Source organism: Streptomyces sp. NPDC096310, assembly GCF_044763125.1.
In the GTDB taxonomy this organism is placed as follows: domain Bacteria; phylum Actinomycetota; class Actinomycetes; order Streptomycetales; family Streptomycetaceae; genus Streptomyces.
In genome coordinates this window covers 51,354-101,405 of the sequence record NZ_JBIWFO010000008.1, presented here as the reverse complement: position 1 = coordinate 101,405, position 50,052 = coordinate 51,354, and the positions used below count along the sequence as shown (strand labels likewise).

At 69.6% G+C, this 50,052-nt stretch carries 88 protein-coding genes, 1 tRNA gene and 1 pseudogene (2 of these 90 running past the window's edge); 78 read left to right on the top strand and 12 right to left on the bottom strand.

Going from position 1 to position 50,052, the window contains the following annotated elements; translation table 11 throughout:
* Together ACIQ7D_RS18200 and ACIQ7D_RS18195 are read left to right on the top strand one after the other, a co-directional pair.
* On the top strand, positions 1–2,419 hold the 3' portion of the coding sequence (locus ACIQ7D_RS18200; RefSeq protein ID WP_403938854.1) for a phosphoribosyltransferase. Its footprint begins 89 nt before the window's first position; the window shows 2,419 of its 2,508 coding nt (coding positions 90–2,508); the start codon falls outside the window, past its left edge; the stop codon is at positions 2,417–2,419.
* Entirely contained in the window at positions 2,416–3,255 is an 840-nt protein-coding gene (locus ACIQ7D_RS18195) for an HAD family hydrolase (protein WP_403938630.1), read from the top strand. Before ACIQ7D_RS18200 ends, ACIQ7D_RS18195 begins: the two co-directional genes overlap by 4 nt.
* A 45-nt stretch (positions 3,256–3,300) precedes the next feature.
* On the opposite strand, the gene ACIQ7D_RS18190 is transcribed toward ACIQ7D_RS18195, so the two are convergent.
* From ACIQ7D_RS18190 to ACIQ7D_RS18180, 3 genes are all read right to left on the bottom strand, one after another.
* Complete coding sequence (locus tag ACIQ7D_RS18190) at positions 3,301–3,525, bottom strand: zinc ribbon domain-containing protein (protein WP_403938629.1); 225 nt, start codon at positions 3,523–3,525, stop codon at positions 3,301–3,303.
* 10 nt (positions 3,526–3,535) lie between these two features.
* Positions 3,536–4,180 carry a DUF4383 domain-containing protein gene (locus ACIQ7D_RS18185; RefSeq protein WP_403938628.1) on the bottom strand — a complete coding sequence of 215 codons (645 nt, stop codon included), beginning with the start codon at positions 4,178–4,180 and terminating at the stop codon, positions 3,536–3,538.
* Positions 4,181–4,332: 152 nt separating this feature from the next.
* Positions 4,333–5,772: a hypothetical protein gene (locus tag ACIQ7D_RS18180; RefSeq protein ID WP_403938626.1), complete on the bottom strand. Its 1,440-nt coding sequence runs from the start codon at positions 5,770–5,772 to the stop codon at positions 4,333–4,335.
* A 221-nt stretch (positions 5,773–5,993) separates the two neighbouring features.
* Between ACIQ7D_RS18180 and ACIQ7D_RS18175 the strand changes: the two genes are divergently transcribed.
* Positions 5,994–6,068: transfer RNA gene (locus ACIQ7D_RS18175), tRNA-Val, on the top strand.
* A 78-nt stretch (positions 6,069–6,146) separates the two neighbouring features.
* On the opposite strand, the gene ACIQ7D_RS18170 is transcribed toward ACIQ7D_RS18175, so the two are convergent.
* The 3 genes from ACIQ7D_RS18170 to ACIQ7D_RS18160 all read right to left on the bottom strand — a co-directional run bounded on the left by ACIQ7D_RS18170 (position 6,147) and on the right by ACIQ7D_RS18160 (position 8,628).
* Positions 6,147–7,499: a hypothetical protein gene (locus tag ACIQ7D_RS18170; RefSeq protein ID WP_403938624.1), complete on the bottom strand. Its 1,353-nt coding sequence runs from the start codon at positions 7,497–7,499 to the stop codon at positions 6,147–6,149.
* Positions 7,500–7,609: 110 nt separating this feature from the next.
* Positions 7,610–7,960: a hypothetical protein gene (locus ACIQ7D_RS18165; protein ID WP_403938623.1), complete on the bottom strand. Its 351-nt coding sequence runs from the start codon at positions 7,958–7,960 to the stop codon at positions 7,610–7,612.
* A 152-nt stretch (positions 7,961–8,112) separates the two neighbouring features.
* On the bottom strand, positions 8,113–8,628 hold the full coding sequence (locus tag ACIQ7D_RS18160; protein WP_403938621.1) for a helix-turn-helix domain-containing protein: 516 nt from the start codon (positions 8,626–8,628) through the stop codon (positions 8,113–8,115).
* Positions 8,629–8,842: 214 nt separating this feature from the next.
* On the opposite strand from ACIQ7D_RS18160, the gene ACIQ7D_RS18155 reads away from it, so the two are divergent.
* The 23 genes from ACIQ7D_RS18155 to ACIQ7D_RS18045 all read left to right on the top strand — a co-directional run bounded on the left by ACIQ7D_RS18155 (position 8,843) and on the right by ACIQ7D_RS18045 (position 19,765).
* Positions 8,843–9,064, top strand: coding sequence for a helix-turn-helix domain-containing protein (locus ACIQ7D_RS18155; RefSeq protein WP_403938852.1), 222 nt, complete (start codon positions 8,843–8,845; stop codon positions 9,062–9,064).
* Positions 9,061–9,324, top strand: coding sequence for a hypothetical protein (locus ACIQ7D_RS18150; protein WP_403938619.1), 264 nt, complete (start codon positions 9,061–9,063; stop codon positions 9,322–9,324). Before ACIQ7D_RS18155 ends, ACIQ7D_RS18150 begins: the two co-directional genes overlap by 4 nt.
* A 93-nt stretch (positions 9,325–9,417) precedes the next feature.
* Positions 9,418–9,969 carry a hypothetical protein gene (locus ACIQ7D_RS18145; protein ID WP_403938617.1) on the top strand — a complete coding sequence of 184 codons (552 nt, stop codon included), beginning with the start codon at positions 9,418–9,420 and terminating at the stop codon, positions 9,967–9,969.
* Positions 9,966–10,463 (top strand): hypothetical protein, encoded by a 498-nt coding sequence (locus ACIQ7D_RS18140; RefSeq protein ID WP_403938615.1) that lies wholly within the window; start codon positions 9,966–9,968, stop codon positions 10,461–10,463. The genes ACIQ7D_RS18145 and ACIQ7D_RS18140 overlap by 4 nt, the downstream gene beginning before the upstream one ends.
* Positions 10,460–10,843: a hypothetical protein gene (locus ACIQ7D_RS18135; protein ID WP_403938613.1), complete on the top strand. Its 384-nt coding sequence runs from the start codon at positions 10,460–10,462 to the stop codon at positions 10,841–10,843. The genes ACIQ7D_RS18140 and ACIQ7D_RS18135 overlap by 4 nt, the downstream gene beginning before the upstream one ends.
* Positions 10,840–11,064, top strand: coding sequence for a hypothetical protein (locus ACIQ7D_RS18130; protein WP_403938611.1), 225 nt, complete (start codon positions 10,840–10,842; stop codon positions 11,062–11,064). The genes ACIQ7D_RS18135 and ACIQ7D_RS18130 overlap by 4 nt, the downstream gene beginning before the upstream one ends.
* Complete coding sequence (locus ACIQ7D_RS18125; protein ID WP_403938609.1) at positions 11,061–11,519, top strand: hypothetical protein; 459 nt, start codon at positions 11,061–11,063, stop codon at positions 11,517–11,519. The genes ACIQ7D_RS18130 and ACIQ7D_RS18125 overlap by 4 nt, the downstream gene beginning before the upstream one ends.
* Entirely contained in the window at positions 11,519–11,827 is a 309-nt protein-coding gene (locus tag ACIQ7D_RS18120) for a phiSA1p31-related protein (RefSeq protein ID WP_403938607.1), read from the top strand. The genes ACIQ7D_RS18125 and ACIQ7D_RS18120 overlap by 1 nt, the downstream gene beginning before the upstream one ends.
* On the top strand, positions 11,824–12,084 hold the full coding sequence (locus tag ACIQ7D_RS18115; protein WP_403938605.1) for a hypothetical protein: 261 nt from the start codon (positions 11,824–11,826) through the stop codon (positions 12,082–12,084). Before ACIQ7D_RS18120 ends, ACIQ7D_RS18115 begins: the two co-directional genes overlap by 4 nt.
* The gene (locus ACIQ7D_RS18110; RefSeq protein ID WP_403938603.1) at positions 12,077–12,361 is read left to right on the top strand and encodes a hypothetical protein; all 285 of its coding nucleotides are present in this window, start codon (positions 12,077–12,079) and stop codon (positions 12,359–12,361) included. The genes ACIQ7D_RS18115 and ACIQ7D_RS18110 overlap by 8 nt, the downstream gene beginning before the upstream one ends.
* Before the next feature lie 85 nt (positions 12,362–12,446).
* Positions 12,447–12,896 (top strand): hypothetical protein, encoded by a 450-nt coding sequence (locus ACIQ7D_RS18105; protein ID WP_403938601.1) that lies wholly within the window; start codon positions 12,447–12,449, stop codon positions 12,894–12,896.
* Positions 12,897–13,008: 112 nt separating this feature from the next.
* Positions 13,009–13,371, top strand: a complete 363-nt coding sequence (locus ACIQ7D_RS18100; protein WP_403938599.1) for a hypothetical protein — start codon at positions 13,009–13,011, stop codon at positions 13,369–13,371.
* Positions 13,372–13,625: 254 nt separating this feature from the next.
* The gene (locus tag ACIQ7D_RS18095; RefSeq protein WP_403938597.1) at positions 13,626–13,853 is read left to right on the top strand and encodes a hypothetical protein; all 228 of its coding nucleotides are present in this window, start codon (positions 13,626–13,628) and stop codon (positions 13,851–13,853) included.
* Positions 13,853–14,260 carry a hypothetical protein gene (locus ACIQ7D_RS18090; protein WP_403938595.1) on the top strand — a complete coding sequence of 136 codons (408 nt, stop codon included), beginning with the start codon at positions 13,853–13,855 and terminating at the stop codon, positions 14,258–14,260. The genes ACIQ7D_RS18095 and ACIQ7D_RS18090 overlap by 1 nt, the downstream gene beginning before the upstream one ends.
* A complete protein-coding gene (locus ACIQ7D_RS18085) occupies positions 14,257–14,754 on the top strand; it encodes a hypothetical protein (RefSeq protein ID WP_403938592.1) in 498 nt (165 codons plus the stop codon). Before ACIQ7D_RS18090 ends, ACIQ7D_RS18085 begins: the two co-directional genes overlap by 4 nt.
* Positions 14,751–15,623: a PD-(D/E)XK nuclease-like domain-containing protein gene (locus ACIQ7D_RS18080; protein WP_403938590.1), complete on the top strand. Its 873-nt coding sequence runs from the start codon at positions 14,751–14,753 to the stop codon at positions 15,621–15,623. Before ACIQ7D_RS18085 ends, ACIQ7D_RS18080 begins: the two co-directional genes overlap by 4 nt.
* A complete protein-coding gene (locus ACIQ7D_RS18075; protein WP_403938589.1) occupies positions 15,620–16,459 on the top strand; it encodes a hypothetical protein in 840 nt (279 codons plus the stop codon). Before ACIQ7D_RS18080 ends, ACIQ7D_RS18075 begins: the two co-directional genes overlap by 4 nt.
* Positions 16,460–16,528: 69 nt before the next feature.
* On the top strand, positions 16,529–16,945 hold the full coding sequence (locus ACIQ7D_RS18070) for an ASCH domain-containing protein (protein WP_403938587.1): 417 nt from the start codon (positions 16,529–16,531) through the stop codon (positions 16,943–16,945).
* Positions 16,946–17,016: 71 nt separating this feature from the next.
* Positions 17,017–17,403, top strand: coding sequence for a hypothetical protein (locus ACIQ7D_RS18065; protein ID WP_403938584.1), 387 nt, complete (start codon positions 17,017–17,019; stop codon positions 17,401–17,403).
* Entirely contained in the window at positions 17,400–17,750 is a 351-nt protein-coding gene (locus tag ACIQ7D_RS18060) for a hypothetical protein (protein WP_403938583.1), read from the top strand. Before ACIQ7D_RS18065 ends, ACIQ7D_RS18060 begins: the two co-directional genes overlap by 4 nt.
* A gap of 79 nt (positions 17,751–17,829) precedes the next feature.
* A complete protein-coding gene (locus tag ACIQ7D_RS18055; RefSeq protein ID WP_403938581.1) occupies positions 17,830–18,105 on the top strand; it encodes a hypothetical protein in 276 nt (91 codons plus the stop codon).
* On the top strand, positions 18,102–18,968 hold the full coding sequence (locus tag ACIQ7D_RS18050; protein WP_403938579.1) for a hypothetical protein: 867 nt from the start codon (positions 18,102–18,104) through the stop codon (positions 18,966–18,968). Before ACIQ7D_RS18055 ends, ACIQ7D_RS18050 begins: the two co-directional genes overlap by 4 nt.
* Positions 18,965–19,765: a hypothetical protein gene (locus ACIQ7D_RS18045; protein WP_403938577.1), complete on the top strand. Its 801-nt coding sequence runs from the start codon at positions 18,965–18,967 to the stop codon at positions 19,763–19,765. Before ACIQ7D_RS18050 ends, ACIQ7D_RS18045 begins: the two co-directional genes overlap by 4 nt.
* Before the next feature lie 227 nt (positions 19,766–19,992).
* On the opposite strand, the gene ACIQ7D_RS18040 is transcribed toward ACIQ7D_RS18045, so the two are convergent.
* Entirely contained in the window at positions 19,993–20,253 is a 261-nt protein-coding gene (locus tag ACIQ7D_RS18040; RefSeq protein WP_403938576.1) for a hypothetical protein, read from the bottom strand.
* 173 nt (positions 20,254–20,426) lie between these two features.
* On the opposite strand from ACIQ7D_RS18040, the gene ACIQ7D_RS18035 reads away from it, so the two are divergent.
* The 24 genes and pseudogenes from ACIQ7D_RS18035 to ACIQ7D_RS17920 all read left to right on the top strand — a co-directional run bounded on the left by ACIQ7D_RS18035 (position 20,427) and on the right by ACIQ7D_RS17920 (position 32,409).
* Entirely contained in the window at positions 20,427–22,142 is a 1,716-nt protein-coding gene (locus ACIQ7D_RS18035; RefSeq protein ID WP_403938574.1) for a DNA cytosine methyltransferase, read from the top strand.
* 97 nt (positions 22,143–22,239) lie between these two features.
* Positions 22,240–23,187, top strand: a complete 948-nt coding sequence (locus ACIQ7D_RS18030; protein ID WP_403938572.1) for a hypothetical protein — start codon at positions 22,240–22,242, stop codon at positions 23,185–23,187.
* 2 nt (positions 23,188–23,189) lie between these two features.
* Positions 23,190–23,909 (top strand): ATP-binding protein, encoded by a 720-nt coding sequence (locus ACIQ7D_RS18025; protein ID WP_403938570.1) that lies wholly within the window; start codon positions 23,190–23,192, stop codon positions 23,907–23,909.
* The gene (locus ACIQ7D_RS18020) at positions 23,906–24,199 is read left to right on the top strand and encodes a hypothetical protein (RefSeq protein WP_403938569.1); all 294 of its coding nucleotides are present in this window, start codon (positions 23,906–23,908) and stop codon (positions 24,197–24,199) included. Before ACIQ7D_RS18025 ends, ACIQ7D_RS18020 begins: the two co-directional genes overlap by 4 nt.
* A 316-nt stretch (positions 24,200–24,515) precedes the next feature.
* The gene (locus ACIQ7D_RS18015) at positions 24,516–24,824 is read left to right on the top strand and encodes a hypothetical protein (RefSeq protein WP_403938567.1); all 309 of its coding nucleotides are present in this window, start codon (positions 24,516–24,518) and stop codon (positions 24,822–24,824) included.
* Positions 24,821–25,120, top strand: coding sequence for a helix-turn-helix domain-containing protein (locus ACIQ7D_RS18010; RefSeq protein WP_403938565.1), 300 nt, complete (start codon positions 24,821–24,823; stop codon positions 25,118–25,120). The genes ACIQ7D_RS18015 and ACIQ7D_RS18010 overlap by 4 nt, the downstream gene beginning before the upstream one ends.
* Complete coding sequence (locus ACIQ7D_RS18005; RefSeq protein ID WP_403938563.1) at positions 25,120–25,284, top strand: hypothetical protein; 165 nt, start codon at positions 25,120–25,122, stop codon at positions 25,282–25,284. The genes ACIQ7D_RS18010 and ACIQ7D_RS18005 overlap by 1 nt, the downstream gene beginning before the upstream one ends.
* Before the next feature lie 190 nt (positions 25,285–25,474).
* Positions 25,475–25,684, top strand: coding sequence for a DUF6011 domain-containing protein (locus ACIQ7D_RS18000; protein ID WP_403938561.1), 210 nt, complete (start codon positions 25,475–25,477; stop codon positions 25,682–25,684).
* A complete protein-coding gene (locus ACIQ7D_RS17995) occupies positions 25,684–26,136 on the top strand; it encodes an XF1762 family protein (RefSeq protein WP_403938560.1) in 453 nt (150 codons plus the stop codon). The genes ACIQ7D_RS18000 and ACIQ7D_RS17995 overlap by 1 nt, the downstream gene beginning before the upstream one ends.
* A 131-nt stretch (positions 26,137–26,267) precedes the next feature.
* Entirely contained in the window at positions 26,268–26,555 is a 288-nt protein-coding gene (locus ACIQ7D_RS17990) for a hypothetical protein (protein WP_403938558.1), read from the top strand.
* A 23-nt stretch (positions 26,556–26,578) separates the two neighbouring features.
* Positions 26,579–27,031 carry a hypothetical protein gene (locus ACIQ7D_RS17985; RefSeq protein WP_403938555.1) on the top strand — a complete coding sequence of 151 codons (453 nt, stop codon included), beginning with the start codon at positions 26,579–26,581 and terminating at the stop codon, positions 27,029–27,031.
* Positions 27,028–27,426 carry a hypothetical protein gene (locus ACIQ7D_RS17980; protein ID WP_403938553.1) on the top strand — a complete coding sequence of 133 codons (399 nt, stop codon included), beginning with the start codon at positions 27,028–27,030 and terminating at the stop codon, positions 27,424–27,426. Before ACIQ7D_RS17985 ends, ACIQ7D_RS17980 begins: the two co-directional genes overlap by 4 nt.
* Before the next feature lie 70 nt (positions 27,427–27,496).
* Positions 27,497–27,952, top strand: coding sequence for a DUF4326 domain-containing protein (locus ACIQ7D_RS17975; RefSeq protein WP_403938551.1), 456 nt, complete (start codon positions 27,497–27,499; stop codon positions 27,950–27,952).
* A gap of 52 nt (positions 27,953–28,004) precedes the next feature.
* Complete coding sequence (locus ACIQ7D_RS17970) at positions 28,005–28,580, top strand: hypothetical protein (RefSeq protein ID WP_403938549.1); 576 nt, start codon at positions 28,005–28,007, stop codon at positions 28,578–28,580.
* A 2-nt stretch (positions 28,581–28,582) separates the two neighbouring features.
* Complete coding sequence (locus tag ACIQ7D_RS17965) at positions 28,583–29,056, top strand: hypothetical protein (protein ID WP_403938547.1); 474 nt, start codon at positions 28,583–28,585, stop codon at positions 29,054–29,056.
* Positions 29,053–29,577, top strand: coding sequence for a hypothetical protein (locus ACIQ7D_RS17960; protein ID WP_403938546.1), 525 nt, complete (start codon positions 29,053–29,055; stop codon positions 29,575–29,577). Before ACIQ7D_RS17965 ends, ACIQ7D_RS17960 begins: the two co-directional genes overlap by 4 nt.
* Positions 29,574–29,795, top strand: coding sequence for a hypothetical protein (locus ACIQ7D_RS17955; RefSeq protein ID WP_403938544.1), 222 nt, complete (start codon positions 29,574–29,576; stop codon positions 29,793–29,795). The genes ACIQ7D_RS17960 and ACIQ7D_RS17955 overlap by 4 nt, the downstream gene beginning before the upstream one ends.
* 32 nt (positions 29,796–29,827) lie before the next feature.
* Positions 29,828–29,953, top strand: a complete 126-nt coding sequence (locus ACIQ7D_RS17950) for a hypothetical protein (protein ID WP_403938542.1) — start codon at positions 29,828–29,830, stop codon at positions 29,951–29,953.
* A gap of 138 nt (positions 29,954–30,091) precedes the next feature.
* Positions 30,092–30,480, top strand: a pseudogene (locus tag ACIQ7D_RS17945) (hypothetical protein).
* Positions 30,477–30,812 carry a hypothetical protein gene (locus ACIQ7D_RS17940; RefSeq protein WP_403938540.1) on the top strand — a complete coding sequence of 112 codons (336 nt, stop codon included), beginning with the start codon at positions 30,477–30,479 and terminating at the stop codon, positions 30,810–30,812. Before ACIQ7D_RS17945 ends, ACIQ7D_RS17940 begins: the two are co-directional and overlap by 4 nt.
* Positions 30,809–31,411 carry a hypothetical protein gene (locus ACIQ7D_RS17935; RefSeq protein ID WP_403938539.1) on the top strand — a complete coding sequence of 201 codons (603 nt, stop codon included), beginning with the start codon at positions 30,809–30,811 and terminating at the stop codon, positions 31,409–31,411. The genes ACIQ7D_RS17940 and ACIQ7D_RS17935 overlap by 4 nt, the downstream gene beginning before the upstream one ends.
* Before the next feature lie 60 nt (positions 31,412–31,471).
* Positions 31,472–31,663 carry a hypothetical protein gene (locus ACIQ7D_RS17930; RefSeq protein ID WP_403938537.1) on the top strand — a complete coding sequence of 64 codons (192 nt, stop codon included), beginning with the start codon at positions 31,472–31,474 and terminating at the stop codon, positions 31,661–31,663.
* Between the two features lie 106 nt (positions 31,664–31,769).
* A complete protein-coding gene (locus tag ACIQ7D_RS17925; protein ID WP_403938535.1) occupies positions 31,770–31,922 on the top strand; it encodes a hypothetical protein in 153 nt (50 codons plus the stop codon).
* Positions 31,915–32,409, top strand: coding sequence for a hypothetical protein (locus tag ACIQ7D_RS17920; RefSeq protein ID WP_403938533.1), 495 nt, complete (start codon positions 31,915–31,917; stop codon positions 32,407–32,409). The genes ACIQ7D_RS17925 and ACIQ7D_RS17920 overlap by 8 nt, the downstream gene beginning before the upstream one ends.
* Before the next feature lie 75 nt (positions 32,410–32,484).
* On the opposite strand, the gene ACIQ7D_RS17915 is transcribed toward ACIQ7D_RS17920, so the two are convergent.
* Positions 32,485–32,880, bottom strand: a complete 396-nt coding sequence (locus ACIQ7D_RS17915; RefSeq protein WP_403938532.1) for an XRE family transcriptional regulator — start codon at positions 32,878–32,880, stop codon at positions 32,485–32,487.
* A 122-nt stretch (positions 32,881–33,002) separates the two neighbouring features.
* Here ACIQ7D_RS17915 and ACIQ7D_RS17910 point away from each other — a divergent pair, with 122 nt between their 5' ends.
* Complete coding sequence (locus ACIQ7D_RS17910) at positions 33,003–33,596, top strand: hypothetical protein (RefSeq protein WP_403938530.1); 594 nt, start codon at positions 33,003–33,005, stop codon at positions 33,594–33,596.
* Between the two features lie 640 nt (positions 33,597–34,236).
* Here ACIQ7D_RS17910 and ACIQ7D_RS17905 read toward each other — a convergent pair.
* Positions 34,237–34,752: a DUF6907 domain-containing protein gene (locus ACIQ7D_RS17905; protein ID WP_403938528.1), complete on the bottom strand. Its 516-nt coding sequence runs from the start codon at positions 34,750–34,752 to the stop codon at positions 34,237–34,239.
* Positions 34,753–35,460: 708 nt separating this feature from the next.
* The gene (locus ACIQ7D_RS17900; protein ID WP_403938526.1) at positions 35,461–36,015 is read right to left on the bottom strand and encodes a GntR family transcriptional regulator; all 555 of its coding nucleotides are present in this window, start codon (positions 36,013–36,015) and stop codon (positions 35,461–35,463) included.
* 115 nt (positions 36,016–36,130) lie between these two features.
* On the opposite strand from ACIQ7D_RS17900, the gene ACIQ7D_RS17895 reads away from it, so the two are divergent.
* The 19 genes from ACIQ7D_RS17895 to ACIQ7D_RS17805 all read left to right on the top strand — a co-directional run bounded on the left by ACIQ7D_RS17895 (position 36,131) and on the right by ACIQ7D_RS17805 (position 46,697).
* A complete protein-coding gene (locus ACIQ7D_RS17895; protein ID WP_403938524.1) occupies positions 36,131–36,550 on the top strand; it encodes a TIGR03668 family PPOX class F420-dependent oxidoreductase in 420 nt (139 codons plus the stop codon).
* A gap of 58 nt (positions 36,551–36,608) precedes the next feature.
* Complete coding sequence (locus ACIQ7D_RS17890; RefSeq protein ID WP_403938522.1) at positions 36,609–37,382, top strand: GntR family transcriptional regulator; 774 nt, start codon at positions 36,609–36,611, stop codon at positions 37,380–37,382.
* Positions 37,383–37,583: 201 nt separating this feature from the next.
* On the top strand, positions 37,584–37,835 hold the full coding sequence (locus ACIQ7D_RS17885; RefSeq protein ID WP_403938520.1) for a helix-turn-helix domain-containing protein: 252 nt from the start codon (positions 37,584–37,586) through the stop codon (positions 37,833–37,835).
* Between the two features lie 294 nt (positions 37,836–38,129).
* Complete coding sequence (locus tag ACIQ7D_RS17880; RefSeq protein ID WP_403938519.1) at positions 38,130–38,291, top strand: hypothetical protein; 162 nt, start codon at positions 38,130–38,132, stop codon at positions 38,289–38,291.
* A gap of 226 nt (positions 38,292–38,517) precedes the next feature.
* Positions 38,518–38,745, top strand: coding sequence for a hypothetical protein (locus ACIQ7D_RS17875; protein ID WP_403938518.1), 228 nt, complete (start codon positions 38,518–38,520; stop codon positions 38,743–38,745).
* A gap of 233 nt (positions 38,746–38,978) precedes the next feature.
* Positions 38,979–39,341 carry a hypothetical protein gene (locus ACIQ7D_RS17870; protein WP_403938516.1) on the top strand — a complete coding sequence of 121 codons (363 nt, stop codon included), beginning with the start codon at positions 38,979–38,981 and terminating at the stop codon, positions 39,339–39,341.
* A 29-nt stretch (positions 39,342–39,370) separates the two neighbouring features.
* Positions 39,371–39,784: an ATPase gene (locus ACIQ7D_RS17865; RefSeq protein ID WP_403938515.1), complete on the top strand. Its 414-nt coding sequence runs from the start codon at positions 39,371–39,373 to the stop codon at positions 39,782–39,784.
* Between the two features lie 29 nt (positions 39,785–39,813).
* A complete protein-coding gene (locus ACIQ7D_RS17860; protein ID WP_403938513.1) occupies positions 39,814–40,017 on the top strand; it encodes a hypothetical protein in 204 nt (67 codons plus the stop codon).
* Between the two features lie 137 nt (positions 40,018–40,154).
* Positions 40,155–40,382 (top strand): hypothetical protein, encoded by a 228-nt coding sequence (locus ACIQ7D_RS17855; protein WP_403938512.1) that lies wholly within the window; start codon positions 40,155–40,157, stop codon positions 40,380–40,382.
* A 23-nt stretch (positions 40,383–40,405) separates the two neighbouring features.
* Entirely contained in the window at positions 40,406–41,713 is a 1,308-nt protein-coding gene (locus tag ACIQ7D_RS17850) for a hypothetical protein (RefSeq protein WP_403938510.1), read from the top strand.
* Positions 41,710–43,794 (top strand): FtsK/SpoIIIE domain-containing protein, encoded by a 2,085-nt coding sequence (locus ACIQ7D_RS17845; protein ID WP_403938509.1) that lies wholly within the window; start codon positions 41,710–41,712, stop codon positions 43,792–43,794. Before ACIQ7D_RS17850 ends, ACIQ7D_RS17845 begins: the two co-directional genes overlap by 4 nt.
* A gap of 192 nt (positions 43,795–43,986) precedes the next feature.
* Complete coding sequence (locus ACIQ7D_RS17840) at positions 43,987–44,394, top strand: hypothetical protein (protein ID WP_403938507.1); 408 nt, start codon at positions 43,987–43,989, stop codon at positions 44,392–44,394.
* 73 nt (positions 44,395–44,467) lie between these two features.
* Entirely contained in the window at positions 44,468–44,692 is a 225-nt protein-coding gene (locus ACIQ7D_RS17835) for a hypothetical protein (RefSeq protein ID WP_403938505.1), read from the top strand.
* A gap of 137 nt (positions 44,693–44,829) precedes the next feature.
* The gene (locus tag ACIQ7D_RS17830) at positions 44,830–45,333 is read left to right on the top strand and encodes a hypothetical protein (RefSeq protein WP_403938503.1); all 504 of its coding nucleotides are present in this window, start codon (positions 44,830–44,832) and stop codon (positions 45,331–45,333) included.
* A 20-nt stretch (positions 45,334–45,353) separates the two neighbouring features.
* Positions 45,354–45,566, top strand: a complete 213-nt coding sequence (locus tag ACIQ7D_RS17825; protein ID WP_403938501.1) for a hypothetical protein — start codon at positions 45,354–45,356, stop codon at positions 45,564–45,566.
* Positions 45,567–45,575: 9 nt separating this feature from the next.
* Complete coding sequence (locus tag ACIQ7D_RS17820) at positions 45,576–45,755, top strand: hypothetical protein (protein ID WP_403938499.1); 180 nt, start codon at positions 45,576–45,578, stop codon at positions 45,753–45,755.
* Between the two features lie 12 nt (positions 45,756–45,767).
* Positions 45,768–45,977: a hypothetical protein gene (locus ACIQ7D_RS17815; protein WP_403938497.1), complete on the top strand. Its 210-nt coding sequence runs from the start codon at positions 45,768–45,770 to the stop codon at positions 45,975–45,977.
* Between the two features lie 2 nt (positions 45,978–45,979).
* Entirely contained in the window at positions 45,980–46,282 is a 303-nt protein-coding gene (locus ACIQ7D_RS17810; protein WP_403938495.1) for a hypothetical protein, read from the top strand.
* Positions 46,283–46,364: 82 nt separating this feature from the next.
* Positions 46,365–46,697, top strand: a complete 333-nt coding sequence (locus ACIQ7D_RS17805) for a ParB N-terminal domain-containing protein (RefSeq protein WP_403938493.1) — start codon at positions 46,365–46,367, stop codon at positions 46,695–46,697.
* Positions 46,698–46,710: 13 nt separating this feature from the next.
* On the opposite strand, the gene ACIQ7D_RS17800 is transcribed toward ACIQ7D_RS17805, so the two are convergent.
* Entirely contained in the window at positions 46,711–46,908 is a 198-nt protein-coding gene (locus tag ACIQ7D_RS17800; protein WP_403938491.1) for a hypothetical protein, read from the bottom strand.
* A gap of 79 nt (positions 46,909–46,987) precedes the next feature.
* Entirely contained in the window at positions 46,988–47,215 is a 228-nt protein-coding gene (locus ACIQ7D_RS17795; protein WP_403938489.1) for a hypothetical protein, read from the bottom strand.
* Between the two features lie 116 nt (positions 47,216–47,331).
* Between ACIQ7D_RS17795 and ACIQ7D_RS17790 the strand changes: the two genes are divergently transcribed.
* From ACIQ7D_RS17790 to ACIQ7D_RS17755, 8 genes are all read left to right on the top strand, one after another.
* On the top strand, positions 47,332–47,763 hold the full coding sequence (locus ACIQ7D_RS17790) for a hypothetical protein (protein WP_403938487.1): 432 nt from the start codon (positions 47,332–47,334) through the stop codon (positions 47,761–47,763).
* A 68-nt stretch (positions 47,764–47,831) separates the two neighbouring features.
* The gene (locus tag ACIQ7D_RS17785; protein WP_403938485.1) at positions 47,832–48,239 is read left to right on the top strand and encodes a hypothetical protein; all 408 of its coding nucleotides are present in this window, start codon (positions 47,832–47,834) and stop codon (positions 48,237–48,239) included.
* A gap of 54 nt (positions 48,240–48,293) precedes the next feature.
* On the top strand, positions 48,294–48,770 hold the full coding sequence (locus ACIQ7D_RS17780; protein ID WP_403938484.1) for a hypothetical protein: 477 nt from the start codon (positions 48,294–48,296) through the stop codon (positions 48,768–48,770).
* 58 nt (positions 48,771–48,828) lie between these two features.
* Complete coding sequence (locus tag ACIQ7D_RS17775; protein ID WP_403938482.1) at positions 48,829–49,026, top strand: hypothetical protein; 198 nt, start codon at positions 48,829–48,831, stop codon at positions 49,024–49,026.
* Positions 49,027–49,078: 52 nt separating this feature from the next.
* Positions 49,079–49,300, top strand: a complete 222-nt coding sequence (locus ACIQ7D_RS17770; RefSeq protein ID WP_403938480.1) for a hypothetical protein — start codon at positions 49,079–49,081, stop codon at positions 49,298–49,300.
* 18 nt (positions 49,301–49,318) lie between these two features.
* A complete protein-coding gene (locus ACIQ7D_RS17765; protein ID WP_403938479.1) occupies positions 49,319–49,534 on the top strand; it encodes a hypothetical protein in 216 nt (71 codons plus the stop codon).
* Entirely contained in the window at positions 49,531–49,866 is a 336-nt protein-coding gene (locus tag ACIQ7D_RS17760) for a hypothetical protein (RefSeq protein ID WP_403938477.1), read from the top strand. Before ACIQ7D_RS17765 ends, ACIQ7D_RS17760 begins: the two co-directional genes overlap by 4 nt.
* 49 nt (positions 49,867–49,915) lie before the next feature.
* Positions 49,916–50,052: the 5' portion of a hypothetical protein gene (locus tag ACIQ7D_RS17755; protein ID WP_403938475.1), read on the top strand. Its footprint extends 328 nt past the window's final position; only the first 137 of its 465 coding nucleotides appear in the window; it begins with the start codon at positions 49,916–49,918; its stop codon lies beyond the right edge, outside the window.

Sequence of the window (50,052 nt, the reverse complement as noted above, 5' to 3'; positions counted from 1 at the left end):
GCGCCGCAACCCCAAGCGCGCCCACCTCCTCGTCTCGAACGTGCTGGGCAAGCACGTGCCGCAGAGCCCCGCCGTCGTCCACGGAACGGGCGTCGAGCTGGGCGAACGGGTACGGGAGCTGCTGGGCCCCGAGGTCGCGCGGGCGGTGGTGCTCGGTTACGCGGAGACCGCGACCGGGCTCGGCCACGCGGTCGCCGACGGCGTACGCCACGCCCCCTACCTGCACTCCACACGCCGTGCCGTCGCGGGCGTGGCGCGCGCGGGCGGCTTCGAGGAGTCCCACTCGCACGCCACCTCCCATCTGCTGCTGCCGGAGGACCCCGGGCTGCTGGCCTCGGACGGGCCGCTGGTCCTGGTCGACGACGAGTTCTCCACCGGCAACACCGTCCGCAACACCATCCGGGCCCTGCACGACCGCTACCCCCGGCGCTGGTACGTGATCGTCGCCCTGGTCGACATGCGGTCGCCCGCCGACCAGGGGCGGCTCGCCGAGTTCGCCCGGGAGCTCGGGGCACGCGTCGACCTGGTCACGATGGCCTCCGGTACGGTCCGGCTCCCGGACGGCGTCCTGGCGAAGGGCCAGGAGCTGGTGGCACGGCACGAGGCGCCGGTGCCGGTGGCTTCGCCGGTGCCCGGGCCGCGCTCGGAGTCCGGGGCGCCCGCCCCGGTGTCCCGGGTCGCCCTGGAGTGGCCCGCCGGGGTCCCGGACGGCGGCCGGCACGGCTTCACCCCGGCCCACCGGGCGGAGCTGGAGACGGCGCTGCCCGCGATGGCCCGCGCCCTCGCCGCCGCACTGGGCGATGCCCGGCGCGTGCTCGTCCTCGGCTTCGAGGAGCTGATGTACGCGCCGCTGCGGCTGGCCGGGGAGCTGGAGCGTCGTTACGGGGACGAGGGCGCGGCGGCCCAGGTGCGGTACTCCACCACGACCCGCTCACCCGTGCTGGCCGTGGACGACCCCGGTTACGCGATACGCAGCCGTCTGGTCTTCCCCGCCCACGACACCGAGGCCCTTCCCGGCGGCGCGGAGAACGGCGGCGACCGGTACGCGTACAACGTCGCGGGCGGCGGCTTCGACGCCGTCGTCGCCGTGGTCGACTCCGTCGCCGACACCCCCGCGCTGCACGCCCCCGACGGCCTGCTCGCCCGCCTCGCCGAGCACACGCCCCGTGTGCTCCTGGCGGTCGTCCCCTCGTACATCCCCCCGTACGGCTCACAGACGTACGGCTCACAGACGCAGAGCCCGGCGACGCACCTCCCAGAACGGCAGGACCCCCGCATGCTGCCCGAACCCCTCCGGGGCCCCGCCTTCTCCTCGTACGCACCCGAGGACGTGGGCTGGCTCCTCCAGGACCTCTCCGACGTCGAGCTGGAAGCCCCGACCGAGGAGCGCGAGGAGGCCATCCAGAGCGGGGGCGCGCACTACGCCGAGTCCCTGCCCGTCGAGTACCAGCCGAGCGCGCGCTACCAGGAGCTGTTCGCCGCCGCCCTGGAGACCTCGGCGGCCCGGGTCGCCCGCGCCGTCGGCACGGTCACGGAGACGGTCCTCGCCGAACGCTCGCCGCGCCCCGTACTGGTCTCGCTGGCCCGCGCCGGCACGCCCGTCGGTGTCCTGATGCGCCGCTGGGCCCAGCACCGCCACGGCCTCGACCTGCCGCACTACGCCGTCTCCATCGTGCGCGGCCGGGGCATCGACTCCAACGCCCTGCGCTGGCTCGCCGCCCACCACGACCCGGCCGACGTGGTCTTCGTCGACGGCTGGACCGGCAAGGGCGCCATCACCCGCGAACTGGCCGAGGCGCTGGCCGGGTTCGACGGCTTCGACCCGGAGATCGCGGTCCTCGCCGACCCGGGCGGCTGCGTCCGGACGTACGGCACCCGCGAGGACTTCCTCGTCCCCTCCGCCTGCCTCAACTCCACGGTCTCCGGGCTGATCTCCCGTACGGTCCTGCGCGCCGACCTGGTCGGCCCGGACGACTTCCACGGCGCGAAGCACTACCGGGAGCTGGCCGGGGCGGATGTCTCGCAGCACTTCCTCGACACCGTCGCGGCCCGCTTCGACGAGGTCGCGGACGCGGTGGCCGCCGAGGCCAAGGAACTCCTCGCGGCGGACCGCGCCCCCACCTGGGAGGGATGGGCCGCCGTCGAGCGGATCAGCGAGGAGTACGGCATCCACGACGTGAACCTGGTCAAGCCCGGCGTCGGCGAGACCACCCGCGTCCTGCTGCGCCGCGTCCCCTGGAAGATCCTCGCGCAGCGCGGCGCGGGCGCCGACCTCGACCATGTGCGGCTGCTGGCCGAACAGCGCGGGGTGCCCGTGGAGGAGGTCGACGGCCTTCCGTACACCTGCGTCGGGCTGATCCACCCCCAGTACACCCGGGGCGCGACCGGCGCCGACGGCAAGGCGGTGGCGACCGCGTGAGTACGGCCCCCACCGCGGCCCCGACCCTGGCCCCGACCCTGGTCGCCAGCGACCTGGACCGCACCCTCATCTACTCGGCCGCCGCCCTCCAGCTACCGATGCCGGACGCCGAGGCGCCCCGGCTGCTCTGCGTCGAGGTGTACGAGAGCCGGCCGCTGTCCTATCTGACGGAGACGGCCGCCGCTCTCCTGGACCGGCTCGCCCGTACGACCGTCTTTGTACCGACGACCACCCGTACCCGCGAGCAGTACGGCCGGATCCGTCTGCCGGGCCCCGCGCCGGAGTTCGCGATCTGCGCCAACGGCGGCCATCTGCTGGTCGACGGCGTCTCCGACCCGGACTGGCGGGACGAGGTCGCGGCACGGCTGGCCGCCGAGTGCGCGCCGCTCGACGAGGTCCGCGCGCATCTGAGCGCGACCGCCGACCCGGAGTGGCTGCTCAAGGAGCGGGTCGCCGAGGACCTCTTCGCGTATCTGGTGGTCGACCGTGCCCTGCTGCCGGAGGGCTGGGTGAAGGAGCTGGCCGACTGGGCGGGGGAGCGCGGCTGGACGGTCTCGCTCCAGGGCCGCAAGATCTACGCCGTACCGCGCCCGCTCACCAAGAGCGCGGCCGTACGGGAGGTGGCCCGCAGGACCGGCGCCGGGCTCACCCTGGCCGCCGGGGACTCACTGCTCGACGCGGACCTGCTGCTGGCCGCCGACCGGGCATGGCGCCCCGGCCACGGCGAACTGGCCGAGGGGAACTGGCGCGCGCCGCGGGTCGACGTACTCGCGCACACGGGCGTCGCGGCGGGCGAGGAGATCCTGCGCCGTCTGCTGGCCGTCGCGGGGTCCTGACGCTCGGGTCCCGGCGCTCGGGTCCCGCCGCCGTCCCTGGCGGGCTCAGCCGCAGCAGCCGCCCCCGCAGCATCCGCCGCCCCCTCCGCCACCGGCGGCGGGGGCCGGGGCGCCGCCCTTGGCCGTACCGCCGACCGCGACGGTGGAGAGCAGCTTCACGGTGTCGTCGTGCCCCTCGGGGCAGGCCGCGGGGGCCGCGGACTCCGCCATCGGACGGCTGAGTTCGAAGGTGTCACCACAGGAGCGGCAGCGGTACTCGTAGCGAGGCATACGCCTCAGATTATCCGACGTCCAACTGCCCGCGGGCGCTCTCGCCGCTCTCTCCGCTCGCGGCCATGGCCTTCAGCCGCTCCTCGCGGGCGGCCTCCTCCGGGTGGCGGGCCCGCCAGTACGGGTTGTCGTGCGGCAGGCCGCCGCTGACTCTGCCGTACATCCCGAAGAACATCAGCAGCAGCCCGACGACGAAGCTGAAGAGCACGTTCTGGAGGTGGAAGGCGAGGAAGTTCCAACTGGTTTCCAGCAGCGCCAGATTGATGAAACCGCTGAGGATGAAGAGGACACCGAGGACCATGTTGAGTGTCGACGCGGTGTTCCCGCCGATCACCATGCCGGCCAGCAGCAACACCCCGACGCAGATGGACAGGACGCTCAGCGTGCCGTTGGCGTTGAGTCCCAGCACGCGCTGACCGCCCGTACCGAAGAACCCGATCCGGTCCATCAGCCCGAGGATCCCGAAGGCGATCAGAGCCATCCCCATCAGCCCGGCGCCGACGCGGTAGACCTGGTTGAGCCGGTGGTCCAGCGGAAGCTGCGCGTCGAGCCTGACGCGTGTGCGGCCGCCTCCTCGCCGGCCGGTGGAGCGACGGCCGGCTTCTCGGTTGCGCGGTACGGCGCCGGGGGAGTGGCGGATCGCGGGGCTGGCCATGGGCGGCCTCCTTCGGGGGCGGCACGCTGGTGGTATGTACGTATCCATACATATCCGTACGTTTCACCATGCTCCGCCCGTGGAGGCGGCCCGACAACTCGACGGTCCCGGCGGAACCCGCTGTGGCCGCCGGTCCGCCGCTGTGGCCGCCGTCAGCCGCCCTGCCCCGCGCCGCGCTCCTCGCGGATCTCCGAGACCACCCGCGCCACCCGGTGCCGTACCGCCTCGGTCTCGGTCAGGAAGTGCCAGTAGTCCGGGTGGCGGCCCTCCAGCGAGGACACCGCCCGGTCCAGCCGCGCCACCGAGTCGTCCAGCGGGCGGGCATGCCGGGGCTCCGGGGTGGTCCGGCCGGACATGGCCAGGCGCTGCGCGTCCCGGATCGCGAACCGCGTACGGTCGATCTCCCGCTGCGGGTCCTTCGACACCGCGTTCAGCCGCTGGAGCCGGTCCCCGGCGGCGGAGACCGCCTCGTCCGTACCGTTGAGCAGTGCCCGCGCCGTGCTGAGCAGCGACGTCGCGTCCGCCCACCGCTGCTCCTCGCGCGCCTTGGCCGCCTCCGCGAGCTTCTCCTCCGCCTGCCGTACGCTGCTCGCCGCCTGGTCGGGGACCTGCTGGAGGTCCTGCCAGCACGCCGCGGCGAACCGCCGCCGCAACTCGCTGAGCACCGGGTCCACCGTCCCGGCGCGGGTGGTGAGGGCCTGCGCGCGGGTACGCAGCGACACCAGTCGCCGGTCGATCTCCCGGGCCCGCTCGGGCAGCCGCTCGGCCTCGGACCGTACGGACTCGGCGTCCCGCTTGACCCGGTCCGCGCGCTGTAGGGTCTCCGCGACGCCGTGCCGGCCCGCGCCCTGGTTGAGCATGGTCAGCTCGGGGGCGAGCGCGGCGAGGCGGGCCGCGAGGTCGTCGGCCCGCAGCCCGGCGTCCCGTACCGCGTCCAGCGCGTTGCTCGCGGCCAGCAGCGCCTGCCGGGCCCGCTCCACGGCGGGCGCGAGGCGCGCGAGCTGTGTCTCGGCCTTGTCGAGCAGCGGCCCGAGCCCCTGCTCGAACCGGTCGAGGTCGCCCTTGACCCGGTCCAGCTCCTGCTTGGCCCTGGTGAGGTCGCCGCGCGCCTGGGAGGCGGCGGACGGCTCCAGATCGTCCTTGTCCAGGTCGTGGGCGTCCACGGCGGTGATGTAGCCGTGGCTCACCTCGTCGATCCGCTGCCCGAGCGCCGCGAAGTCGGCCACGGCCTTGCGGGCGCCGGGCGAGCTGTCCACCGCGGTGATCGTCTCGATGGAGATCCGCAGATCGCGCTGGGCCGTGTCCAGCTCGTAGAAGGAGGCCGCGGCCGCGTCCTTCGCCGCCTGCGCGTCGGCCCGCAGACTCTCACCACGACCCCCGAACCAGCGCCGCGTCCCGCCGCCCGCGAAGGCCCCGGGCACGGCGCCCACCAGCAGCGGCAACGGCAGCAGGACCAGCGTCAGCGCGTCCCTGAGCCCCACGAACGCACCGCGGCGGCCCGGGCGCCCCGTACCACCCTCCGCCGATCGACCGGCGCCACTGAGGGCACGTCCGTCGGCTCCCGCGTACGGCCGCGCGTGTGTCGCCGTCACATCACTCTCCCGTGCCGAGTCGCCCTGCCCTCGTACATTCTCCCACCTGGTAATGACGAACACACGGGCCGGATAGTTCGCACCGCGCACCACGACCTTCCGCCCGCGACCCGGGACCTGGCCCGTGACCGGGGACCTGGGCCCCGGGGCCCGGGGCCCGGGTGCGCGACCTGGGTTTGCGACCTGGTCCCCTGGGCCATGTACGCTGTTCCCTCATCCACGGGTGCGTAGCTCAGGGGTAGAGCGCTGCTCTTACAAAGCAGATGTCGGCGGTTCGAAACCGTCCGCGCCCACCAGTACTTGACCAGCAACGGAGCCCCGAACCAAGATCGGTTCGGGGCTCTTCTGGGCAGATTTAGGAGATCTTTAGGAGATCAACTCTGGGGAGATCCAACTCTCGACCCGTTGGCGACCTGCTGACCGCGCAGCCACCTCGCCTCCAGAGCATCCAACCGATGCTTCCGCATCTCTGGCGTCACATGCTCGTAGGTCCCCTCAATATCCTTCGGCACCCACCCCATCGTCAAGAACCTCAAAGCCCGGTCCACCCGGTCATCCTTCATCCACGTGTCGTGGGTATGCCGAGCCCCCCGCATCGTGAACCCCTCGGCAATCGGATCCCACCCCTTCCGGCCGACGAACCCCCGCTTCTTCGGAATCGCGTCCCTGCCGTCCGCCGCGGGCCGCAGCACCCGGCCGAAGTTCCCCCGCCGCCACCACGACCCGTCAGGCGTCGTGAACGGGTACTCCGACGGCCATCCATCAATGTGCTCCTCAATGAGACGCACCAGGAACGGCGGCACATCCACCTCCCGGGCCGAGTACTTGTTCTTCGGCTTCCCCAGGTAGAGGCGCACCTCCGCCGCCGGCTCCTTCCTCCGGTTCGCCTTCCACCCCTTCGCCCGGCATTCCTCAAGCCGCGCATCCTCTGCGGCGTGCCACGCGATCAGGCCGTCTGCGTCCAGCTCGAACTCGTCCTCATGAAGAGACCCCACCTTGGGGTCAATGCGGATGACATGCCGCACGAAGGGCTTTCCGTCGATCGAGTCGACCCGCTTCAGCAGACAGTTGTCCTTGTGGAGCCCGGTCAGCTCGCCCCATCTCAGGCCGAGGTAGCAGTCGGCCACCACCATCAGCCCGTGAACCCCGCCGAGCCGCTCGTGCAGGCGGTAGGCGCCGTCCGGCTGCACCCATACCTCTTCCTTGTCGGCGGCAGCCTCCTTGCCGCCTTGGACGGCGATCTTCCGCCCGTACAGCTTGTTCGCGACGATGTATCCGGCATCCTCCGCCCCGGTGAGGATCGAGCTGAGGAGACTACGGGCGTGCCCTACCGTCACCGCGTCGTGCTTCTGGACGGCGCGCGTCGCCCACGCCTTGACCGCGAACACGTTATTCACATCACCCAGCGGCGTGAACTCCCACTCAGGCAGCAGCAGATGCTTCAGCAGATGTCGCCGCTTCGTCGCCGTGCCGGGCCGCGGGCTGTTCGCCTTCTTCCAGATCTCAACCCACTGGCCGAACGGCGTGTTCATCTTCGCCGGGTCCACCCAAGATCCCGACCGCATTGCGGCTTCTTGTTCGTCGCCCCATGACTCGGCGAGCTTCTTCGTGTCGAACCCGGGCTTGCTACCCCAGCTTCCGTCGGGCTTGAGGTATCGGCAGCGCCAGGTGAACTGCTTGGTCTGCTTGCCGTTGCGGACTTTGTACACCTTTTCGGCATACGCCATTGGGCACCTCGCTGTGAGACTGCGGTAGAGGCGGCGAATGGTGTCGGTTGCCGCCCCTCCGGTGAGCTTTCCTTACGCGCCGGATGGGCCGATGCGATTCGGCAGCACGGCTACACGCCTGCGCCCCGCACCCAGGTGAGGGTGCGGCCAGCGAGCATGCGCCGGAGGGCATCGGCGCCCTCTTGGCTGATGACGTCCTTGTCGAAGATGTAGAGGATGTAGTCCTCGTCGTCTTCTATCGCGACGCGCACGCCCGTGGGGAGGTCGTGCCGTCGTGCGACGGTGACGTGGATCGGGCAGGCGCTATGCCCGGGCCGGTTGCCGCGCTCTACCCATCGCTTCGCCTGCCGTGTGATCATCTCGGACAGCTCTGCTTCGAAGCCCGCTTTGAGGTCTTTACCGCTGAACCGGATGACGATCATCGTGATCTCGTCGCCGTCGTAGCAGTCCTCGATGGTCACTACTCCGGACGGCAGGCTGTGCTCGCGCTGTACATGGACGTGCATGGTTCCCCCACTGACCAGTTTCGAGGCCCCCCTCGCTGGTGTTCGGTAATGGAACCACAACATTCGGTCACATGTGGAGAGCCCGCGTTTACCTGACGCCCCGTTTGTTACTTGCCGGGCGAGTTTGCCCCGCCCTCTCCCTCGCCCATCCGGCGAAGCCCGCGCTCGACCTTCCGCCACTTGTCCATGTATGCGGAAACCTCTTCAGGTGTAGCCCCTTCCTTGCCCTTGACCATGATCAGGAGCTGGAAGTGCTCGTCGTCCGGAGACAGGTCGAAGACGCCGTCGTCGAGGATCTGCCCATCGCGAAGTTCGGCGGCGATGCGTAGAGGAATCCGCTCGCCACCCGGCATCCTTTCGGATTCGGGCTGCGTCAGGGTCGGCTTGCCGCCTTGGAGGATGGCCTCAATGGAGTCGTCGGTCCAGCCGAGGAAGCTCGCGTAGCTGCGCATGGTGCTCGATACGCGCGCGGGCGACACACCTTTGGTGTGGCCGCGCTCGATGGTTTGGATGGGGCCGCGGGAGACACCGATCCGTTCGCCGAGTTCCACCTGGCTGAGGCCGGCACGGGTGCGTGCTGCGGCGAATTCGCGGCCTAGCCGCTTCCAGTCTTCTGGCTCCATGTCCCCACATGATGCCTCACTTCCATGCAACCGCGTAGCCAGGTATCGGCCGTTTGACCTGCGCCACGGCTCACAAACGAAGCACTCGGGTTGCATGGGGCGCACGTAGCGTACCGGCTGGTAAGCCCCATAGTGCGCCCCGTGCGCTCTAAATCAGAGCGTGAACGTAGCCTCAACGTGGCTCCAGGGCTTGCGGGGTGCTGTGTCTGAGGCTATGTTTCAGAGCGTGAGACCGCACGCCAGCGCCATCCGATTCAGACGGGAGGCTCTGAAAATGAGCCTTGCAAAGCTCTCGGCCCTCACTGGAGTCAACAAGGGCCATCTCTCCCGCGTCGAGCGGGGGCTCGCGGGACTGGGCGATACCAACATCCGCCGGGTCGCGACGGCGCTGGGTGTCCCCCCAGCAGCCATAACCCATCACGAGGAGACCCCGTGACCACCCCCACGGACCTGAAGACCAAGACCCCCCGGAACGTTCCTGCGCCAGCTACGCCCGAGGGGGAGCTGTTCCACTACAAGCCGGTTGAGGCCGCCGAGTGGCTGCCGTTCTCCGCGCGGAAGCTCCGGGAGATGGCTTATCTCCGTCAGGTGCCGCATGTGAATAACGGCAACAGTGTCTGGTTCTCGGGCCTGAACATCCGGGCGATCAGCGAGCAGTTCACCATCGCGCCGCTGAAGCCGGCCCGCGCCGCTTAGGCGGCAGTCGGCCCCGACCGCCGGGCTCTGACACACCGGCAGCAGGGGCCTCGAAGCACCACCCACACCTGACACAGACGAAAGGCGGGCCCCGTGCCTGACATCATCCCATCCGCCCAGCCGGATGACACCAACCCCACGGCCACACCCTCGGCCGCGCTGCTGTTGTCGCCGGAGCGTGAGCAGGAGATCCGCGAGACACATCCGGGCACCTGGTACGCCGGACCGTGGACGCAGGACTACGTCGACTCCAACCCGGATGGCACCGAGCCGGCGTACTACCGACTCGTGCACCACGAGTCCGGTACCACTCTGGCGACGCTGCCGGATTTCGCGGGCGACATCGCGCTGTTCATCGCGGATGCCCACGAAGCGGTGCCGGAGCTGCTGGCCGAGTTGGACCGTACCCGTGCCGCGCTGCGTGCGGCGCTCGGCGCTGAGAAGGACGTCGTCGAGTTCGGGGTTCGCACCGAGGGCAGGGACCCGTACATCACGAACTACGGGCGGCCCCGCGAGCTGGCCGAGGAAGCGCGTGACCGCCACCTGGCAAGCGACCGGACCCGCGAGTCCTGGATGGGCCCCCGCCTCAACCCGACCCTCATGCAGCGCACCGTCCGCTACGGCACGTGGACGGAGGCGTCGTGACTTCCTTTCCGCTCATCCCGGAGCTGCACGTGGACGACTGCACGGACGCGTCGCACGTCGCCTGCCGGACCCTGACCCCTTCCACTCTCTACGCCGTCGACACCTGGCTCGACAACGCCAACGTGTTCACCAAGCAGTACTGGGAGCAGGTCGACGGCGAGCTGGTCATCACCGGGCTGCGGGTCGGTCACCGACCGGATCACCTGCTCGCGAAGTTTTGGGGCGTCATCGTCCGGCATTACGACGGTACCCACAGCGTGCGCGCCGGAGTGGCGGAGCCGGATGAGCTGACCGCCGCGCAGTGGAATGCCCAGTACCCACCGGGTACTTCGGTCACCGCCTACCCGGGCATGCGTGGCGAAGACCCGCTGACGACCCGGACTTGCAGCAAGGCGTGGACGCTGGGCGGCCACACCCCGGTGGTCATGGTCGACGGTCACGGCGCCTGCATCGCTCTGACTCACGTGGACCCGGCCGAGGGCGGTGTGTCATGAGCATCGACTTCCTGCCCGAGGAGTTCAGTCGGGCAACTAAGACCACAGTCGTGGTGCCCGTCTCCGGCAAGGACGCGCTCGCAGACCCGCCAAGCGGGCGGGTGGTGATCCCGGCACGCGTCGAGATCAGCCTGACGTTGTTCGAGGGCACCTCTCGCGGCGACCGTGCTTACGCCTACGTGTCCGTGACCGGCCCCCGGCGCCTCAAGTCCGGCGCTATCGGCAAGCCGATCACCTCATTCGGGTGGGAGAAGGCCCGCAACGACGGTCGGTGCGGCTACGCGGCTCGCCCCGGGCGGCTGACGAACCTGCTGGACGACTACCTGCCGATGGGCTGGGATCCGGCGCTGCTGGACCTCACCGAGGGCGGTGCGTCGTGACGCAGATCGATATCCCGCACGGCAGCCCTCAGCACGCGCGTGCGGTCGCGGACGAACACATCGCGCTGAAGGCGGCCATGGCGCTGACCGGCGCCACAGCCGAGGACCGGCACCTGATCGACCCGGCCGACCGCGCGTTCGCCCGGCTGGCCTGCGAGCACCCCGACACCTGCTCCTGCAACGCCGACTACCCCGACTGGACCCCCGGAGGTGCCGCGTGACCGCCGCACTCATCACCCTGTTCCGTCAGGCCGCCACCGAGATGAGTACCCGGGGCCACCACCAGGGCCACTTCACCTGCCCGACCGGCGAGGTGTGCACGGTCGGAGCCCTGTCCGTCGCCGTCACCGGCAACCCTGTGCCCGCCGAGAAGGTCGACGCCAGCACGTGGGCGGCGATCGAGTACCTGTCGCCGCGCATCGACTCGAACATCGTCGACGAGGACCCGATCGAGCGGATCGCCGACTGGAACGACCGTACCTCCACCACGCCGAGCGATGTCCTGGCCGTCCTCGAAGCCGCCGCCAACGCGCTCGAAGCGGAACTCGCCGAGGCGGACCTGGCCGCCCACCGCACGTTCGGCCGGGACGAAACCCGCTGGACCAAGGGGCAGGGCGTCTCCTACATGGAGGCCATTGCCACCGTCTACCAGCAGCACGGACAGGCGGCAGCGTGATGCCCACCTACACGATCGACGGCATCACCTTCGACCTCGCCCGCACCTACCTGGACGTGTCCGGCGTCGAGTGGGTCTGGTCGGGCCGTTGGAACGGTGCTGGTGAGCCGCTGATGAAGACGACGTCCGGGTTTTTGCCGCTGCCGGACGTGTACTGGTGGCACGGCCCGCTGATCGCCGTCCCGGAGCCGGTGACGGGCGAGCAGATCCGGGCGGTGCTGAGCGCCGACTTCCTCGCCTCGCAGGCGGCCGGCTATGTCGAGCCGCTCGAAGTGTGGGCGGCCCGCGCGCTCGGAGGTGCGGCATGACGCCCATCGAGATCGCTGAGGCCCGTGCTCGCCGGTCGGAGAACCCGCCGCGGTTCATGCTCGCCTACTCGGCCGGCTGGAACGCGGCGGCGGATGGCGGGGACGTGGAGGAGCACGCCCGCATGGTCGGCATCGACCCGAACGACGCCGGGTTCATCGAGGGGGTCGCCGCGTGGCGGGCCCGTGCCGCCACCAGCCGTGACTACATGCCGGGCAGCCCGGCCCACATCAACCACACCAGGGGGGCCCGTGCCTGACCTGACGGCGCAGATCGACGGACAGATGGTGTCGCTCATCGAATGCCACTGGGTGCTCTTCGACCCGGACGGCTGCGCGCAAGCCTCCAAGTACGGGGACGCCGCCGTCGATGAGACGGCCGCGCACCGGGACTTCACGCCCCGCCAGCGGGACCGCGACCGGCAGACCCGGCAGGGCTACACCGTGCAGCTCCTCAGCAAGACGCAGTGGCGGAAGCAGGCCGGGCCGTGCTTCTACGGCACCTGCCAGCACCGGACTGCCACGTGGCCTATCTGATCACTGCCGCCGCCATCGGGATCATCTTCTGCCTGATGGCGGTGGCCCCCTCCCTCTGGCCCAACCGCAACCGCAAGGAACCGCCGTGAGCCTCATATCCACCCTCACCAAACATGGTCGCCACCGGGCCGTAGACAAGGTGACCGCGTTGGAGGACGACAACCGGCGCCTCCTCCGGCAGCTCTTCGGAGCCATCGGCACGATCGCCTCACTGGAAAGCAAGCTCGCCAACGCACTCGCCAGGCAGGCCGAGGCGGAGATGACGGTCGTGGCGCTTGACGCCGACGTGCACGACTTGAAGGCCGAACGCGACCACCTCGCGCAGGAAGTCGACTGGCTCCGGCGCCGGTTCGCCGCTGAACTCGCCGCCGACGCCAACGCGAACGCCATCACCGTCCCGGACGCGATCCGCGACACCACCGCAGTCGAGGACCAAGCCACCGCGCCCTACGACGTCAAGACGCTCAGGGAAGCCCTCGACATCACCGTCGCATCCGGCAACCCCAGCCCGGCACACATTCCGCCGGCCGCATGACCGCCGCCGGGGCCCGGTGACCACACCCCCAGGCCCCGGCGGACCAACACGAACGCCCCGCCGAGGCGAAGTCGGCAGGGCATCCACAACCAGCATCCCAGAAAGGTTCGTCGTGGAACTCGACGCCCAGCAGGTAACCACCCACGAGGTCATCGCCAGCCAGCACGCCAGCCCGGTCCTCGTGAACGCCATCGAGCCGCAGCCCGGCCTGTTCGTCTACCGGATGCCCGCCGAACTCCAGCGCCCCGGTGACCGGTACGTGTGGCGCCTTGGCCACCACTCCGGCTACCCCATCGCGAAGTTCGAGCACCCCGGCGACACGGACGACGCAGCCTGGGCGATCCGGGAGATCGTCGACTGGACCCGGCCCGTCGGAGAGATCCGAGCGAAGGCCAACGGCGACACCGTCCGCGACGCGCTGGAGGGCTCTCCCGGCATCGTGCTCAGCACGCCGAGCGCTGAGGCGGTCGTCTGATGGCGCGCTTCTTCGCCGGGCTGGTCCTCGGCGCCGTGGCGTCCGCATTACCTGGCTGATCACCAACAGCTTCGGCTGGACCGCCGTCATCGGCATCGCTGTCGCAGTCCTCGTGTGGTTTGGCGAGTTCATCGCCGACGAACTCCTCTAGCCACCCACCCCGGCGGCGCGTCGAGCCCCCCGCTCCGCGCCGCCACCGGGCCCCGCCCACACCCCTCTACGGGCGGGGCCCGGCACCCACCGAAAGGCATCACATGCCCATCCATATCGGCCGCTGGCACATCGAGTACCACAAGCGGGCCATCTACATCACCCGCGAACCCAACCCCAACTGCCCGAACTGCAACGGCAGCCGAGGCGGCTGGATCGCCTACGGAACCGACGCCGACTGGGACGAATGCGCCTGCCTCGCCCAACTCCGGAACTGGCGCATCCCGCTCTGGCCCAGCACCAACCGCGCATACACCGAGGAGCCCCTCTAGTGCCCAACACTCTCCGACCCGCAGTCCGCGACCTGATCTCCGCCCTCGCCTTCCGCGCCATGGAAGCCCAGCAGGGACGCCCCTGCTGGGTGATGCGGACCAAGACCGACGCCGGACTCGTCGTCCCCGTCCTTACCAGCTCCTATGACTTCCTGCGCGCCTACCGCCGCTCCACCGTCGACGAGGCCGTCACCCTCGGGTACGTCGCCCTCGGCGACCAGCTCCAGGACATGCCCGCCTACAGCTACGGCGGCCCCCGCTGGTCCTACCGCACCTGCGGCCTCAAGGGTCGCACCATCGCCCTCATCCCACGCTGCGCCCGCTGCACGGAAGCCGACGGGCCGTTCACCGACAGCGAGCTGTGCGAGGGCTGCGCCCGGCCCACGCCCCTCGGCGGTGTCATGTGACCACCACCGAAGCCCGCTGGGCCATGGACGTCACAGCACGCCGCGACCACCTGCTTGCCCTCATCAAACAGGGCCCCCAGCAGCCCATCACGACCCGCGACGTCTGCCGCCTCTACCAGACCCTCCTGCACGGCCCGGTGGGCCGCAACGCCGCACGACGCGACCTCCGCGACCTCGCCCACCGAGGACACCTCATCCCCACCACCGTCGACGGCCGCCGCGCCTACCGGCTCAACCCCCGGGCTTCCCGCCGGCATCCCGTCAGCCCCCAGGAGTCGATGCGCGCCCTCCAACAGGCCATCACCACCGAGGCCGGCGAGTGGACCCCCGGTCGAGCCCGGGTCGTCCTCCGCCGCGCAACAGGAACCCACATCTACCGATCCGTAGCCCGCGACCGCCTCGAACGCCTGCATAGCGACGGGCTCATCGAACTGCACAGCGAGCGCCCCGGCCACTGCTACTACACCCTGACCGCGGAAGGCGCGACAGCATGACCACCTTCGCTGAGCCCTCGGTCATGGAGGCCCCCGCGCTGGGCATCCACGCCGACCTGTCGAACGCCGACTACCACGCCGACAAGACGTCCCTCTCCTCGTCCGGCGCCCGCAAGCTCCTCGCCCCATCCACCCCCGCCCACTTCCGCTACGAGCAGGACAACCCGCCGGCCTCCACGAAGACGTTCGACTACGGCAACGCCGCCCACAAGCTCGTCCTCGGCAACGGCCCCGAACTCGTCGTCATCGATCACGCCCGCTGGGACACCAAGGCAGCCAAGGCCGAGGTTCTCGAAGCCCGCGAACGCGGCGCCATCCCGCTCAAGCAGCACGAGATGGACATGGTCAACGGCATGGCCAACGCCATCCGACGACACCCCCTGGCTGCCGCCCTCCTCGACCCCGCCTATGGGGCCCCCGAGCAGTCCGGGTTCTGGATCGACGGACCCACCGGCATCCGGCGTCGCGTCCGCTTCGACTGGCTGCCGTCCATCCAATCCGGGCGGCTGATCATCCCCGACTACAAGACCGCAGCCGACGCCAGCAACCGGGCGATGGAGAAGGACATCGAGAAGTACGGCTACAACATGCAGGCCGACTGGTACGAGGAAGCGGCCCGCGCACTCGCTCTCGGCGGAGACGATGCCGAACTTCTGCTGGTCGTCCAGGAGAAGAAGCCCCCCTACCTGATCAACGTCATCGGCATCGAGTTCGGGTCCCGCATCATCGGCGGCGCCAAAAACCGGGCCGCCATCGAAACCTTCGCCCACTGCATGAACACCGGCCACTGGCACGGCTACGGCGACGAACCCAACTACCTCGCCCTCCCCAGCTACGCCGAAAACCGCGACAAGGAGATCTACCTGTGAACTTCCCCGCCCAGCAGCAGCCCGCGCCCGGCGCCGACCGCATCGGCCAGGGCACCGCCGTCGAACAGTCCCGCGCCGTCGCCGAAGTGCAGGCCGCGATCTACGTCGCCCGCCAGTTCCCCCGCGACATCGGCCGCGCCCGCAACAGCATCCAGTCCGCCTGCCAGTCAATGGCCCTCGCCGGGAAGGCGTTCTACCGCTTCCCGCGGGCCGGCGGCGCCGTCGAAGGCTCCACCATCCACCTCGCGAAGACCCTCGCCCAGTCCTGGGGAAACATCCAGTACGGCGTGACCGAGCTTCGCCGCGACGACGACTACCGCCAGTCCGAGATGCAGGCGTGGGCCTGGGACGTCGAGAACAACACCCGTCACGTCCTCACCTTCATCGTCCCGCACGCCAAGTTCGCCAACCGCAAGGTCGTTCAGCTTGACGACCTCAGGGACATCTACGAGAACAACGCCAACAACGGTGCCCGCCGCCTCCGTGAGGCGATCTTCGCGACGATCCCCGACTGGTTCATCGAAGAGGCCGAAGGCCTCTGCCGCCAGACCCTCAACAAGGGCGACGGCAAGCCCCTCCCGGAGCGCATCGAGGGCGCCGTCCAGGTCTTCGCGGGCCTCGGGGTGAGCGCAGACCGGCTGGAGCAGAAGCTCGGCCGGAAGCGCGACCAGTGGACCGGCCCGGACATCGCCCAACTGCTGATCACGCACAAGTCGATCCAGCGCCGCGAGGTCACGGTCGAGGACGAGTTCCCGCAGGCCCGCATCACCGCCGACGAGATCAAGAGCAAGGCGGCGAACAAGGAGCCCCGCCCCGCCCAGCCGCCCGCCGCGTAGCCCACCCACCTGCGGGGCCGTCGTGGCCCGAACCTACGACGGCCCCGTCACCCCCAGGAGACCACAGCAATGCGAGCACTCACCATCCGCCAGCCCTGGGCCGACGCCATCGCCCACGGAACGAAGCGCACCGAAAACCGCACCCGCAAGGCCCCGGCCAAACGCATCGGGACCCGCATCCTCATCCACGCCGGAGCCGCCTACGACTCGATGGGCCGCTTCATCATCACCGACCGGAACGCCCTCAACTCCTGGCCCGACACCCGCGGCGCCATCATCGCCGTCGCCACGCTCACCAGCAGCCACTTCGCGGCCGGCTGCTGCTGCAAGGGGTGGGGCGAGCCGAACGTCCACCACTGGATGCTCACCGACGTCACCGCACTCCCGGAGCCGGTGCCCGCGAAGGGCGCCCTCGGCTTTTGGAAGCCGGCCGACGACGTCATCACCGCGGCCATCACCCAGACCCAAGCCGCCCGTCAGCAGTAGTCCCACTCGGGCCGCCCGCACCTACCACGGGCGGCCCACCCCACCAGACACCACACCGAAGGGAGTGCGTCGTGACGACGCTGCTGATCTGGTACTGCCGCCGCTGCCGCAAATCCTGCAAGGTCCAGCCGCCCAGCGAGCCAGCCTCCTGCCGCTGCAAGACCCCGGTGCCCGGCCTCCACCCCACCGAGGTCACGGTCACCCCGGAGCCGAAGCGGCGCCCCATGCACGCCCTCAGCAACGAGGAAGCCCGCCTTCGCGCGCTCGCCCGCAAGGGCACCCGGGTCCGGATCACGTTCGAGGCCACGGTCACCGACGCCATGCAGTGGACCGCCGGAGACCGCCGCGGCCTGGAGTTCGACCTCACGACTTCCGATGGACGCCGCTACTCCGTCGATCCCCAACTGCCCGGCCTACACGTCGAGGCCGTTGATACGGATGAGGAGTCCGCCTCATGACCACGATCGAGCAGCCCGCCCTCGACGGCACTGTCCCTGCGGCCCCAGTGACCGCAGCCCGCCGCCGGGTCGACGACTACGAGACATGGGTCGCGGAAGTCTGGCCGACCTTCGAGGAAGTCGCCGCGTCGGGCCGACCGTTCACCTCGTGGGAGATAGCCGACGAGTACCAGCTCCCCGAGCCGCCCAACAGCAAGTCGCACTGGGGCAACCTCGTGTCCCGGCTCCGCGACGCCAACCTGATTGCCCAGTACGGATGGGCCAACAGTCTCCGGCCCGGCGACAACGACTCCGGCGTCAAGGTCTGGCGCGGCACCCGCTCCGCGCGTACCCGGAGGGCCGCATGAACCTCTGGTGGATCACCCCCGCACTCCTCGCCGCCGGTGCGGTCATGGGCTTGTGGGACGCCTGGCGCGGGAGGCGGGCGTGAAGCCGTTCGCCGCCCTCGACCTGATGGTCCGCGGCCACGCCGCCGTAGAGACGGTCATCGACTTGGCGCTGTTCTTCGGCCCCGGTCTGATCCTCGTCGCCAATGTCTGGCTGTTCCGCCGCATCGCCGCGGCTGGCTGGGACTGGTGGCATGGCCGGCGCAACCGACGGGCCGAAGCCATCGCCGCACTTGCCGACGCGCACGCACGCGACCAGCTCGACCGGCACCTCGACCAGCACTGGCAGCAACTCACCCGGAAGGAGACACCGTGACCACCGCCGTCCGCACCCTGCCCTACCAGACACCTCCCCACGGCACCCCCGCCCGCTACCAAGGCCCCCGCCGGCACAACCAGTGGGCGCCCTGCCGGTGCGAGGATTGCCGCACCGCAATGCGGCGAGCCGAAAAACTCCGGGCCCTTCACCGCCAGCGCGGTCGCAACGGATTCCAGAACCGCACCGCCGTCACCAACCACCTCCGCACCCTCCTCGACCACGGATGGAGCGGCCAGCAAGTCGCAACTGCGGCACACATCAGCCGCAAGACCGTATGGAACATCCTCAACTCCGACCTGCCCACCGTCCGACACGACACCGCTCAAGCCATCCTCAGCCTCACCCCCACCGAACGCCCCGACGGCATGGTCCCCGCGATCGGAGCCAAGCGCCGCGTCCACGCCCTCGCCGCCATGGGCTGGCCAATCGCCTGGACCGCCACCCAGATCGACATGTCCTACACCGGGCTCCGCGACGTCTCCGCCGGCCGCACCAAGTCCATACAGCGCACCTACTACACCGCGATCTGCAACCTCTACCGGACACACGCCATGCGCCCCGGCCCGTCCGAGGCCGCACGCCGTATCGCATCGACAAAGGGCTGGGCGACTGCGGTGGCGTGGGACGAAGAGGCCATCGACAACCCCGCCGCAACGCCTGAGGGAGCCGTTCCCACCAGCCAACTCACCCGCGACGAGCTGGCCGCATACCGCCGGACCGAAGTCGAACACCTCGCCAGCTTCGACCTGCCCGAGGACGACATTGCCCGCCGGCTCGGCCTGGGCGTGTCCACCGTCCACGCCATCGTGCGGGAACTCCGCACCGGGCAGCGACGCGACCGGACGGGGCTGGCCGCATGAGCGCCCGCGAACACGGCTCCTACGTGAAGTACAAGCTCGACGGCTGCCGCTGCCTCCCATGCCGTCAGGGCGAAGCGCGCTACCGGGCCGACCGCTCCAGGGCGATTGCCTACGGCACCTGGCAGCCCTACGTCGATGCCGAACCCGTCCGCGCCCACGTGCGTATCCTCGGCGAATTCGGCATCGGCTGGATGCGCCTCGCCCGTATCGCCGGTGTACCGCGCGGCACCGTGTCGAAGCTGCTGTATGGCGACCCGGCCCGCAGCATGGGCCCGTCGAAGCGGCTCCTCCCGAAGAACGCTGCCGCGCTCCTCGCCGTAGAGCCCAGCCTCGACAACCTCGGGGCCTCGGCGCTCATCGACGGCACCGGAACCCGGCGGCGCCTGCGAGCCCTGGTCGCGGCCGGCTGGCCCCAACTCCGGCTCGCCGACCGCCTCGGGATCGACCCGGGGAACTTCGGATACACGATCCGCGGCGACCGGCACGTCAAGGTCGGCACCGCGCGGGCTGCCATCGCCCTCTACGACGAACTGTGGAAGATCGACCCGCGCGAACACGGCGTCCGTAGCCACGTGTACGAGCGGACCCGGAAACAAGCCTTCGAAGCCCGCTGGGCACCGGTCGGCGCCTGGGATGACGACACCATCGACGACCCCACCGCATTCCCCGACTGGACTGGGCAGTGCGGCACCCCGAATGGGTACCGCGTCCACTACCGGCTCCACATCCCCGTCTGCGACGCCTGCCGCCAAGCCAGCATGCAACAGCGGGCCCTGACACGAGCAGCCGCCGCATGACCGCCGACACGGCCCCGGACCGCGACCCGGTCACCGGCCGGCTCAAGCCCCCGACACTCCGCCGGCCCGTACCGAACCAGTGCTCCGCCGGAGTCACCCCATGCGGCGCTCCGGCCCGATTTTTCGCCTGCGGGTGGAGATGCGCGGCTCACGCGCCCGGCGCACAAGCCGCCTGACCACACGACAAAGCCCCGCGGTGACGCGGGGCAGGAAGGGAAAGGGACGTGTCAGGAGTCATCCCGGTCCGGCTGGGCCTTCTTCCTGCTCGTGACAGTCGGCTCGCGAAGCGGAGCGAGGTTGTACTTGCGCGCGATGCGCCTGATCGTCTCGTAGCTGTAGTCGGTCGCTTTGGCAACGGCTGCGGGCTTCATGCCGCCGCTCAGCGCCTCGACCACGGCGTCTTCGAACTGCTTCGTGGCGACCTGCTCGGTCGTGCGCTTCGCGTCGGCAGCCTGCTTCAGGCGGGTCACGACTTCCTCCTCGGTCATGTCGGCATGGTCCCACAGGGGTGTGGCCACATCCAGTTGGACAAGCATAGCCAACAGTCATGTGGCCTCGTGTATGTTGGCTATACGAACTCCAATAGTTCGGAAATTAGTGGCCGCAAAAAGGGCCTGGTTTGCCATGCCCGCACTAGGGCCGTCTCCACGAAGGGACCTCGGTGAGCTACCGAAACGACAACCACGCACTGACCGTCATGGACTGGTTCTGCGGCGCAGGGGGCTCCTCTCAGGGCGCCCACGCCGTCCCGAACCTCCAGGTCACACGCGCAGCAAACCACTGGGCGAAGGCCATCGACTCCCACGAAGCGAACTTCCCCGACGCCAGCCACTACCGCGGCGACATCCGCAAGGCGCCCGTGTGGAACTGGCCCGTCACCGACATCTTCTGGGCCAGCCCCGAGTGCACGAACTGGTCCGTCGCCAAGGGCAAGCGCCGGGACTTCGACACCGCCATGCAGGGCTCCCTCCTCGACCTCCTCGTCGACCAGACCGAGGAAGAGCCGGCCGACCTGGAGGAGGAGTCCCGGGCGCTGATGGAAGAGGTGCCCCTGTACCTGCGAGGTGTCCAGGAGCGCGGCGGACTCGTCAAGGCCGGAGTCGTCGAGAACGTCACCGACGTCCGCGCCTGGGACCAGTGGGACCGCTGGATCGGTGAACTCCACAAGCTCGGATACCGCACCCGGATCATCGCCCTGAACTCCATGCACGCCAACCCGCGGTCCGTACACGCCGCCCCGCAGTCCCGCGACCGGCTGTACGTCGGCTACTGGCACAAGTCTCTGGGAAGGACACCGGACTGGAACAAGTGGCTCCGCCCGCGCGCCTGGTGCCCTGGTTGCGGCGAGTACGTGCAGGCGATGCAGGTGTTCAAGACACCCGGCCGCGACATGGGCCGGTACCGGCAGCAGTACGTGTACCGCTGCCCGTCCACCACCTGCCACAACCAGGTCGTCGAGCCCGAGGCCCTCCCGGCCGCCGCGGCGATCGACTGGACCATCCCCGGACAGCGCATCGGCGACCGGACCAAACCGCTCGCCGACAAGACCATCGCCCGCATCCAGGCCGGCCTGAAGAAGTTCACCCGGCCGGTGCCGATGATGGTCCCGGCCGGAGGTACCTGGCGGGACGCGCCGGTCAGTGTCGGCGAGCCCATGGCCGCCCGGACGACGCGCGAGAACGACGGGCTGATGGTCCCGCCGCTCCTCGTGCCGGTCGAGGGCCGTGACGGGAAGGAGGCGCGCTCCGCGCACGACCCGCTGCGCACCATGACCACCCGCAACGAGACCGGGCTCGCGTGGCTGCCGTTCATCGCCGAGCTCCGCGGCGGCGGATCCATCGCCCGGTCCGTGACCGACGCCCTCGCCACCGTCACCGCGTCCGGAAACCACCACGGGCTCGTCACCCCCGAGCTGCCCGCCATGGTCATGCGGAACAACAGCAGCCGCAAGGGGCCCGGAGGCGAACACTGCACACCGGTAACCGAGCCCTTGCGCACCCTGACCACGGCCGGCCACCAGTCGCTCGTGACCTGGCAGGACATCCTCGTCCCCTACTACAGCAACGGGACCGCCCGGTCCGTCGCTGAGCCGATCGGCACGCTCTCCACCCGCGACCGGTACGCGCTCGTGCGCGGCGAAGTCGACATCGACGACGTCCGGTTCCGGATGCTGGAGCCCCACGAGATCGGCCGCGCCATGTCCTTCGCCGACGACTACATCGTCCTCGGCTCCAAAAGGGACAAAGTGAGGCAATACGGGAATGCCGTTACGCCGAACGCCGCCGAAGTCATCCTCTGCGCCCTCGTCGAAACCATCACCGGCGAAGCGCTCGACCGGCACGCCGATCCGCAGCCGCAACTCCAGGCCGCCGCGTGACCCCGCCCTGCGCCAGCCGCCGCGCACCGCCCTGACCCCGCCGCGGGCCCCACACCGCCGCCGGCCGACCTATCCGTACCGCCTGAAAGAAGATCCGATGCCCTGGGTTCGCCTGGACGACCGCTTCCCGTCGCACCGCAAGGTCGCGCTGCTGTCCGACCGCGCCTTCCGGCTGTACGTGTCGGCGCTCTGCTGGTGCTCCGAGAACCTCACCGAAGGGGCGATCTCGAAGCGCGAGCTGCCGGTCGTCGCTCGACTCCGGGGGATGAACAAGGCGGTCACTGAGCTGGAGGCGGCGGGCCTGTGGGATCGGACCCCGGACGGGTGGATGGTTCACGACTACCTGGAGTACAACCCGGACCGTGCCCGCGTGAAGGCGGACCGGGAGTCGAACGCGGCCCGACAGAAGGCGTGGCGGGATCGGAAACGGGCTGAGCGGGAGGCGAAGAGGGCCGCCGAAGAAGCCGACCGTAACGCGCAGAATAACGGCGTTACTGACGGCGAGGACGAAGCCGGAAACGACACTTCGGCGACACCTCGGCGACACGACGGCGACACGACGGAACAGAAAAGCGACGCCGCAAAACGCGAAGAGTCGCAGGTCAACGCGATTCGTAACGGGGTGAGTAACGGCCCCCCGTCCCCTGCCCCTTCCCCTTCTTCTCCTTCGGAGAAGAAGCAAGCAAGCAAGAAGCGCGAGCCAGCCGCACCTGACCTTGCTTCAGGCATCCCCGAACAGGCGCGCCCCCTCGTCGACGGGCTCACCGCTGCGGGAGTCATCGTTCGCTGGCCCTTCCAGGGCAACGAGTGGTTCCCGGTCCTCGCGCTGATCGCCAGGACCGGCGCCCAGGCGATGGTCAACCACTCGGTCAAGGTCGCCACCCGCACCAACGTCGAGTCCGCGAAGTACTTCCTCAACGGCTGGGCCGAACTCCCACCCATCCCTGCCGCCGACGCACCGCGCCCCCAACTCCGCGCCGTCAAGAACGGTCACCAGCCCTACCAGCCCACCACCGACCCCAGCGCCTACGCGAACGGATTTTGACCATGCCCGAACCCCAACGCCTCGCCGGCGAAGCAGTCATGCGCCGCTTCCAGCAGATGCTCGAAGCCCGCGGCCTCGGCCACATCGAAACCGCCCCCACCGATGACACCCCCGAACCCGACGAGCCCGGCCACCCCGACTACCACCGCCAGCGTCGTGCCGAATGGGCACTCAAACGCTGGACCGCCGCCACCCCCTACCGCTACCAGAACGCCACCGCCACCCACCCCGCCGTCACCGCGTGGGCAGACCAGGCCGCGGCCGACCCGCGCGCAGCCGGATTCCTGTTCCTCACCGGCTCGTTCGGCACCGGCAAAACCCACCAGGCATACGGAGCACTCCGCCGCATCGCCGAAGCCGGACCCGACCGGTATGAAGTGATCGCCACCACCGCACCCGACATGTACGCCCTGCTCCGCCCCGGCGGCAGCGAGCAAGGAACCGAGTTCGAAGTGAAGCGGCTCATGCGTATCCCGCTGCTCCTCATCGACGACCTCGGCACCGAGAAGATCAGCGAGTTCACCGAAGAAGCCACCTACCGAATCTTGAACGCGCGGTACAACGAATCCCGCCCGCTGATCATCACCAGCAACCTTCCCGCCAGCGACGCCAGCGGCTCCGACCTCGTCGACCGCGTCGGCGGCCGAATCGCCTCACGGCTCTCGCAGATGACGGCCATCGTCGACATGATCGGCCCCGACCGGCGGCGAGGTGCCGCGTGAAGGCCGACGACCCGCGCATGGCCAACGTCGACTGCGCCATCGCCCGCATCGGCTATCAGCACGGCCAGACCGGTATCGAGATTGCCGAGCAGTGGATCGTCTCCCACGTCGAAGCGATCCTCGCCGTCCGCGAAGGCCGCGCCATCAACCCGATGGCGTTCCCCGGCTATGGCGACGGCACGGCGGAAGAGACCGCCCGCCGGATCGTCGCCCGACTCCTCGACGCCGGTTGGCGCCCGCCGGACAGCGAATGCCTCGACCTCCCCGCGAGTCCGGAGGAAGCGTCGTGAGTGACTTCCCGATCGATCCGGATGACGTGCGGGCGATGCGTCGTGAGAACGGCGGCGCCGATTTCCGGCTGCTGCTCCGTCAGCAGATCGCTGCCGGCCGCGACCGCAGAGCCCAGCCCACGCCGCCGGCTGCCCGGCCGTTACCGCCCGGCTGGCGCCCAGGCGCTTGGCCCCCGGGCCTCAGCCCGCCCACCCCGAGACCCGAAGCCCCGCCCGGCGCCTGGGAAGCGGCCGTCGCCCGCTACCGGCGCGACCACGACGCCGGCGCCCCGCCCTGCGAATGCCCTGGATGTACCGCCACCAGTGAGGAGACCCGATGACCCGCCACATTCCGGCCCCGATGCCCGCCAGCCTCCGACCGTCCCGTATCCCCGCCCATGCTGCCCGCGGTGTGGTGTGCCCGTGGTGCCGTGCCCAGCCCGGCAGCCCGTGTGTGATCCCGTCGTCGCGGCGTCGTACCGAGCAGGTGCATCAGCAGCGGATGGCCGCCTGGGCGCAGACCGTCGCCTGCTGTACCACCTGCCAGGTCGAGCCGACGGTGCCGTGCCACCTGGACGGGTGGCCGCTGAAGGACGGTGCGGTGCATCCCGCCCGGCACACGGAGGCCGAGGTGACCGCGGCGTGAATCGCAACTGCGAGGTCTCCGACTGCCCGAGCCTGGCCCGCCCGCATCGCCGTACCTGCGCGACTCACCGGGCCCGCATCCACCGGGACTCCATCCCCGTCGAGCCTGTGCCGTCCGCGGACCTGGAAGAGGTCGAGTTCGTGGTCCGCGAACGGATGTCGGCTGCCGGCTTGCCCCGCCCGGAGCAGCGGCTGGTTGTCCTCGAACTGGCGGGATGCCGTGTTCCCGCCGCGGAGGTGGCGCGGCTTGTGGGTGTGAGCGAGCGGACCGTCTACCGGTGGAGGGAGGCGGCGTGATGGCCGACTGCCCGACGTCGGAGAAGCACCGGTACGCGACTCCCGAGGCTGCGGCGCTGGCTGCGGAGCGGACGCAGGTCGCGTTCGGCCGGTTGCTGAATGCGTATCAGTGCCGTTGCGGCTGGGTGCATTTGTCGAAGCTGCGGCAGCAGGGTGCGGCGTGATGGCCCGGCATACGGGGACCGGTCGAATCCGGTGTCGCGCCCAGGGGGAGACCTGGCTTGACGGGAGGGGCCCGAGAAGCCCCCTGGCTGCCCGTCTAAGCGATGAACTCCCTCCGCATGTCCAACGGTGCCACTCGACCTCCGGTTCACCAGCGAGGCGCGGAACGAGGCGATTTGATCACCGGCCTCGGTGGCCCGTCCCGTGACCCCTACCGTCCCTTGCCGCATGTGTGGCCGGCCCCTCCGCTCCCAGTGGGCGGCACGCCGGATCGGCCCCGTCTGCCAACGCAAGCTCGCCGGCACGCCCCGGCGCATCCCCACCCCGCGCCCCGAGCATCACGTTCCCGGGCAGGACGAACTGCCCCTCGTGCACCTGCAACCGACCCTCTGGAGCCTCTGATGAACGCCCTTCACCTGACTCCGGTCCGGAGTCGCGACGCTCGCGCCTACTGCGCGATGTGGCACCGCCACCATCCGCCGCCCGTGGGGCAAGTCTTCGCTGTCGGAGTAGCCGACGAGGAGGGTGTACTGCGGGGCGTTGCCGTGGTTGGCCGTCCGGTGGCTCGCATGCTCGACAACGGTCAGACCCTGGAGGTCACCCGCACGGCGACGGACGGCGCAGCGAACGCGAACTCGATGCTGTACGGCGCTGCGTGGCGGGCGGCGAAGGCACTCGGCTACACGCGGCTGATCACGTACACGCAGGCCGGTGAGAGTGGCGCGAGCCTCCGTGCGGCCGGGTGGCGTGTTGTGGCTGAGAGGCCGGCGACGGCCGGATGGTCTCGTCCTTCCCGGCCACGCACGCCGCGAGGTACGGAACACATTCCCCGCACCCTCTGGGAAGCCGCCTGACCTGCCGAAACAGCCCCACCTCATCCCCCAATTCCTTCCCGATCATGGCGTGTTGGTGGGAGGATGAAGTACCGCAAACCCCCAGAAACCTTCCGCCCGTGTGGGCGGGGAAACCTGAAGGAGAAGACCTGGTGAGTACCGAAAACGATCCGCTCGAAGCCGCATTTGCTGCACCGCCCGCGCAGATCGGCCCCACCAGCCCTCTTGATGAACTGCGTGCCGCCGCCGACGTGCTGCGGAAGCGCGACTCCTACGAGGCCGGTGCGCTGGCTCTTTGGCTGCATGACACCGCGCTTGTCCACGGCCCGGACGACGACGGCCGGACGTGCTTCCGCGACGGCGAGGACTGGCCCTGTCTCGACGTGAACGCAGCACAGAAGGTGGCCTTCGCCGTCGGCTACGCCACCCCCACCCCGTGATCACCCCACCGAAGGAGAAGACCGTGACCGACCAGCTTCCCCACGACCCCTACATCACCGCCGTCGGCGACGCGCTTGCCGCGGTCGGCATGGATGCCGCCCACCACTGGACATCCGACGCCGACACCCGAGGCCTCCACCACTACCTCAACGCCACGCTCACCCTCACCTCCGAGGACTCCGGTATCGACCCCGCACTGTGGCCGAACGGCCTGCTCCTGATCTGGGAGTGGCACCCCGGCCGCGAGGACGGCGAGGCCGACCGCGGCCCGGTATGGCTGTGGGCGAAGCAACTCCGCGATGGCGGCAACAGCACCCCGGAGGTCCTGCCGGTCGACGGCTACGCCAACCCGCTCCAGGTGGCGGCGGCCGGCCACGAACTGGCCATCACCGGCCGCGCGGTGAAGCGGCGCCCCGGCCAGTGGACCTCGGCCCGCGGCCTCACCGCGGCGATCACCGTGTGGGAGGAGGCGTGACCCTCCCACAGGCCGCCTACGCCACCGCCGTCCACACCGCCCTGGCGACAGCCGGGCTGGCCCCCGACGAGACCGCAGTGTCCGTCACGGAATCCGTGACCACTCTGACGAACACCACCTGCCACGACTTGTCCATCGTCCTCACGTGGGACTCGGGCCTGCGGTTGGCCTGGCGGCATGTTTGGGGCTGGTCGTTGGATCGGCCCGACCGAGGTGACGGCCCGGAGGATTTGGGTCTGCCGCTGATGGCCGCTCCTGCCGAGCTGGTTGCTCCCGTGCGGGCTGCTCTCGATGGCCGGTCCGGCTCTGACGTTCCTGAATGGCCGGCCCTGTGGGCGGATCGTCTCGCTTTCGACCGGCAGCTCGCGGACTGGGAAGACCGCTCCGCCCCGTGATTACCAAGTGCGCCCGCCGGGGGCTATCCGGCGGGCGCCCATTCACCGTACCCACCACCAGGAGGAACCCGTGACCACACTGCTCGCCGTCCAGCCCCGCCGTATTCAGCGTCGCCGCACCAAGGGATGGCGGCTCGATGCTGCCAGCACCAACCCACTCGGCGCCGTGATCGTCAGCCGTCCGTCCCGCTTCGGGAACCCGTTCACTCTTCAGCAGGCCATCGACGCCGACATGGGTGACCCGTACAGCGCCTGCGCCGTCAACTACGGCGAGTGGCTGCGCGTCGGCCCGGCGGGCGGCTGGTACGAGCAGACATACCGCATCGGCAAGCAGGTCTTCGACCGGCGCCGCGTCCTCAACAACCTCCACCTGCTGCGCGGCAAAGACCTCGCCTGCACCTGCCCGCTCCCGGAACCCGGTCAGCCGGACCACTGCCATGCAGCGGTTCTACTGGCCCTGGCGAACCCCCCTACCCGCCGGATCGCATACGCCGAACTTGATTGGCCCGGGTTCATTGCGAACTGATGCCGGATCGACGCCCGTGCCCCCCATCGCCCACCGCACCCAGGAGATCACCGTGACCAGCCGCCTGACCGTCCAACAGCTCGCCGAGTACGAGGCGCTCATCCAGCGCACCACGCCCGTCGGGGCTGCCACCGCCGCGCCCGGCATAGCCGCCGCGATGCTCGCCGAGATCCGCCGACTCCAGCACCAGCGGAAGTTCCTGTTCGACCAGATCACAAAGAAGGACGCCGCATCCGGTGCTGGCGGCCGTGCCCTCGCCGAGTTCTTGGGCGCCGAGCCCGACATCGCGGCGGCCGACAATCCCACACCTCTGCGCTGGAGTCTGAACGATGTCCTGTGGGGCGACGACGACAGCGTGATCGTCCTGCTTTCCGGGCCGGACCGTGAGCCGTACTGGCTGGAGCTGGACCCGGAGCACGCCGCCGTGCTCCGCGAGGACTTGGCGGGGCCTGCCGAGCCCGAGCCGGAGCCCCGGCGCTGCGGTAGGACCCGGGGCGTCAGCGGCGTCTACTACCGGCCCTGCGCCCGAGACGCCGGACACCCCGAGGCGTACTGCCGGTCCGCCGACGGTGAGCACCTGTTCCTCGCCGGACCTGCTGTCCCGGCCGCGCCCGAGACGGAGGCGTGACCATGGCCGCCGAACTTCCTGAACCGTTGGCCGCTTACCTCGCCGACCGCGAGCAGCAGCGCACCGATCGCGTCACTGCCTTCCTCGACAGTCTCACCGACTACGAACGCGGCCTCGTCCACGACGCGGCCGTCATGGGCTACGTTCAGGGCCTCATGCGCGACCGTAGCGAAGGCGCGCCGAAGGACTCGCAGACGATGGCCCTGGTCATCAAGGCGTGCTTCGTGTTTGCGGACCTGTACCCGACGGTGAACGCCGAGTTCGAGGACCGGCGTCAGACCGTCGAGTACTTCGTCCAGGGCCAGCAGCCCGACGGCACCTGGGAGCAGTGCAGCAGCACTTCCACCGATCCGGGCTTCGTCGTCGAGCGGCTGACTGCGCGGCGACGGATGCACCCGGATGTCGAGTTCAGGATCGCCCGGCGCACCACCCGCGTGATCGTCGACACCGTGCAGGCGACGGAGGCGCAGCGATGACCGCCGTGACCCTCTCCCGTCTCCCCGGCTACCGGGGCGCCGAACTCACCCTCGACAACCCGGACGTCCTTGACCTGCTGATGGCCCTGCCTGTCGGGATGCCGGTCCCGTACCAGAACCTGACCGTGTGGCAGCAGGGCCTGGTCCGTCGCGCTCCGGCCGGGGCGCTCGACGTGACCGTGCCTCGTTCCCTCGCAGGGGACTGCACAGTGACGCGGATCGCTGTCCGCCCGTGCCGGGTGGCTATCGCGACGGTTCGGTCGGCGACGGCCCTGTGCTCGGCGTCACGGTTCGCACCGTTCGCTGCCCGACAGGTCATCGTCCGGCGGCGGCCGAAGCTGCCCGAGACGCTGATCGAGTACGGCTTCTGGGGCGTCGGGCTCCTCCTCGACCGAGGCGACGGCGAGCTGGACACCCTCTTCGCCCCGACGCCGTGGCGGCCGAAGCGGCACACCGCCGCAGGCTGGCGGTTCGCCGAAACCGCCTACGCCGCCCACCTCGCCGAGGAGCCCCCGCGATGACCGCCGTCGCCGTCGCGCTGGCCGCGCTCGCCGCCGGGTACGGGCTCGGCCGCTGGCGCCCGTGGATGCGGCTCACCCGCTGGGCGGACTACCGGATGCGGGACGACGGCCGCTGGTGGCTCGCCAAGAACCGCATCGACGCCGCTCTGTTCGTCGCCACCCACCCGCGAGGCGCGCTCCACACCTACCGCACCCAGACCACCAAGGAGCTGAAGTGACACAACAGCCGGATACCCTTGACCCGGACTTCGTGGCCAATGCCAGCGCCGACGCCATCCGCACCCAGTACGAGCGAGCCCAGCGCATGGCCGACCTCTGGACCGACCGGGCCCGAGACCTCTTCCTGCTACTCGCTGAACGGACCCCCGTCTCGTGACCGTGGCCGGTGTCGTCCTGCCCTGGCCTGTGCGCCGAGGGTCGCCCCCGCCGCCTGACGCCCCTGCCGTGGCCGCCCCACCCCGGGGCGGCCACCCACCACTCGCCCGAAGGAGACCCCGTGTCCTACCCCAGCCTCATGTCCCCGGCGGAGATGCTCGCCACCGCGAAGGAGCGGCTGAGCATCCCGACGATCGTCTGCATCTGCGGCAGTACCCGCTTCATGGCCGAGATGGCCGCGCCGACCTGGAAGAGACCGCGGCCGGCCGGATCGTTGTCCGGCCCGGCGTCAACATGAAGACTGAGCACCCCCTGTGGGCTGGCCCGGTCGCAGCCGAAGCGCTGAAGATCCGCCTGGACATGCTGCACCGAGCGAAGATCCGCCTGGCCGACGAGGTCCTGGTCGTCGGGGACTACATCGGCGACAGCACCACGGCGGAGATCGAGTACGCGCGCGGCCTCGGCATGCGGGTCCGGTTCACGCACCCCGAGGTCGACCCCGACCTGACGGTACCGGAGGCGTCGTGAGTATCTACGCCAGCATCCCGGGAATCGGCGCCGAAGGCGACCCCGACCACCTCGGAAAGCTCTGGACGTACAGGGGCAGCCACCTCACCCCCGCCCACGACGACCCGCGCGACAGCGCTATCGGCCTGGCCGTCATCCCCTCCCACATCACCGCCGATCACCGCGACGACCAGCCCCCGGACGGCCCACCGTGGCCGTGGCTCCGGCTCTCCCTGGACGTACCCGGCGACGACCCGTGTGCCCTCCTCGACCCCGCACAGGCCCGGTTCTTGGCCGAACAGCTCGCCGCGTGGGCCGACCGCGTCGACCCCGACCGAGAGGTGCAGCGATGACCGCAACCCCCGTACCCCAGAGCAAGATCAGCGCCACTCTGGTCGACCCCGGGCGAGGCGAACACCTCTGGGTCATCCTCGCTATGTACAAGGTCAGCGACGCCGCCATTCGGCGCATGAACCAGGGCGAAGCCCCCCCCGGCACCGGCCTTCTGACCACGAGAACCTCCTCACGCTGGAGGGCACCGGCTGCTTCAAATGCGAACAGCCCTACAGCAAGTACGTCGCACACCGGAAGTGCACGTGCGTCCACCGTCAACTGGGACCGCATCGAAGACGCCGAAGCCGTCCACGGACACGGCGGCCACACCGTCATCGTCTGGGACGACCCAGAGCCGCCCGCGCCCGACATGAACTGCCCGCACTGCCCCGACGGCCACACCCTGCCCGACGGCGGCTCCCAGCCGTGGCACGCCCACGTCAGCGACGACCGGGACGGAGACGGGCAGCCGACGCAGATCATCGTGGCCCGGTCGGCAGGCGCGCATGTGGCCGAGTCCGACGCCGAGTGGATCCGCCAGCGCCTCAACGGCCCGGAGAACGTCCGTCCCGTTCCTGTCCAGCAGAGCACGTTCTCCCGGCTCGGACGCGGCGCATAGCCACCCTGACCAGCCGCCGCCCGGCCGTATGCCGGGCGGCCCCACCCGCCGGAGACCACCGTGACCATCCACCTGACCGACCCCGACGGCGACAGCCTCCACATCGCACCTGCTGAACGCGACGACGGAACGCCCGTCGTCCACCTCGGCACCAGCGGCTGCGTCCACATCCCCCTCGACCACGTCGACGCCGTGATCGCCGGGCTTCGGGAAGCCAAGGCTGCGGCGCGCATCACCGGGGGCCGGCCGTGACCGGGCCCGCACGGATGCCGCTCACCCCGCGCCAAGCCGCCGTTCTCACCGCGGCGGCCGACGGCGCACCCTTGGCGGTCGTCGCGGCTCGGCTCGGCTCGGAACGATGCGGGCCCAGGTCGCGGCCCGGCTTGCCGAGGCGTACCTGCGGCTCGACGTGACCTGGGTGCCCCGGGACGAACGACGTGCCGCCGCCGTCGATACGGCCCGGCGACGCGGACTCATCACCCTCGCCAGCAAGGAGACCGACTGTGCCTGACCGGAGCGAGCCGACCGTCCTCGACTACCTGTCCACCGGCTGCCTCCACGGCGAGCACGCCTACTGCCAGGGCGCGACCGGGCAGGCAGGGACGAAGACCCCGGCGGTCTGCAAGTTCTGTGCCGCGCCCTGTCGCTGCGACTGCCACCGGGTGGGCGCCGCGGTCGAGGCGGCCGTCCTGCCGCGCCGCGGTGACGCCCTCGACACGTGGCTGGAGGCCCAGCGAGACGCGCACCGCGACGACGACCGCGGTCAGTGGAGCACCCTCGACAACCTGCTGGACCGCTACCGGGCGCACGCCGACACCGGCACCCCGCTCAACCAGCACAGGGAGGTCGGCGTCTCGCCCCGCCGGGCCACCGTCACAATCACCGTGGACGCCCCGACACCCGAGAACGCCAGCCAGTGGGTGCAGACGATCGCCGACATGGTGGCCGCCGAGTACGGCGACAGCACGCGACTCGACATCACCACCAGCCCAGGCTGACCCACAGCAGACCTGCCCGAACTGGCCCCGCACCGGCCGCCTGGCATCAGGCGGGCGGTCGCGACTTGCTGGGAGTCATGCCGGGCGGTCCGCCGCCCACAACCGGACGATCGACCGCAGCCGGTCCCGGCTCTCGGGGCTCAGCGCCAGGTAGTCCGTGACCAGGCTGCGCATCTCCCGACTCGAACCCCAAGGGGGTTGGATGCCCATGAACTGCGAGCCGGCTGCGCCCTGTAGCACCTCTACCGGAAGATCCAGCCCGGCGGCAAGGGCGCGCAACTCAGGCAACCGAGGCGGAATCACAGGCAGTCGGCGCTCCAGCCGGTTGAGGACCGCGTACTTCCACAACGGCTCGCCCGCGCTCTCCGGATCGATACAGCGGCCAGCCAAGGCGCGAAGGCTCAACCCCAGCTCCGTCCGCCGCTCCCGCACCAGATCACTCAACTCCGTGCGCTCCGGGTCGCTCGTCATAACGGCCATCCTGCCTGTTACCCAGAGGACCGCGTGCGCCCCCATGCGCACTTGTGCACCGCGTCGTCCCCACCCCACGTTGGGCCGACGCTGAACGGCGCCGACGACTGGGGGTAGGGCAGTTGAGCAGAACACCGCCGACACCATGGGCGCGGAAGACGTTCGGGGACACCGCCGACACACTCGTCCACACCATCCCAGCCTGCCTCGCCAGAGCCCACGACCGGGCACGGAACGGCCAGCAAGGCGTCCACACCCAAACCCTCGAAGCCTACGGACACGGCCTGTACGCCGCCCAGTACGAGGAACTCGCCGCCGGCCTGGAGAACACAGCCGGGGCGACCACGGTCCGCCTCCAGGGGCGCACCGTGGTGGTCATCGCCGAGCACGCCCTCTACCCGATCCGCTACGCCAAGCGCGATGTGCCCGTCACCGAAGCCCGCCTCCGGAAAGCCGTCGGGCTCCGCGCCGACCTCATCCGGCGCCACGGCCCCGACTCCATCCAAGGCACCCTCGACCTCGGCCTCGACGAACCCCCAGAGCGTGAGATCCACCGAGACCTCGAACGTCTTCCTACGGACCTCGGGCTGATCCTCATCGCCTACGCCTGCTCGATGGACCGCGGGGTTATGAGACTCGAATGGGGCACCGCAGAACTCCGCCAAGAAGACCGGTACCTCGTCTGGCACCACCACGAACCCCTACCGATCCCCTGACCGTGAGCCAGCCCCCGGAGTGCACGCCCCCAACTGCCTCTCGCCTCAGAACCGCATCGCCGGATGGCAGCCGGTGCAGTACGTCGGTTCCGACGCCACGTCGCCGCCTCCATGGCGGGTCCGGGTCACCTCATCGCAGCTAGGATCCCGGCACCACGGCACCCGCTCGGCACCCTCCGGGGGTCGGCCGGCCCGGGCGGCATCCGCCAGACGGCCCCACGTGTCGTCCCTGTATGGCCTATGGGAACCGAACCGGCGGGAGAGTGCCGTCCACCCGTCCGCGACGCCGTCAGTGCCCTCCAGGGCCGTGATGCGGCCTCCCGGTAGGCCGCCGGGTCGGGGAGTTCGCCCGCGCCCAGCCGGTGGACGTACACGGCCGCAGCCGAATTCACTGCCGCACCCCCGAGATCGAGGTAGCTCTTCAAGTCCTGCTCCTCCCAGCCCGCCTTCAGGGCAGCGTCCTGCCAGTGATCGAGCACCTCAACGATCAGGCGGACTCCCACCGCTCACCTCCATCCGCCCAGCGGTACGCGGACACGACCAGCACAGAACTCTCCTACGGGTAGTGCGGGCCGGGCCCGCAGATCTGGAAACGGCCGGGCAGCGTGGGCTGCCCGGCCGTGATGTGCCGCAGGAGCGGTCAGGCCGTCCGGCCGTGCTCCCCAACTGCCTGCGCGAGCTGCGCATGCACGCCATCGAGGACATCGCACTGCGCCCGCACCGACGCGATCACCGCCGCCAGACCATCCAGATCCAGCGTCTCCGCGATCTGGTCCACGAACACGTGGAGGTCGACATGCGGGACCCGCCGACGCGCATCCTCGCTGTACGGGTCGATGTTGATCCGGCCCGACAACAGCGGCCAGTCAGCAGTGCCGTAGTACGAGTCGTAGACCTCGACGTTCACCCCGTCGAAGTGCATACCGTGCTGGAGATCATCCAGGGCGCCAACCAGGTCAGCCTCATGGCGGTCGGTGCAAACCGGAGGACAGGACTCCACGATCTGGCCGCCAGACGCGATCCGCCGCAGCCACGTGCGCGGGAGCGGGGCGGCGGGGGAACAGGGCGGCGCGGCGGGGGAGAGAGGCGCCGAGGGCTGCGACGGGATGGTGGCGGGAGTCGGGACCGGAGTCGGCTCGGGCAGTAAGGTGCTCATTGAGAACTCCTTTGGTTGGGACTGATCTCACCGATCAGCGGGTGATGCTGCTGGTCACGGCCCAGGCGGATGATGACCGCCTGGGCCTTCCTGCGTCCCGGGGGTGATGAGACCCCGGGGGTCTTGTGAAGCTGGCTGACCGGCAGGGGATGAACGCTATTCGAGCCACAGGCGGCGCCGGGTACGAGAGTGCGAATCCGGCCCATCTGATGGCTTTGTAACGACCCTTATCCGTTAACGAAACGCGCAGGTCAGAGTACATTAGTGCTTGTGCTGAGGGTGTTTGACCTCCCGGTTTCCCTGCCGAGGGAGACGCGCGTTGTTGCTTAATTGGATTTGTTTGGACCTGATTGGACTGGAATTCTTGGCCTGAACTCACCCCTGCCTCCCCGCCAGCTCCCGCACAGAGATCTTCCCCTGGCCAGCCACGTGATGACGCGCTGGCCGGTGACACTGCCCTGGATGCTGGCACAGAATCCCGAAGCGCGTCGGTGGGGCCTGTATGTCGCCCGACCGATCGCTGGTGGATCACGAACGCTAGAGCCTGACGCACTACCGAGCATTCGAACGGGGCAGGAACCGGGCCGTCCATGCAACGCCCGACCACCAGCGGTGATCGGCGACTTGCCAAACCCGGTAAGATCCGCTCACCGGGAGGTCGGGACGAGATGGGCTTGAAGTGACTGGCGGCATCGGTCGCTTGATGTCCTAGGGGGCTTGTTGCGGCCCCAGTTTCCTGTTGGGGAGCCTGATTGGTTCGGCGCTTCTGACGAAGGTTCCGGCTCCATGCAGAAATTGCAGATGCCCCTCGCTCTGGAGGATGCGGTACGCCGCTGCCGCCGTGCTCTCGCTCACGCCGACGGCTTCGGCGATGGCCTCGCGCTTGGGGATCTTCGCCCCGACCGGCCAGGCGCCGGACTCGACCTTGGCCCGCATCAGGTCGGCGAGGGCGGCCACCTTGCCGCGTCCGCCTGTGATTTGTGGCCATTCGTCGGGGGCGAACGGGGTCACCGGATAGTTGTGGGTGCCGTTGAAGCGAGGCTTCTCCTCGCGGATCGCTGCGGCTTCCGCCTTGAGCGCATCCGCCCAGTTCGGGAGCCACGTGGCGGTCTTGCGTGCCACCTTGGGCCACCACCACTTGAAGAGGTCGTGACGCTTCCAGCGGTCTTCCGGGGTTCGAGAGATGCCGACGTAGAGCAGTCGGTCGTCAGCATCGTAGAGGCGGTAGAGCGCGGTGCGCTCGCCGGGGTTGGCGTCGGCCATTGACACCTCTCTCACTTGGATATGCAAGTTGGTGACCTGTTGAACGCTAGCTTGGTCGGCATGGCTATGCAAGTGCTGCGACTGAAGCAATCGAGGCTCGGGTAGCGTGCCCCGTATGGCGATGACTGCTGACGAATGCCGCGCTCGATTCGCTTCGGCTCGATCCCTGCGGCTGGCCACGGCTGACGCGCTTGGCGAGCCGCACATCGTGCCGGCCACCTTCGCGCTGACGGGAGACGTGATCGTGATCGCGGTAGATCACAAGCCCAAGCGTCACGCGAACCTGAAGCGGCTTGCCAACATCAGGGAGAACCCGGCCGTAACGCTCCTAGTTGATCACTTCGAGGAAGACTGGGAGCGGCTTTGGTGGGTGCGGGCGGATGGCCGCGCGCAAGTCCTGGAGAACGAACTTGCACACGCACTTGTTGACTCTCTGGTGAACAAGTACGAGCAGTATCGTGATCGGCGCCCCGGCGGACCGGTGATCAGGATTGAGGTAAGTCGCTGGTCAGGATGGGTGGCGCGTCGGCAATAGGTGCAAGTTGGCCTCGTAGACTTACGCTGACTTGAGTACCCATTCAGTCAGGAGTGCGATGCCACCGAACCCGGCACAAGAGCACCCGTTCAAGCGGGTTGCCAATGAACTGCGCGCGGAGATCCTTCGGGGCGACCTCGCGCCTGGAGACAAGATCCCGTCAGAAAACAGCCTGAAGGACCGCTTCGGCGTCACGCGAACGACGGTCCGGAAGGGGATCGCGCTGCTTCGCTCCGAAGGGCTCATCACCTCGGAGCAGGGCAGAGGTGCCTTCGTTCGCGAGAGGCCGCACGTCAACCTCCGCCAAACGGGGAGCATCTACCGGGCGCGACGGCACTCCGGAAAGTCCAACTTCAACGCGGAGGCGGAGGCCCAAGGGCAACGCCCCAAGCAGGCCATCAGGGAGGTCGTTGAGACGTCCGCCCCTGAGAGGGTGGCCGTCCTTCTGGGTGTTGAACCTGGAGCGCCGGTCATCGCGAGGCGGCTGCTCTTCACTGCCGACGGCAGTCCCATGCAGCTCGTCGACTGCTACTACGACTCGGCGATGGCGACTGGCACGCGTCTCGCTGAAGCGAGGTTGATCAAGGGTGGGGTCAATGCGTACATCGAAGCCCCGGATGGGCCGATCGGCCGGCGCATTGTCCAGTTCATCGAGGATCTCGACATTCGCATGCCGTACCCGCATGAAGCGGAGCAGCTCGATATTCCTGCTGGAGTTCCCGTCGCTCGGGTCTTCCGCACCGCTTACGACTCTGCGGGGGATGCCCTGGAAGTCCTTGACTCGATCATCCCCTGCGACCGGCACGCCTTCCGCTACGTGATCGATGTGTAGCGCGCTCGTCTCGCTCGCGTCTTGGCGCCTCCGCTCTCCGGCGGGGGCGCCTTTTTGCTGCCCGGATCTGCTCGCTCGAAGGCGAAACTGTCGCGGCACTTGCATACCCAAGTGGTCCCCCTCTATCGTCAGGGGTGTCGCAACTTGGATAGCCAAGTTGCTTTGACTCCCTCAACCCTGCCCCGAAAAGGAGGACCACGCATGTCTCCCAGCGACGCTCTCGATGCAGTGCTCGACGACCTTCAGGACTCCCTCACCGTCCCCGAGGTGGCCGCTCTCATCGGCGTCCACCAGGCGACGGTCTACCGCGCCATCAAGACCGGTCGACTTCGCTCTACGAGTCGGGGGAGTGGCCAGGTTCGGCGAACCCTCACCAAGATTCCGCGCGCGGCCGTCACTGAGTACTTGACCGGTCCGGTGGTTGCTCCGGTCGCTGAGCCGACCGCCGCCTAGAAGCGCATGAACCCCGGCCCGGCGCTACGAACGCCGTGTGGACCGGGGCCTGACCACCCGAAGCCTGCAAGCAATCCGGGAGATCAACGTGAACACTACCTCTGCTACCTCTTCCCTCGCCGCCACCTCCGTCTTATCGGCGGCTGATCGTGCCGCTCATGTCGCTGCTTCGTTTGTGCGGGGCGAGCCTCGCCCGCCGTTGCCGTTGCGTCCGCCTCCGCATGAGCGGGACGGCCGGCAGTCCACTCAGACCCCTGCTCGCCCGCACCCGGCCAACCTCACGGCGGTGGCGGCGTGACCGCGACCCTGACGGCCGCGCCGGCCGACGAGCCGCGTCGGGATCACCCGTCGCAGGAGGACGAGGCGCTGCGTCAGGTGCGTGGTGGCCGGGCGCCGCTGAGCACGGTGACGCGCCGTGATGTCCGTCCCGTGATCGCCCGCCAGCGGCGGTGGTGACGTTGATCCTCCGCCTTTTCCTCGCTGTTCTGCGTGCCGCGCCCGGCCACTGGCAGTGCAATCAGTGCAGCATCTGGTTCACCGGCCCGCCTTCGCAGACCTGCCCCGCCTGTACCTGCTCCTGAACCGCCGGGCCTCGGGGATGCCCCCGTCCCGGGGCCCGGCTCCCACTCTTCCCCACCGCCGACGTCGTCGGCTCCACCAGTCATGCCCGAGAGGACCACCGATGTCTCCGTACCTGCGTCTCATCATCTCCGCCGACCTCGACGCCTACGAGACCGCCCGTCAGACCCGCGCCGACCTTCAGTCCCGGTACCTGTTCGCCGTCGACGCGTGGGACGTCCTGGAGATCGCCCGGATCGAAGCGCTCGCCGCCGACTACGACGCCGCCCACCCCGGCGAGACGCCCGTCCTCGACGGGCTCGACATCCCCGCCTACCCGGCCGCCGCCTGAGGCACGGCTTCCCCATCGAGAACGCTCCGCAGGAGGCCACCGCCCACGCCCTGGTCGTCCTCGCCGAGCAGCAGCAGGACACCAACCGGCACCTGGCCAGCATCGCGGAGAGCCTGGCCGTTCTCGCCGCCCGGACCGAACCGGCCCCTGAGACCGAGCCCGAGTCGAAGCGCCGCCTCTGGCTCCCCACCCGCCGCACGCCCAAGAACTGACCGACCCGAGAGAGGAACCCCATGGTCACGCTCCTCGCCCGCTTCTTCGCCCGCCAGGCCACCGACACCCAGGAGAACCACCAGATGACCACCGAGGCCATGACCCCGACGCCTGCCGACGACGTGCTGATGCGCTTCCTCACTGTCGGCGGCGCCACCGTCGAACTGCGCAACGACACCACGGTCAAGGAGTGCTCGGCCACGATCGCGACCTGCCTGGGCTGCGGCGCTGTTCAGACCGCGGAGTGGGCGACGGAGATCCGGCTGTACAGCAGCAGGTCATACGTGATCCAGGACCGCACGAAGGGCGAGCGTAACGCCCGCGACAAGGCCAACGAGCACGCCACGGCCTGCCGGGCGATGCCCCGCCCCCCCTCCGCCTGACCGCCCTCACATCGAGAGGACCGCCCCCCATGCAGACCGACCCCGCCACCGAGACAGGGCGGAGGGGAGTCGTCGAGATCGTCTCGTTCGGCTACCTCCACGACGCGCCGCCCGCCGCACACCTGACCATCGACCTCCGCCACCACTTCCGGGACCCGCACATCACCCCGGCGCTCCGCTACATGACCGCCGCCGACCAGCCCGTCAGGGACGCCGTCTACGCCACGCCCGGCATCACCAACCTGATCGCCGCCGTCGCCGCAGCGATCGACGCATACGCGGCCAGCCCGTCCGCCGGGCCGGTCACCGTCGCCAGCGGCTGTTCCGGCGGCAGGCATCGCGCCCCGGCATTCGCCTCCGCGCTCGCCGCACTGGCCGCCGCCAACGGCCACCAGGTCACCGTCCACCACCGCGACATCGAACTCGACGTCGTCCAGCGCTAACCCGCACCCCACCTCCGAAGGAGCAGGCCATGCCCAACCGTGACCCCCGGAAGCCGATGGCGGAATGGGTCGCCCGCGTCACCGCCGCCAAGAACGAGGCCGACCGGAACGGCGGCGACCCGGTCATCGACCAGGACCTCGCCGACGTCCGGGAGCTGGAGCGCGCAGTCTCCGACCACGTCACCGGCAGCTTCACCGCCCGTATCGCCGCCCGCGTGCCCGGCACCCGCTGACCCGCCAGCCCTGACCCAAGAAGGAGCATCCGCTATGCGTGAGAGCACGTGGGAAGTTCTCAGCTTCGTGATCCCCGGCGTCATCGGCCTGGCCATCGTCATGTTCGCGATCTTCGCCCGCTGACCAGCCACCCCCCTTGGAGACCACCGTGACCTTCTACCTCCCCGACCTGGTGCGCCGGGCCCGGATCGCGTTCCTCGTCGCCGGACTCGCGTGGCTGTTCGGACTCGCCCCGCCGCCCGGTATCCGTATCGCCGTCGTCGTCCTCGTTGCCGCCGCGATCGTCCTCGACGCGTGGCTCGATCAGCAGCCCACCCGACGCACTCGCATCCCCACCCAGCACGACCACCAGCCCGCCGCCTAACCCATCCCGAAAGGAAGCCGATCGTGAGCACCGCCATCGACAAGGTCAACGGGCACGTAGTGAACGTGCCCGAGCACCGGTTCGACCCGGTAGCCCTCGCCGAGGCGGAGGCAATCCGGACGCGTGCCGAAGCCGAGGCCAAAGCCCTCCGCATCAAGGCCGAGGGCGAAGCCGATGCCGAACGCACCCTCGCTGTTGACCGAGCCGAAGAACTGCGCCTCGCCAACGAACGCAAGCGCATGCGCCTGGAAAAGGACCAGGCAGACCACCAGGCCCACCTGGCCAAGAAGGCGGCGGAGACGGCCAAGGCCGACGCCGAGAAGGAAAAGGCGGACCAAGCGGCCGAGGAGCAGGCCCACCGTGAAGCCCGGGAAGCTGCGGAACAGGACCGCACCGAGCGGTACTGGAAGTGGGGCGCCCGCTCCATCTATGCCGTCGGCCTCATCATTGCTGCGCCGATCCAGTTCGTTGCGTTCTGGGACCGGGAGCGCCCCTTCCTCGTCGCCGCGCCCGCACTCCTCGAAGGGCTGGCCCTCGTTTTGGCGTTCGGTGCTGCATGGGCAGTCGCCCACCGACGAGATGTTGCTCCCTACCGCATCGGCATCATGATCGGCGCGCTCGTCGCGGCTGGCATCAACCTGTGGCACGGAATCACTGACTCGGCTATCGGCCTGAACGCAGGTCTCATCGGCGCCATCGCCTCTCTCGGCGGGCCCGTCGTCCTTATGGCCTACGAGCACGGCATCGCCCAGAAGGCCGACGGTATCCCGTCATGGCGAGAGCGCCGCGCCACGGAGAAGGCGGCAGAGGAAAGGGCCGCGGCGGAGGCGGTGGCGCGCGCCGAGAAGGAGGCTGTTGTTGCCGAAGCAGCAGCCGCGAAGAAGTCGGCGGAGAACCAGGCCGAGGAGGAGCGGAAGCGTCGCGACGAAGACCGGCGCGAGCACCATCCGGCCGTATGGGATCTGGCAGAGGCGCTGCGTTCGGCGCGAGGTGCAGCGTCCGTCACTGAGCAGATCTGGAGCGAGGCGTGGCAGCGCGTGACCGGATCGAAGGCGGTTGGAATCGACGCCGAAATCGAGGCCACGTCACGGGCCGCAGAAGCCCGCATGCAGACCGTCACCAGCGCTCCGATTATCGGTGCGTTCTCCCTGATCGAATCCCAAAAGGGTCCTCGTTCGAAGCGCGACCCGAACGCCCCCGACGGACGCCGAAACAACGGCGGCACGCCGCCCCGCCGTCGGGCTGGCGACACCGCTCCTTACACCCCCGGGGCGAAGAAGCAGGCGCGCCTTGAGCAGACCGCAGCCCAGCCCGCAGAGGAGTCGAAGTGAGTACCGCCGCCCACCCGCAGACGGCCGCCGAGCGGCCCGCGCTCAGCCTCGTCAAGGACACCCCCGAGACCCACGCCGAAGTGGTCGACGCGCCCATCGAGGGCACCGTCATCGACCGCCCGTCGGCTCCGGTCCGGCCCGCCTGGATCGAGTCGCAGACGGCTCGTCTCACCCGCGCCCGGCGCCACGCCCTCGGGAACCGGCTGTACATCCCGCAGGCCGGCCGCGGCTACCTCAACCTGCTCCGTCGGTGGGCCGACAGCTGGACCGACGACTACCCGCAGATGATCCGTACCGCCCGCACCGCGCTCAAGGCCGCCGGGGGCGACGTCACCGAAGAGGCCAAGCTGAAGGCGACCGTCGAAGCGCGGCGTGCCGACTACCGGCGCCACAGGCTCATCCACGCCGGGAGGAGTGCCGCCGGGGCCATCGCCGTCGGAGCACCCGTCACCGTCGGCATCGCCACCGGCGGCCTGTGGATCGACATGGCGCTTGCCGCGGCCGGCTTCGCGGCCGGCGCCTGGCACGGACGCCCCGGGGCCACCCGCGGCGCCATCGGCGCCGCCCCGGCCAGCATCACTGCCGAGCCGACCGTGGACCTTGACGACGACACGATCCAGAAGGCCGTGAGCGAGTGTGGATTCCGGGGCGCCATCCGGATCGTGCAGCCCACCCAGACCAGCCCCGACGGCTCCAGCGTCACCGTGTTCGACATGCCCGGGGCGTCCACCGCAGCCGAGTTGAAGAAGAAGCTCGCCTCCCTTGCCGCCGCACTCGGCAGGGACGTGTCCATGGTCGACGTCACCAAGGCCGGCGCTGAGGGCCGGGTGTCGCTGTGGATGAGCAACACGCCGCCGTTCGACGCCCCGCGGCCATCGCCACTTCTCGACCTGGTCGGCGCCCTGGACGCCTTCAAGGTCGGCGTGCCCGTCGCGTGGGACAAGCGCGGAAAGCCGATCGTCCTGCCCATCAACAACTCCAGCTTCGTGATCGCCGGGATGACCCGCTCCGGGAAGGGAGTCGGCGCCTCCAACCTCGTCGTCGGCGCCGCCATGGACCCGCGGATCAACCTGCGGATCGTCGCGGGAAAGGAGAACGGGGAGTGGGACGCCTACGCCAAGGCCGGCGTCGCCGCCACGTACTTCAAGCCCAGCCCGGAGCGTCTCCTTGCCCTGGCGAATGCGCTGATCGCCGACATGGGGCGCCGGAACCGGGACCTCGGAAAGCTCGGCAAGTCGAAAGTCACCGTCGACACGATCGACAAGCTCGGTGGGATCGAGCTGCTGATCGTGGACGAGGTCGCCACATACACCCGTCCCGGCAAACCGCTGCGCGACGAGATCCTTGAAGCGTTCATTCAGCTGTCCGCGGTCGCAGCGGGCGCCGGAATCCTCATGGTGCTGATCACCCAGTACCCGGAGGCCGATGTTCTTCCCGCCGCGCTGGCGATGAACTGCGGCTCCCGGTGGGCGATGCGTGTTGACACTGCTGCGCAGTCGAACGCGATCCTCGGCGGCGGGGCGTCCGGTATGGGCAGGGACGCGAGCAAGTTCGACCCGCCGATTCCCGGTCTCGGATGGCTGGTGAACCCGTTCGCCGGGATCACCGACCTGGCCCGCAGCTTCGACCTGGACGAGGACGAGCGTGGCGAGATCACCGAACTGATGGTGCGCGCTGCCGCTCTGCGAGACAAGGCGGGGCGTCTGGCCGGGCAGTGGGGCGACCCGATCGAGCACATACTCGTCGCGGAGACTGGTCTGTCGTCCCTTGCAGGCGGCCCGCACCGCACCGGCTACCCGGGGCGCGCCATCCACGAGTTGACGCCGGAGCAGCGCATGCAGATGGACGCCCTGCGTGGCTGCCTGACGGCAATGGATCACTTCGGCCGAGACGAAGCGCAAGTCGACGAGATGGCGGACTTCATCGGCAGTTCGATGCTTCCCTCGAATCTCGGACACATGCTTCGCACTGCGGGCGCTGGCGGCACGGTCAAGGTGACCGTGCCGCACAAGGAAGGGCGCGTGAACGGCTACCGGAGGGCCGACATCGCGGACGCCGTGGAGTTCATCCAGGGCGTGTGAACTACCCGGACACCCCCGGACATCATCCTAATTTGACCCGGTATATCCCCCGGTCAGGGGGCGGACGGACCCCGGACGCGACCCGGGTCACGTCCACCCCTCGTCCGCCCCCTGTCCATGGTGCATACCAGGGCAATCCCTGCGCCTGTCCAGGTGTAAACCATCACAAAAACCGACCTGAAGGAGATCATCATGACCGTCTACCAGCGCACCAAGAAGGACGCCAAGCGGGCCGAGCGTGACGTCCGCCAGGGCGACAAGCTGTACGTGATCCGGGAGCTCTCCGGGCGCGACGCCACGCGCCAGGACAAGCGGGTCTACGCCGAGTACACCGTCTCCCACCGGCACCCGCTCATGCCCGGCTGGATGATCTCCGGCTCGCTGTCCGTCGAGGGCCTCGTGCTCCGCGACGGGCCCGTCTACACCTCGCCGCCTCGCGGGCTCCGCGGCATCCACGAGCCCGCCCCGCAGACGTCCAGCCCGCTGGGTGACGGCTACGAGGGTGTCCTCGACGAGCCGGAGATCCGCGGCCTGGAGAAGCAGGTCGCCGACAGTTCCCACCCGCGCAAGCGCCGCCCGCTCGGGGCCTGGGGCCTCTGACGGCTCCCCTCACCGCCCGTCCTGCACGGGCGGTGAGGGGAGCCGGGACAGACCCGGCCCTAGAGAGGACCGAATGACAGCGCAAGCAGGGCAGATCGTCACCAAGTACGCCAACAAGCGCGGCGCGATCGTGAAGGTCGTGGTCACCCGCCCCTCGGCATGGAATCCGGGCCACGACTGGACGTGCGACGGGTGCGGAGCGGCAGGCGCTTACGGCGGGGAGGGCGTCGACAAGAGCACGGCGCAGCGCTCGGCCGAGAAGCACGCCGACAAGTGCAGGGCCCTCCCTCTGAACTGACGGCGCCGACAACAACTCCCGCAGCGCTCCGATGAGCCCCGGGAAGTAGCCCCGCCGGGGCGCTCCTCGAATGCCTGGCAGCGACCAGGAGCGCCCCTTCCACCCACCACGCGCATGCGCGCAGAGAGCACCCCAACATGACCACGATCACCTACGCCCCGACAAGCCCGCCCACGGTGGCGGCGCCCGAACTCGACCTCGACACGCGGCTCGCGCTCGCCGAGACGGCGATGACCGTCCGCCTCGACCACGCACTCCTCGCCTACGCGGTGAACACCGCCCACCTGCCCGACGCGCCACTGGCGGAGCCGATCGCGCCGGCCCTTCCCCCGGCCGTCATCGTCCCGGCGATCCGCCCGCTCGGCAGCGTGTTCCTCGACGCGCTTCGCATCATCGACACCCGCGGCTGGACCCGCAGCACCCTCCGCGACGACACCGGGGCCGTCTGCGTCGTCGGAGCCCTCCGGGCCGCCGCGACCCGGCGCCAAGCGGACGACGCGTGCGTGCTGCTCCTCGACGTCATCCGGCAGCGGTACCAGGCAGAGACCGTCCCGTCCTGGAACGACGCCCAGACCAGCGCCGAGCCCATCCGATGGGCCCTCACCACCGCACACAACCGCACCGCCACACACGGCGTTTGACCAGCCCGAAAGGAAGATCCATGTCATTCGAACGCATCAGCAAAATCATGGAAGCGCCGGACGGATCCTTCGTCTATGCCGAAGCCGATCGCAAGGCCAACGCCTTCCGAGTCGTCTGCTCAGGCTGCCCCGACCTTCAGGGCACGCCCTACAACAGCGGCGCCGGAGCCATCCTCGCGGCCTCCTACCACTCCGAACACGACCCCAGCCAGAAGCACATCCCTACCCGGTAAGGACTCGCCATGCCGGATCCGAAGTACGTCCTCACCGCCCGCTCCCGCACCGGCCAGAAGGTCGACATCATCACCGGCGCTGACCACGACAGCATCGCCGTCTACGACGACGCCGACCTCAAGCACCGCCTCGACGCCGCCAAGAACGACCCCCGCGACCTCGAAGTCACCGTTCGCCCCGCCAACTGAAAGGGACTCGTCATGCGCAAGCCCACCGGCAAGCAGCTCCGCGTCTACGTCGAAGAGAACCGGCGGCTCGCCGCCCACCGCCGCGCCGAAGCCGACCTGTACGAGAACACCGCCAGCGAAGTCGAAGCCGGCGTCACCGAGGAGACCCCCGAGTACCTGCGCCTCAACCAGGCCGTCATCGACACAGAGGCGCGCCTCCCCAAGCGTTTCCGGGAGAACTGACCATGGGAATCCGCATCTCGCACAGTGAGCCAGTCTCCCGATCAGGGCTCACCATCGCCAACCTCGGCCAGCACCTCGCCGACGTACTGCCCGCACACGACTGGCGGAAGATCCGCCACCTGTTCGACGGCACCTTCGCCGACATCGCCCACATTCGGCACCGGGAAGCCGGCCAGTACGCGCAGATCCTCCGACGCGCCGCCACCGACCCGCGCATGCCAGCGAACTGGGGCGACCTCGCGGACATCTTCGCGGCAGCCGCCCAGCGGGCCGCCAACGCCCGCGAACCCTGGGTGTGGAGCTAATCCCTCCGTGCGGCCCCGGCTTTCAGTCGGGGCCGCACAACACCAACCAGAAGGGTCTCTGATGGGCAAGTACCTCGGCCGCATGCCCGTCCGTATGCTGTCCGACCGGCTGATCAAGCCGACCGAGTACACCAAGTGGCGGCACGCCGAACAGCGGTTCGCGCGGCGCAACGAGGACCGGAAGATCATGGCCCAGCTCAAGGAGGCAATCCTCAGGGACGGGTTGCGCGAGCCGATCGAACTCGGGATCTCGGAGCGCTACCCGACCGACGTGTACGTCGCCGACGGGCACCACCGGGCCGTCGCCCTCATGCAGCTCGGGGCCGACGAGTTTCCCTTCCACTGGTACTGGATCAACAACCGTGGCGTCCTCTGGGAGACCGGCCCGTTCCCGTTCCACACCCTCGGTCTGTAAGTGGACGAGACCGTCACAGCACGGCGGAGCCCCGGACCGCCCGGTCCGGGGCTTCCGCCGTGGGTACCGCCCGTGCCACCCAGCCACGGCCGATCGTGTCTGTGGGCCGGGTCGTCGGCGTCGCACCCAGCAAGCGGCACAGCCGGTCCAGAGCGTCCTGGCATGAGTCCCGGGTGGTGCCGCGCACCATGTAGCTGACGTCGGGTTCCATGATGGCAGTCTGGCGTGCGGCACCCGGCGGCCGGGCGGGAATCCGGGAAGCCGCTACGGACGCCACTCCGGGAGGGCTGTCACGCGGACTCCTCGGGGGCTCCGGGCTTAGACCAAGGGCCAGCAGTTGGGCGGTCGGGGAGCTTGGCACCGGTCTCGTGGTTGTACCAGCGGAGGAACTGGCGCAGCACCTTCGACATGTCCGCCTCGGGGTCGGGGCTTGCTTCGACTGCGTCACCGAAGCGTTGCCACAGGTCAGTTGGTGCGCGGAATTTCCTGAGCCCGGTGGGCCCTTTGGTCACTGCCATGCGGCCTCCTTGTGGGTTCGTCTGTGGCCACGCGAATCTTCTCACGGGACTTGTCGTGTGGCCACGGTGTGGCTACAGTTGACCTATCGCCAAGAGGGCCAACAGGGGAGACAGAAATGACCGTCATGGACCTGTACGTCGTCGCCTACGTCATCGCCGGCCCTGTAACCGCCGAGACCGACCCCAAGCGCCTTGCCGTCGTGAACGCCGCCGAGGCCGCCCAGCAGTACGCGACCGCCACGCTCGCCGCCAAGGTCCGCCGCGCGCTCGGCTGGCGCTCCACCCGCATCCTCGATGGGGAGACCGCCACCAGCGTGAGCGTCTGGTCCCAGCACGAGCTGAACGCCGTGTACGAGCGCGTCGGTGGCGTCGTCACCACCCGCACTGTGCAGCGCGCCTACTCCGGCGGAGCTTTCCCTGCGGTCGAGATCACGATCACCGCCCACCTGGCGGGCATCGGCACCGTCCAGATCGTCACCGACTGGGACGAGGACAGCGGCGGCCACGACCTGCCCGTCATGCGCGCCATCGTCGACCTTGCCGCCTGACAGCCCGAGGCCCGGCCCTGGCCGGCTGGGCCCACCGAACGACCGCACACCGCATCCAGGGGGATCCGATGCTCCGCTCCAGCCGTACCCGTCGCGCCACCATTCGCCACATCGCCCGCACCCACCAGGCCGCCCGCACCGTCATCCGGGCGCTTGCCTACCGGTGCCGCTCCGGACCGATTGCTGCCGCCGTCGAAGCAGGCCGGCTCATCCGCACCGGCGATCTGCTGGACAGGCTCGGCGCCGACGGCCTCAAGGACGGGCAGCGCTCCTGGTACGGACGGCACGTCGCCAAGGCGTACCGGGCCATGCACCTCGGCTCCGACGCCGTCCGCGTCTGGGCGCAGCACCGGACGACGGGCCGCTGGATCCACGTACACGTGTACCGACCGGCTGACCCCGCGCTCTACGCCGCGCTCGGCAGCTACAAGGCCACGAAGCACCTCGTCGCCGCCGACTTCGGGAGGTGCGCATAGACCAACTTCACGGCGCAGCAGACGACCGCCACCCGTATCGGCCAGGGAGCCCCCGTGATCACCACCGACCTCCGCGACGACCTCGACACCATCACCCGCGAGATCACCGCCCTCACCGGCCGCGTCGAGATCGGCTACTTCTACAGCCCCGAGGACCAGCACAACACCTGGTCCAGGCTGGACAACCTGCGTCCCCGCGCCCAGCACCTCGCCGACCAGATCGCCGCCGAGGACAGGGAGATCCAGCGTCTCGCCGACGCGATCAGCGCCACCGGCGACCTCTGCCTCGGGTTCATCGGCTACGTCATCTTCGGGCCGGCCGTCCTGCCCGCCCCCACGCTCTACCGGGTCCAGGTCATCGAGCGGCAGGGCGGATGGGTCGTCCCGAGCAGCGTGCGCCGCGGAGTGACGGCCGAACAGATCATCGAGACGCAGCGGGAAATCCTCACCGGGGTCATGGCCTACGGCGGTCACGCCAGCGTGTGGGGCCGCGCGATCCGCGACTACCGCATCCAGATCACCGCGTACTGACCGCACTGCCCACCCGCCCCGTCCGGGGCGGGCCCTGACCCCGCTTGAGGAGCACCCCATGAAGATCGGCCCGCGCACGGGCGAGATGGAGAACCACTTTCAGCACTTCTGGACCCGGGAGATCAACGGAGTCCCGTACTTCTTCATCCACGTAAAGATCTCGATCCTCCGTCAGCCGCACCTGCTGGTCTCCCGGATGGACACGCACGAGCTGGTCCGCTGCTCCTGCCCCCGCCCCGACTGCCCGTTCGCCTGACACCCCCGGGGGCCAGCGACCGCTGGCCCCACCCTGTCCCGGAAGGAACCCGATGTCCCGACACACGGACCGTATCCGCCGTGAGGCGATGGAGCAGTACGGCGCCAAGCCCGCCAGCGCCGTGGAGGCTCTCGCGCACGTGCTGAAGGTGTACGCCGACGAGCCGGACTCCCGCCTCATGGTCGAGGCGACGAACGGCATCTACGGCGACGGTGTCCGTACCGGACTGACCATGGGCGACCTGCGTGCTCTCGCGGCCCGTCTGGGCGCCTGAACCGCTACGGAGGCCCGCATGCTGAACCCGATGGTCCGCTGGGAGCCCGGCGTGCTGGTCCGCTACCACGGCTCGCTGAGTGACCTGCACGGCCTGTACGAGGCGCACCCGTGTGGATGTCTGCGTCACGCCGACGAGCCGACCAGCGTCAACTTTCAGCTCGCCACCGACGACGGAACGGTCGTCGCGACCTGCATCCGCCCCGCATCTGTCACCCCGGAAGGACCCCGATGACCAGCCAGAACCCCGCCAGCGAGCCGTTGACGCCGGAGTTGTACGCCCGGATCCACGGCCTGCCGCAGCCGTCCGCCCGCGCCCGCCTGGCCGGGATGTTCACGCCTTCACCGGACGCCGGCCGTACCGAGTTCGAGCGGCGTGTGGACGTCGTCGTCGCCGAGGCGACCGCCGCGCTCCAGGCCCGGGTCGCCGAGTTGGAGGCGAGGGACCCCGCCGCCGTCTGGCTCAACTCGCCGACGGTCTGCACGAACTGCGAGTACGAGCAGGTGCGCTGCAGCACGTGTGGTTTCGACATGTACGAGCCGCCCCTGTCGTACCCCGGGTCCTGACACACCCCCTGGGGCCGTCGATCCGACGACCCCCTTCTTGAGGAGCATCATGACGAACACCCCACTGACCCCGCGCGCAGCTCTGATCCGTCTTCGGCAGTATGGGGAGCGCACGTCGACCTGGTCGACCGCGACGTACAACGGCGGCACGGAGAAGGCGCTGCACGAGATCGCGCTCACGCTCGC

Bases quoted from the DNA above. Each gene is read 5' to 3' on its own strand.
- ACIQ7D_RS18190 (WP_403938629.1), bottom strand. From the start codon at position 3,525: ATGCCTCGCTACGAGTACCGCTGCCGCTCCTGTGGTGACACCTTCGAA.
- ACIQ7D_RS18185 (WP_403938628.1), bottom strand. From the start codon at position 4,180: ATGGCCAGCCCCGCGATCCGCCACTCCCCCGGCGCCGTACCGCGCAAC.
- ACIQ7D_RS18170 (WP_403938624.1), bottom strand. From the start codon at position 7,499: ATGGCGTATGCCGAAAAGGTGTACAAAGTCCGCAACGGCAAGCAGACC.
- ACIQ7D_RS18160 (WP_403938621.1), bottom strand. From the start codon at position 8,628: ATGGAGCCAGAAGACTGGAAGCGGCTAGGCCGCGAATTCGCCGCAGCA.
- ACIQ7D_RS18155 (WP_403938852.1), top strand. From the start codon at position 8,843: ATGTTTCAGAGCGTGAGACCGCACGCCAGCGCCATCCGATTCAGACGG.
- ACIQ7D_RS18135 (WP_403938613.1), top strand. From the start codon at position 10,460: ATGAGCATCGACTTCCTGCCCGAGGAGTTCAGTCGGGCAACTAAGACC.
- ACIQ7D_RS18120 (WP_403938607.1), top strand. From the start codon at position 11,519: ATGCCCACCTACACGATCGACGGCATCACCTTCGACCTCGCCCGCACC.
- ACIQ7D_RS18115 (WP_403938605.1), top strand. From the start codon at position 11,824: ATGACGCCCATCGAGATCGCTGAGGCCCGTGCTCGCCGGTCGGAGAAC.
- ACIQ7D_RS18095 (WP_403938597.1), top strand. From the start codon at position 13,626: ATGCCCATCCATATCGGCCGCTGGCACATCGAGTACCACAAGCGGGCC.
- ACIQ7D_RS18080 (WP_403938590.1), top strand. From the start codon at position 14,751: ATGACCACCTTCGCTGAGCCCTCGGTCATGGAGGCCCCCGCGCTGGGC.
- ACIQ7D_RS18070 (WP_403938587.1), top strand. From the start codon at position 16,529: ATGCGAGCACTCACCATCCGCCAGCCCTGGGCCGACGCCATCGCCCAC.
- ACIQ7D_RS18060 (WP_403938583.1), top strand. From the start codon at position 17,400: ATGACCACGATCGAGCAGCCCGCCCTCGACGGCACTGTCCCTGCGGCC.
- ACIQ7D_RS18045 (WP_403938577.1), top strand. From the start codon at position 18,965: ATGAGCGCCCGCGAACACGGCTCCTACGTGAAGTACAAGCTCGACGGC.
- ACIQ7D_RS18040 (WP_403938576.1), bottom strand. From the start codon at position 20,253: ATGACCGAGGAGGAAGTCGTGACCCGCCTGAAGCAGGCTGCCGACGCG.
- ACIQ7D_RS18030 (WP_403938572.1), top strand. From the start codon at position 22,240: ATGCCCTGGGTTCGCCTGGACGACCGCTTCCCGTCGCACCGCAAGGTC.
- ACIQ7D_RS18025 (WP_403938570.1), top strand. From the start codon at position 23,190: ATGCCCGAACCCCAACGCCTCGCCGGCGAAGCAGTCATGCGCCGCTTC.
- ACIQ7D_RS18015 (WP_403938567.1), top strand. From the start codon at position 24,516: ATGACCCGCCACATTCCGGCCCCGATGCCCGCCAGCCTCCGACCGTCC.
- ACIQ7D_RS18005 (WP_403938563.1), top strand. From the start codon at position 25,120: ATGGCCGACTGCCCGACGTCGGAGAAGCACCGGTACGCGACTCCCGAG.
- ACIQ7D_RS17995 (WP_403938560.1), top strand. From the start codon at position 25,684: ATGAACGCCCTTCACCTGACTCCGGTCCGGAGTCGCGACGCTCGCGCC.
- ACIQ7D_RS17965 (WP_403938547.1), top strand. From the start codon at position 28,583: ATGGCCGCCGAACTTCCTGAACCGTTGGCCGCTTACCTCGCCGACCGC.
- ACIQ7D_RS17960 (WP_403938546.1), top strand. From the start codon at position 29,053: ATGACCGCCGTGACCCTCTCCCGTCTCCCCGGCTACCGGGGCGCCGAA.
- ACIQ7D_RS17955 (WP_403938544.1), top strand. From the start codon at position 29,574: ATGACCGCCGTCGCCGTCGCGCTGGCCGCGCTCGCCGCCGGGTACGGG.
- ACIQ7D_RS17935 (WP_403938539.1), top strand. From the start codon at position 30,809: ATGACCGCAACCCCCGTACCCCAGAGCAAGATCAGCGCCACTCTGGTC.
- ACIQ7D_RS17925 (WP_403938535.1), top strand. From the start codon at position 31,770: ATGCGGGCCCAGGTCGCGGCCCGGCTTGCCGAGGCGTACCTGCGGCTC.
- ACIQ7D_RS17915 (WP_403938532.1), bottom strand. From the start codon at position 32,880: ATGACGAGCGACCCGGAGCGCACGGAGTTGAGTGATCTGGTGCGGGAG.
- ACIQ7D_RS17905 (WP_403938528.1), bottom strand. From the start codon at position 34,752: ATGAGCACCTTACTGCCCGAGCCGACTCCGGTCCCGACTCCCGCCACC.
- ACIQ7D_RS17900 (WP_403938526.1), bottom strand. From the start codon at position 36,015: ATGGCCGACGCCAACCCCGGCGAGCGCACCGCGCTCTACCGCCTCTAC.
- ACIQ7D_RS17895 (WP_403938524.1), top strand. From the start codon at position 36,131: ATGGCGATGACTGCTGACGAATGCCGCGCTCGATTCGCTTCGGCTCGA.
- ACIQ7D_RS17890 (WP_403938522.1), top strand. From the start codon at position 36,609: ATGCCACCGAACCCGGCACAAGAGCACCCGTTCAAGCGGGTTGCCAAT.
- ACIQ7D_RS17885 (WP_403938520.1), top strand. From the start codon at position 37,584: ATGTCTCCCAGCGACGCTCTCGATGCAGTGCTCGACGACCTTCAGGAC.
- ACIQ7D_RS17875 (WP_403938518.1), top strand. From the start codon at position 38,518: ATGTCTCCGTACCTGCGTCTCATCATCTCCGCCGACCTCGACGCCTAC.
- ACIQ7D_RS17870 (WP_403938516.1), top strand. From the start codon at position 38,979: ATGGTCACGCTCCTCGCCCGCTTCTTCGCCCGCCAGGCCACCGACACC.
- ACIQ7D_RS17865 (WP_403938515.1), top strand. From the start codon at position 39,371: ATGCAGACCGACCCCGCCACCGAGACAGGGCGGAGGGGAGTCGTCGAG.
- ACIQ7D_RS17860 (WP_403938513.1), top strand. From the start codon at position 39,814: ATGCCCAACCGTGACCCCCGGAAGCCGATGGCGGAATGGGTCGCCCGC.
- ACIQ7D_RS17840 (WP_403938507.1), top strand. From the start codon at position 43,987: ATGACCGTCTACCAGCGCACCAAGAAGGACGCCAAGCGGGCCGAGCGT.
- ACIQ7D_RS17835 (WP_403938505.1), top strand. From the start codon at position 44,468: ATGACAGCGCAAGCAGGGCAGATCGTCACCAAGTACGCCAACAAGCGC.
- ACIQ7D_RS17830 (WP_403938503.1), top strand. From the start codon at position 44,830: ATGACCACGATCACCTACGCCCCGACAAGCCCGCCCACGGTGGCGGCG.
- ACIQ7D_RS17825 (WP_403938501.1), top strand. From the start codon at position 45,354: ATGTCATTCGAACGCATCAGCAAAATCATGGAAGCGCCGGACGGATCC.
- ACIQ7D_RS17820 (WP_403938499.1), top strand. From the start codon at position 45,576: ATGCCGGATCCGAAGTACGTCCTCACCGCCCGCTCCCGCACCGGCCAG.
- ACIQ7D_RS17815 (WP_403938497.1), top strand. From the start codon at position 45,768: ATGCGCAAGCCCACCGGCAAGCAGCTCCGCGTCTACGTCGAAGAGAAC.
- ACIQ7D_RS17810 (WP_403938495.1), top strand. From the start codon at position 45,980: ATGGGAATCCGCATCTCGCACAGTGAGCCAGTCTCCCGATCAGGGCTC.
- ACIQ7D_RS17805 (WP_403938493.1), top strand. From the start codon at position 46,365: ATGCCCGTCCGTATGCTGTCCGACCGGCTGATCAAGCCGACCGAGTAC.
- ACIQ7D_RS17800 (WP_403938491.1), bottom strand. From the start codon at position 46,908: ATGGAACCCGACGTCAGCTACATGGTGCGCGGCACCACCCGGGACTCA.
- ACIQ7D_RS17795 (WP_403938489.1), bottom strand. From the start codon at position 47,215: ATGGCAGTGACCAAAGGGCCCACCGGGCTCAGGAAATTCCGCGCACCA.
- ACIQ7D_RS17790 (WP_403938487.1), top strand. From the start codon at position 47,332: ATGACCGTCATGGACCTGTACGTCGTCGCCTACGTCATCGCCGGCCCT.
- ACIQ7D_RS17785 (WP_403938485.1), top strand. From the start codon at position 47,832: ATGCTCCGCTCCAGCCGTACCCGTCGCGCCACCATTCGCCACATCGCC.
- ACIQ7D_RS17775 (WP_403938482.1), top strand. From the start codon at position 48,829: ATGAAGATCGGCCCGCGCACGGGCGAGATGGAGAACCACTTTCAGCAC.
- ACIQ7D_RS17770 (WP_403938480.1), top strand. From the start codon at position 49,079: ATGTCCCGACACACGGACCGTATCCGCCGTGAGGCGATGGAGCAGTAC.
- ACIQ7D_RS17765 (WP_403938479.1), top strand. From the start codon at position 49,319: ATGCTGAACCCGATGGTCCGCTGGGAGCCCGGCGTGCTGGTCCGCTAC.
- ACIQ7D_RS17760 (WP_403938477.1), top strand. From the start codon at position 49,531: ATGACCAGCCAGAACCCCGCCAGCGAGCCGTTGACGCCGGAGTTGTAC.